Here is a 57,671-nt window from a genome sequence, read left to right on the forward strand (position 1 = left end):
CATAATGAGGCATACGATAAGTAATACCAATCTCCCCGTTTATGGATCCAGGGCGCTTCGGTAAAATCCGGCAGACTGACCGGCATGATCGGTCCATCCAGCTCGGTCATGTTGTCTTTTAATTTAGCATAATAGCATTGCGTATTACCCCAAAACAAGTAGGCCTGACCGTCATCGTCAATCCATACAGTCGGATCAATATCGTCCCATGATATGCCGGTCCATTGAGTGGTCATATTGTTTGTGATCAGTGCCGAGCCTCTTGCATCCTTAAACGGTCCTGTCGGTGAATCAGATACGGCCACACCAATTGCTTTCCCATGAATCGTCGCATGTTCTGTTGATACATACCAGTAAAATTTTCCATTGCGTTCAATCACCTGTGCTGCCCAGGAAGAATAATCCTTTGCCCAACTAAAATCTGTCCTCTCTAAGGGAACCGGATATTCCGTCCAGTTTATCATATCTGTGGTTGAATACACGAGCCAGTTTGGCATGTTATACCATGAACCGTCACCTTTATCCTCACCGGCGTAAATATAAAACACCCCATCGTGAACCAACGCAGCCGGATCAGCAGTATGGCGATGTTTAATTATCGGATTTCCATCGGATTTAAATCGATAAACATCGCCGGATTCAGTTGGTTGAAGCAACGATACCGGTACACCACTCCATTTTTCATTCAAACGGCGGGCTTCATCCTTGGTGATCCCGATTACACTACCATGACGTGGATTGAAATTTTTGGTAAATGATTCCGGATCTTCGGTAAAATTAAACAGATCGGAACTGCGTTGGAATTCATAACGACCATTGGCATACAGATCGTACATTAAAATGTATTCATCGGAGTTATTCAGTTTAAATACGCTCGATCCTTCGACCACAACAGACGTATCCGCGTAGGCATCCAGGCACTTAAAACCTTCCTTCCAGGGACCTTTTAATGATTTACTGGTGGCCTGTTTGATGCCATTTTTAATTTCCACACCATTTGCGTCTTTTGTATATCCACGGAAAAAGAAATGGTATTTCCCATCCATATTAATAATGTCTCCGTCAATGCCACCAAACTTTGGACTGAACATCAGTTGGGGTTCTTTTTCAAATACGGTAAAATCCCTGTTAGCATAAGCACTGTAAAAATCCAGTTTATCATCGTCTTTAAATTTTACTGTAAAATATACCAGGTATTTTTTAGCTTTAGCATCATATATCGTCTGTGGCGCCCAAACCCACTGCACATTTCCGAACTTTTCCGGATACAGTTTTGCCAGATCTATGATACTGCTTGTCCATTCAAGCAGGCTATCTGATTTCATCAGAACAATCCCGGGATTACTTCCCCAACCGCTTTTAGCCACATTCATATCTGTTGCAACCATATAAAAACCGCTATTATCTGCTTTGCGTAAAATATACGGATCACGAATTCCTCCGGTTTGTGATATTTCTGCAGACGGGATAATAGGTCGATTGTTGTTTAATGCCACCCAGTTTATTCCGTTTTCACTTACTGCAAACCTGAGTTGTTCCTGTTCCTGCCGTTCCCCGGAGCCTTCAAAATAGGCAAAAAGATATCCGTCAAAACCACTTTTCAGAGATTGCATTTGAGCCATTGCACATGTTGACAGGAATAGCAGCACGGCATACAAAAAATAAGGTTTTTTCATAATATTATTTCTTTTTTAACCGTCATTGCGAATCCGGTTAAGCCCGGATCGCAAGACGGAAATGAGTAAAAAGAAGATACAACTATATATTCATAACTTCTTTCGTGTACAAAAGTACAGAGATCAGAAAAAAACAGATTTCACAAATTCGTCAAACTATAGTCATTAATTCTGCAATCTGGTTTCACAGGATGATTTCAAATAATATTATATTAATTTTGAATGCATTATGCTTTAGTATATATGAAAATCTTTAGGTTTTTTTCTATAATTTCTGTCATTCTGCTGGTTTGTTCGTCATATTTATCAGCCTTCACAGTTCAAAAACTGGGGACAGAAGATGGTCTGTCCAGCAATAATATCATTAGCATAGATCAGGATAAAGAAGGTTTTATTTGGATTGCTACCAAAAATGGATTAAACAGGTTCGATGCCAATTCATTTAAAGTTTTTAAAGCATCTGAAAATGATACTAATACCATTAGCAGTAATGTATTGAACTGTGTATATGCTGATCCAAACGAAGATGTTATATGGATTGCAACCGAAAAAAGTGGCGTTGATATCTACAATTATAAAACACACCAGTTTAAACACTATAAACACGACTACAGCAATACACAAGACGGATTGATTGCCGATGGTGTAACGCACATAACCGGTGACAGTAAAGGCAATATATGGCTGGCAACGTACCAGGCCGGTCTGGATTATTTCGATAAAAAAAACGGTAGTTTTACACATTACAATCAGTCAAACATTAAGGGATTAGGATCTGATTACAACTGGTATGTCATGCCATATAATGATAATACCATTTATGTTGGACACGTTGCTGAAGGTTTAAGCATTATAGACTTAAGTTCAAAATCAGCTGTCAATTTCAGACATGATCCTACTGATCCTTCTTCTTTACCTGACAATACTGTAACATGTCTGTTCAAGGATTCAAAGGACCGTATGTGGATTGGGACACGAAATGGCTTATCCCTTTTCGATCCGGACACTTACAAAATGATCAACTTCAAAAACAAACCCGAAGATCCCAATTCTTTGTCATATAATTTTATAAAAGGGATTGTTGAAACCAAAGAACATAAGTTATGGATTGGAACTGAAGGTGGAGGGATTACCATCATGGATCTTAATGATCTGCCTAAAATATTTGATCCTAAAAAGGTTTCATTTACCAGAATCGGATATTCAGACACAAATGAAGGCCTTTCCTGGACTTCAGTTCAAAGCATTATTAAAGATTCTTTTGGAAATATATGGGCAGGTGGATATGCAGGTGGACTTAATTTTATTCCGGCCAGGGAAAACTTCTTTCACCAGATTACATATTTGCCTTATATTAATAACATCAATAGTCTGGCTGACAAGTCCGTTTCTGATCTGTATGCAGATGGAAGCAACAATATTCTTATAGCAAATGGCAACGGAGGAATCGGTTTATTCAATAAAGGTTCAAAGCTAAACCTGAAATCAACCGTCAGTAAAGAGGATTTATCAGTTTCAACGGTTCTGAAAGACAGCGATAATCATATCTGGACTGGAACCTATGACGGTAAAATATACCGCTACCATATTAACACAGGAGTATTTGAACGGATCGATTGCTTTTATAATCCCAGCAATATTCCTGTTTACAGGTTATTTGAAGATTCCAGGAAAAACCTCTGGATCTGTACAGATGCAGGATTATTTGTTTACAACATTACTACAAAAGAATGTCATAATTATACGTCGGAGAATAGCGGATTGGGTGATAATATCATTAGAACTATTAATGAAGATCGAAATCATAATCTTTGGGTAGGAACCCTGATTGGTGGTCTATATGTTCTGAACGAAGAATTAGAACAGCTCTATAATTATGGCGAATTCTTCGATTTTTACTGTGTTAATGACATTTATAAAGATTCCGAAAACAGAATGTGGGTTGCCAGTCAGAATGACTTGTTTCTTTTTAAAGATTTAAACGTTGACTCGGTTAAAAGATTCGGAATTGAAACAGGTTTACCTGAAAATGACATACGGGCAATAATGCAAGGCACTACAGCGAATGATATATGGTTATCAACCACCAATGGTATTAGCTATTTTAACCTCAAAAGCGTTGAAATACAAAATTTTACTACAAAGGATAATATCATTAAAGGAGATTATATGATTGGTGCGGCAACAAAGACTATGGACGGAACCATATATTTTGGATCACAAAACGGCATAACATGGTTTAATGAATTTTACAAGCCATTCACTGATCCATTACCACAAATCCATATTACCGGTTTAAGCATTAATCTGAATCCAAAAAACAATTTAAACCAACTGGTTGATGTTCCGGTGTCGGATAAACTCAAACTGAAATATGATCAGAATACCTTACAGATTGATTTCAATATTCTGGATTATTCGCTGGCAAAGCAGATTGAATATATGTACCAAATGAAAGGACTGGATGAAGGATGGTATTTTATTGATGGAAATCAGGTTACATTTCGCAATTTAAAACCAGGCGATTATACCTTTAATCTTAAATCCAGATTGCATAATAAAACATGGAATACTAATGTTACCGCTTTCCCGGTAATAATTGAGCCTCCTTTATGGTTTAGCTGGTGGGCAAAAATATTGTATTTCTTTATAACCGTTACTATTGTTTATCTCATCGTTAGTTTTTTCAGACGCAAGATTGCTATAGAAAACGCTCTGCAGAATGAGAAAGAAAAACACCTTCGTGAACAACAGCTAAACGAGGAAAAAATAAGGTTCTTTACCAATATAACCCATGAGCTAAGAACACCTATGACGCTCATTCTGGGTCCTTTGGAAGACCTCGTTGCTGACCGTTCAGTTCCTCCTGCACTGGCCAAAAAGATTAACTCCATACACAGGGTAGCAACACGCTTACTGCAACTGATCAACCAGATTCTCGAATTCAGAAAGGCAGAAAAAAACAGCAGAAAATTAAGGGTCGTAAAAGGAAATTTTTCAAAATATGTATATGAGTGCGGTTCAAAGTATCAGGAACTCCATCATAACAATAAAATTGATTTCAGAATCAGTCTTTCAGACCAGAATATGGAGATGTTTTATGATCCGGAGGTGATCACTATTATCCTGGACAACCTGCTTGCCAATGCATTTAAATATACGCAAAGAGGTTTTATAGTACTTTCACTCAACAGTATTCTGGAAAACAATGTGGAATACACTGAAATATCGGTTTCCGATACAGGTTTCGGAATATCTGAACATGATTTGCCATTCATCTTCGACCGTTACTATCAGGCAAAAAACACCAGCTATCCGGTAAGTGGGACAGGGATCGGACTTGCATTGGTCAAAAGTCTGGTTGATTTACATGAAGGTGAAATATACGTTGAAAGTAAACCAGAAAAAGGTTCAACATTTAAGGTAAGGCTGGTAACACACAACAGTTATCCGGATGCGGTACATATTGAAGAGCCTGAACCACAACCTGAAGAAACAGAAGAAGAAACAGATAATTTTTCAAGAGAGATGATTCTTGTGGTTGATGATAATCTGGAAATTATTGAATACATCAGTGAAAGTCTTTCAGATCTTTACCAGGTAATTACAGCCGAAAACGGAAAAAAAGGATATGAACTGGCTGGTGAAAAAGTGCCGGATATCATCATCAGCGATATCATGATGCCTGTAATGGATGGTGTTGATATGTGCAAAAAAATTAAGACCGATATCAGAACCAGCCATATTCCGGTGATCCTGCTAACTGCCAAGGGTTCATTACAGGATAAAAGCGAGGGTTATGATGCCGGTGCCGACTCTTACCTGACTAAGCCATTTAGTGGTAATTTACTTAAAAGCAGGATTAAGAATATTCTTGATAACCGTAAACGAATTTCAGAATCGTACACATCCATATTTAAGGATAAGCAACAGTTATTTAACGAGTCCGCCAACCAAATTGATAAAGAATTTCTTGTTGAACTGAATACCATAATAGAAGAAAATCTGGAAGATGACAGTATGAATATCTCACATATAGCTGATAAAATAAATATGAGCCATTCAACGCTTTACCGGAAAATAAAAGCGCTAACCGATCTGACAGCAGCAGAATATATTCGTAAAATAAGGCTAAAAAGAGCTGAAGGATTGCTCCTTGAAAATAAATACACGATTAACGAGGTTATGTATAAATCAGGATTTAACAGTCCCGGATATTTCAGGCAATGTTTCAAAGACGAATTCGGAATCAGTCCGGGCGATTATGTAAGAAAGCTAAAAGCAAATTAAACCTTTAAAGAAACCATTTTCGAATACTTCCTTTTTGCTTCCTTTTAATTTCGTTACCTTTGCGTCCTAATTAAAATACGCACATGACAGATTTAGAACGCCGTAATATAGAAGCGGCTATCGAGGAGATAAAAAACGGGAAAGTGGTTATTGTAACCGATGATGAAAACCGTGAAAACGAAGGAGATTTTATCGCTGCAGCAGAAGTCATCACGCCCGAAATTATCAATTTTATGAGTAAGGAAGGACGCGGTTTGATTTGTGCACCACTATCAGCAGAACGATGCAGGGAACTAAAACTGGACCTGATGGTCACAAAAAATACCGCGTTGCACAATACAAATTTCACAATATCAGTTGATTTGCTGGGACACGGCTGTACAACGGGTATATCAGCTCATGACAGGGCTAAAACCATTAACGCTTTGGCCGCAGATGAAACCAGACCGGAAGATTTTGGACGTCCCGGTCATGTTTTTCCCATACAGGCGCATCCCGGAGGCGTTATGGCCAGACCCGGACATACTGAAGCCACCATTGAACTGGCAAGACTAGCCGGCTTAAAACCAGCAGGTGTATTGATTGAAATTATGAATCCTGACGGTTCCATGGCACGTTATCCTGATTTAGTAAAATTATCTGAAAAGCTGGGAATTAAAATTATCACGATCAAACATCTGATTAAATACCTCAAATCACGTAACTCCTAATAAAGTTAACCATGCTTCCTAATCAACGCCGCGAAAAGATTCTTGAAATGATCCGGGAAGACGGACATGCCAAAGTATTGCAGCTGAGCAAGATCTTCAAGGTAACGGAAGTTACGATTCGCCAGGACCTTGAAAAACTTGAAAAAGAAGGTTTTGTTGAGAGGGAACATGGCGGTGCTTATCTGAAAAACATTGGGTTGAACGTAAAAAACTTCGCCCTTCAGAATCAGGAATTTTTATTGGAGAAAGCAGCCATTGCTGTAAAAGCCGTGGAATTCATCAACGATGGAGATATTATCATTCTCGATTCAGGATCTACCACAACTGAGATTGCCAAACTGATAAAGGGCTATAAAAATCTTACAGTGATCACCAACGCACTGAATATTGCTCTCATACTTGGCGTTGATCCGGAGATTAACCTGGTTGTAACAGGCGGTGAATTTAAGGCACCAACGCTCTCGCTAACAGGTGATAAAGCAGCCGTTTTTTTCAACGACCTTCATGTAGATAAACTATTTCTGGCCACTGCAGGAATAACATTAAAGTCCGGACTCACTTACCCAAGCATAAGCGATATTGTTGTAAAACGCGCCATGATTGAATCTGCGAATGAAGTATTTCTTGTAGCAGATTCGAGCAAAATAGGTAAAAGCTCTTTTGCCAGTCTTGGCGCCTTATCACTCATTGATTACATAATTACAGATTCCAGTATCGAAAAAGATGAAGTGGAAATTTTTAATCAGAACGATATAAAGCTGATTATTGCATAAAATAATGATAATCAGACTTTAAGTTTTGTTTCCTACAGTAGAAGCTCTTTGAAAACATACACCACACGGTGTATATATTTCTTTCATATTATTTGTTTTTATTTTCGATTTTTTTCTTTTATTTTTGTTTTCGAAAATAATTCATTAATTAACTGACATTAAAAACCTCATAATCGCCTTATTTTGAGTATTAAAAACTACATATTAGCCATCGATCAAAGTACTTCGGCTACTAAAACCATTCTTTTTAACAAACAAGGGAAACTGGTATACAGAACTACAGTACCACATAAGCAGTACTATCCAAAACCCGGTTTTGTGGAACATGATCCTGAGGAAATTTTTGACAATACACTGGAAGGTATTTTTAAAACACTAAAAGACGCCAATATCCGTGAGGATCAAATAGATACTTTAGCCATCACTAATCAGCGTGAGACCGTAATGATATGGGATAAAAATACCGGTAAACCGGTTTACAATGCTACAGTCTGGCAATGCCAGCGAGGAGCTCCGTATTGTGATCAGTTGAAAGAAAAAGGTTACAGTGATATGATCATGCAAAAAACCGGTCTGATCATTGATCCCTACTTTTCAGCAAGCAGGCTTCACTGGATCATGCAAAATGTGGTAGGATTGAAGGAAAAGGCAGAAAAGGGCGAGCTGTTGATGGGAACCATGGATACATGGTTGCTGTGGAAACTCACAGGAGGTAAAGTCCATGCTACGGACTATTCCAATGCCTGCCGTACGATGCTGTTTAACATCCACACATTAGAATGGGACTACGAGCTGATCGCGCTGTTTGGCTTACAAAAAAATATGTTTCCTGAAATTAAATTCAGCACCGATATATTCGGTTATACCGATCCTGAAATCATTTTTAACAAATCGCTTCCAATAGCTGGGTTGCTGGGTGATTCGCATGCTGCCCTGTTTGGACAGAACTGTTTTGAGCCGGGCATGGCAAAGGCCACTTACGGAACCGGTTCATCCATTATGATGAATATTGGAACCGAACCATTAAATGCACCTGATGGTCTGGTCACCTCCATTGGTTACGGCATTGACGAAACAATATATTATGTATATGAGGGAAATATTCATTGTACCGGTGACACATTAAACTGGCTAAAAAATGAAATTCAGCTCATTAACGATGCCTCAGAAACAGAGCCTCTTGCAAGGTCCGTTGAAAATAATAACGGAGTATACCTGGTACCTGCGTTTGTGGGTTTAGGAGCTCCATACTGGGATAATCAGGCCAGAGCCTGTTTATCCGGGATGCCACGAAATACAACCAAAGCTCACATCGTTAGGGCCGCCTTGGAAAGCATTGCCTACCAGGTAAAAGATCTGATCAGCCTGATGGAAGAGAAAGGTGGGATCAACCTTAAAGAACTCAGGGTGGATGGCGGTCCGACCCGGAATACATTTCTGATGCAGTTTCAGAGTGACATGCTGAACCATAAGGTCGTCCGTTCCGAAATTGAAGAAGTTTCTGCATTGGGTGCAACTTATATGGCAGGTCTGGCAACCGGATTCTGGAAAGATACTGAAGAGATAAAAGCCCTCCGTGAAAAGACTCAGATATTTGAACCAAAGATGGAAAAGTTCGAGACTGAGAATTTATATAAAGGCTGGCAAAAAGCTGTTGAGCGTGCCCGGTTGTAACAATAACCGCCTCTCTGTCTGCTAACACAGACATCTCCCTAAAGGTGAGAATTAATGCTTTAGTGAACGTCGTTACAAAAGAAAACAAAGAATATAAAATATAGCAATCATGAAACTAAAGAAACAAACGTTTGGTGTGATCATAGCCACACGCAACATTTTTAACTACAAACTTGCGGTTGAAGCTCGTCAGAAAGTTCTGGCAAAGCTTGAGAAAATGGGTTACGGAACAGTTATTCTTCAGGAATCTGAAACACCAACAGGCAATATTGAGGGTTATGCAGATGCCGTAAAATGTGCTAAGCTTTTCAAGGAAAACAGTGACATCATTGAAGGTATCATTGTAGTACTTCCAAACTTTGGCGATGAACTGGGCGTGGTAAACTCCATTAAATTATCAGGATTAAATGTACCGGTATTGGTTCAGGCCGTGGATGACGACAACGATAAGGTTGATGTAAAAAGCCGTCGTGATGCATTCTGCGGGAAATTGTCTGTTTGTAACAACTTCTACCAGTATGGTATAAAATTTACTGACACCATTTACCATACCTACAGTCTTGACAGCAAGGAATTCACGCTGGACATTGAAAAGTTTGCAGGAATCTGCCGGGTAGTGAAAGGATTAAGTAACCTTCGCGTAGGTGCCATCGGAACACGTCCTATTGGTTTCCAGACCATGCGTTACAGCGAGAAACTATTACAGAAATATGGTATCACAATTGTTCCTGTTGACATGTCGGAAATTATTGCTGCCGCTGAAAAAATTGATTATGATGATCCGGCTGTAAAGGAAAAAGTGATTGCCATTCAGGAGTACGGAGCATGCGAGATCGGCGCTAAAACCAAAATTGCCAAACAAGCCCGTTTCGGATTGGCCGTTGAAAACTGGATCAACGAAAATGAAATTGATATTTCTGCATTACAGTGCTGGGAATCCATCGAAAAAAACTATGGATGTGCTGCCTGCGTGACCATGAGTATGATGGGTGAAAAGCTGATGCCGTCGGCCTGTGAGGTTGATGTAGCCGGAACCATTTCGATGTATGCTCTGGCACTTGCAGCAAAAACACCTTCTGCCATCCTCGACTGGAACAATAACTTTGGTGAGGACCGTAACAAGGTTGTATGTACACACTGCAGTAACTACCCGAAATCATTCTTCCAGAGTGATATTGAAATCGGCAGCCTGGATGTACTGGGCACTGTTCTGGGTAGTGAAGATACCTTTGGAGCTGTAAAAGGGAAAGTGGCAGCAGGTGATATGACCTACTTCCGTATTTCAACAGATGATAATAAGGGCATCGTAAAATCTTACCTGGGTGAAGGAACCATGACAGATGATCCCTATGGAATGGATGGAGGAATTGCAGTAACTGAAATCCCAAATCTTCAGGATTTAATGAAGTATATGTGCAAAAACGGTTTTGAACATCATGTGGCCATGGTTCGCGGCAGTGTACAGGAAATTCTGGAAGAAGCCATTGGGAACTATCTGGGCTGGGATCTTTATGTACATAAATAAGCATTGAAACAGCAGGGACGGAAAATTATAAGAAATGAAGCAATATACAGATCTGGAGTTACAGCTGAAATCTGTAAAATACAGAAAAGCACTCCTTAAATATATCAAACTGGCAAAAGCCGGGCATACCGGAGGTGATTTGTCATGTACGGATATTCTGAATGTTTTGTATAACGATGTTCTGAATGTATCGCCTGATAACATTTCGGATCCGAACCGGAACCGGTATATACAAAGCAAGGGACATTCTGTGGAAGCACTCTATGTGGTTCTGGCAGATCAGGGCTTTTATCCTGAAAGCGATCTGGAGACATTGTGCCAATACAAATCGAAGTATGTGGGGCATCCTACACGGAAAATACCGGGCATAGAATTTAATACCGGAGCTTTGGGCCACGGCTTACCGATAAGTGCCGGGATAGCGTTGGCAGCAAAACGCGACAAGGCACCCTACAATGTATTTACCATGCTGGGTGATGGTGAGCTGGCAGAAGGTTCAAACTGGGAAGCAGCCATGATGGCGGCGCATTACAAGCTGGATAACCTGGTGGCTATACTTGATCATAACACCCTGCAGATTACGGGGCATAACTATGAGGTATGTGACCCTAATCCCATTGATGAAAAATTCGCTGCATTTGGATGGGAAGTGGTTTCCATTGACGGCAACAGCATATCAGAGTTGAGAAAGACGCTCCATAACATTCCTGCCAAAACCGGCAAGCCAACATTTGTGATCGCCAATACCACCAAAGGGAAAGGCGTGAGTTTTATGGAGCATGTTAAAAAATGGCACCACGGCGTTCCTTCAGATGAGGAATACAAGGCCGCCATCGAAGAACTGACTCTGGCAGAAGATGCCTTATCGAACCAATTAATTGAAAGCTAAGTAAGTTGAATCACAGATTCAGTCTTTAATTCTAAATGACATGAGTTTAAAACCATTAGAAACAGGAAAAGCAAACCTGGAAATATATTCTGCCACGTTAATTGAGCTGGGCAAAAAAGATAAAAACATATATGCTGTGACCAGTGATTCACGTGGATCCGGAAAACTTGGCCCGTTCGGCGACCAGCTACCGGAACAAATTGTGGAAGTTGGTATTGCGGAACAGAACCTTGTTGGCGTAGCTGCCGGCCTGGGATCAACCGGGAAATGCGTGTTTGCCACGTCTCCCGCATGTTTTCTGGCAACCCGGTCCCTGGAACAGGTAAAAAACGATGTAGCCTATTCCAATATTCCGGTCACATTGGTGGGTATTAGCGCCGGTGTGAGTTACGGTGCCCTGGGCTCAACCCATCATTCACTCCATGACGTTGCGGCTTTGAGAGCCATCAACAACATTCAGATTGTGGTACCGGCCGATAACTTTGAAGCCCGGGAAGCTGTAATTGCTGCATCGAAATCCGATAAACCTGTCTTTCTGAAATTCGGAAAGAAGCCGATGCCGCATTTACCGCGTACAGAGCAGAAATTTGAAATCGGCAAAGCATCAGTGATATGTGAAGGAACTGATGTAGCGTTTATTGCCTGTGGTGAAACCGTAGCTCCTGCTTATGAAGCAGCCCGATTACTGGAAGAAAAAGGGATCAGCTCAGAAATCATCAGTATGCATACCATCAGCCCGCTGGACACGGAAGCAATTATCAGTTCTGCCAAAAAATGCAAAGTGGTCATTACAGTGGAAGAGCACAGCGTACATGGCGGTCTGGGTGAAGCCTGTGCAGCACTATTATTGCAGAACCGGATTTATAAAGCGTTTAAGATTGTCGGTATTCCGGATGAAGATACCGTAACCGGATCGCAGGTGGAAATCTTTAACCACTATGGTATGAGCGGAGAAGGTTTATCGAAAAGTGCTCTTGAATTACTGGAATGAAATACATAAATTGATCCAATGAGATATTTAGCTAACCTTACGAATCCCATCCTTCTTTTAATTCTTTCACTTGGATTGCTTTGCTTTAAGCCGTCATCCCACAACACAAAGGGGAGAAGTATGCTGTTGGCTTTTCCAACCGCTGAGGGATATGGGAAATACACGATTGGAGGACGTGGTGGCGAAGTCATTGAAGTAACAAACCTGAATGACAAAGGTCCGGGAAGCCTCCGTGCAGCAGTAGAGGCATCAGTACCGCGTACTGTGATTTTTCGGGTATCGGGCAACATCGAACTTGAAAGTCCGGTCACGATCAGGAATCCATATATTACAATCGCAGGTCAAACCGCCCCGGGGGATGGTATTTGCCTTAAAAATCACCCACTTAACATTGGTGCCGATCAGGTAATTGTAAGATATATCCGGGTAAGGCCCGGGGATGTATCCGGTAAAGACTATGATGCCGTTGGCGGCAGATATGTCAAACACATTATTCTTGACCATATTTCAGCAAGCTGGAGTGTTGATGAATCTATGTCGGTTTACCATTGCGACAGCATTACTATTCAGTGGTGTTTAATTGCTGAAAGTCTATATGGTTCAAACCATATAAAAGGGCACCATGGATTTGGCGGGATCTGGGGAGGAAACCACAGCACCTATCACCATAACCTACTAGCAGATCATAGCAGTCGAAATCCGCGCATGGCATCTGGTTCAGGATTTACAGACTACAGAAATAATGTGATTTATAACTGGGGTTACAATAGCTGCTACGGTGGTGAGGCTCAACAAAAGGGGCAAGACCTTGAAAAGTTCAATTTTTCAACATTCAATATAGTGGCCAATTATTATAAACCAGGCCCAGCCACACAACCAGGTGAAGTGTCTTACCGGATTGCCAATCCTGGTGCTAGAAACGAAACAGATGATTTTGGTAAATGGTACATTTCAGACAACATGGTTGAGGGTAATGTCAGGGTATCGGCCAACAATTGGGACGGTGGAGTACAAACAAAAATATTTTTAAATAAAATTAAACTGGAAAAACCATGGCCATCGATGCCTATTCTCCAACAAACAGCAGATGAAGCTTATCATTCGGTCCTTGATAACGCCGGTGCAATTTTACCAAAAAGGGATGCAGTAGATTCGAGGATAATCAATGATGCCCGCAATGGCACTGCCACTTATGAAGGCAATACATATAAACAGGATCAGAAAGTTGTTGATCCTTCTAAAATCTGCGGCATTATCGATTCTCAAGATGATGTTGGTGGCTGGACTGAACTAAAGAGCCTACCTGCCCCAATTGATTCGGACCACGATGGCATGCCTGACGAGTGGGAAACGAAACATGGATTGAATCCAAACAATGCGGATGACAGAAATAAAGTTGCAGCGGATGGTTATACGATGTTGGAACACTATTTAAATTCTATCCATTAATTAAAATTCAAGCATTTAAGCAATAATCCATTTGAATTACTCATAAAGCAATTTACGCTTATAATTGGCTTCAATCTACAGTGAGTGAAATCCTGATCCAAACTGTATTTGAAATAGAATGTAAATAAACAGCCTGATCAGGATAATAAAAATAGGATGATGCACAGAATTTTTACCATTTGTTTTTTAGCGCTTTTCGTGAATTCATATAGTTTTGGACAAGCCATAGACCGTGTTGAAGGCAGTCCTTTCCCCGCCAGTCAGGCACCGGATACACTTTTTGTAACTGACAGATCCATGACTGCGTCTGAGCAGTTTTTAGTCGGATCGTTAAGCGGCGTACTTGCCAGAACAAAACCCATGATCCTGCAGCAACAGTATTTTCATGAGGAAAGTGTAAAAAATGCCTATCCTGATCTCACTTATTTTAAAATCAACAGTACCAACCTGCAGACCATGCTGGCTTTTCTTGCAGATAAACTTGATGGTTATATTCTGTGTGATCCCCAGAGTCACAGTTCGAATGTAGCTGCGTCATTGTCTGGAATTTTGAACGCGGTAGCCGTTCCTACCAATCTTGAATCAAAAGCCATTGCTGCCGGTCTGACAAAAAAACTGGATGTCACGGGAAAAGACGAAGCCTGGGCACTGTCAAATTACGGTGATGTTCTTAATAAGGATGTGGCCTTCTTTCAGGCACTTGATGACTGGACAGGTTTGGTAGATTATGTGGCCTATACCGGAGGAATAAGATTTTACGATTCGGATATCAACGGAACTTTGGCAACCAGTGTGTACGATTTTTTGAATGAAGGAGCCATGTTCTACGGTTGGTGGGTATCTGAAGATGGTTCGGTCGCGAAGTTGTCAGAAAAGTCATTTAAGATCATCCCGTCAGGTGGTTTGAAAAACCTGGCCACACTGACCAATATACCGGATCCCGTAAAAAAACAGAAAGATCCCATTAATCCATATAAAGTAGTAGAGAATGTACATACCGTTTGTTTTGTTATTTCAGACGGTGACAATATATCATGGCCGGTTGGTTCAGGATATTGGGACCTGTGGACCTGGAAAAATGACAACCAAAGCAGGATCAACCTGGGATGGACGCTCTCTCCTGCCCTGTGTGAACTAACGCCTTTAATTTACAACGATCTGGTTCAGGGACTGCAAACCACTCCTGAAGGCCGGAATGTAGCCATAGCTTCTCCTTCTGGTCTGGGCTACTACTTTCCGAGCCTGAGTCCGAATCAGCCGTTCCATTGCGAACAGCTGAACAAGTTCATGAAAAAAGCTGATATGAGCATTGTCAATGTGATTGATACAGATGACGGCGCCCATGATCCAACCGAATACCTGAAACAAAGTAACATTGATGCCCTGTTTTATTATACGTACGGTCAACAGTACCAGGGCATGCATGGACAAATCAGCTGGTATAAAGGCAAACCCAGCATTGGCGGTCGCTATGTGTTCTGGGGTAACTCAGAGGACCGGAGTGCAGAAACTCAGGAAATCATCTCTCAACGAATGGCCGATCTTTTGAATGACCAACCAACTGATATCCATGCTGAATCGGGTTACAGTCTGGTTCCGGTTCATATATGGACCATGAATCCACATGATGTAGCCAATGTCATCAGTAAACTGAACCCGAATATCAGGGTTGTGGCACCGGATGAGTTTGTCTGGCTCATCAGGAAAAACCTGGGAGGTTTACCAATGGGATCAGGAACCGGATTGAATGCTTCCTATTTCAAAGATGCCGGTTTTGAAAATCTGGTTCATTCCAAAATAGACCGTAAAATTGATTTCGACTGGAAACTTAAGGGACCGCTTGATTCTGTCGGTACGGATACCTATTCGGTTCGCTGGACCGGTCAGATCCAACCGTTATATTCCGATAATTACACCTTTTACCTGACCACTGACGGCAGCGCCAAACTGACTATTAATGGTTCCGTTTTATTTGATGCAACTGATGCAGAAGGACAAACAACGAACTCAGGAAATATTAACCTGGAAGCTGGTCAGAAATATAATATCAATATTGAACATGCAGAAGGTTCCGGTGATGCGATGTGTATGCTGGAATGGGAAAGCGATTCACAGGTGGTTCAGGTGGTTCCGTTTACCCAGTTGTATGCTGATCCGATTCCGACAGCCGGGTTGGTTACTGCGTATAATGACGCTAACCTGGAAGGATTCTCAGCAGGACTAAAAATCGGTACTTACAATGCCGGACAACTGGCTGATCTTGGAATGGATGCTGAGACGATTTCATCGTTAAAACTTAAGGAAGGGTTTAAGGCTACTCTGTTCTCTGAAGATAATTTTGAGGGAGATTCCGTCATGATCACCGCAGATGCTTCTTTACTTTCGGATGTATTGATGAGCGACAACACCTCGAACTGGAACAATAAAACCAGATCGATTAAAGTAGAGGCAAACGGTGATCCAAATATCAGGGGCGCTTTTTATTTGAAAAACAAGGGCAGTAACTTCTACATGGATGTGACTGGTGGTGAATTCAATACAGGCTATAACACGTCGGTACAACAATACAAATTAATGAGCAAAACCAACCAGGTATTTGAGTTTTTTCATTTGGGCAATGGCGTCTATGAAATTATGGCTCGTCACAGCAAATTTATGCTGACGGTGGCAAAAACGAGTTTTGCTGAAAATGCCAATGTGCATCAGTGGAAGAATTTCGGATCGCTGAACCAAAAATTTATTGTGGTCCCGGCAGCTGATAATACCTATAAGTTTATTTCTGTTTACAGTGGCATGGTGATCAATGCTGCAAGTGGGGACATTGAAGCAAATGTGCGGATGAACAGCAATACAAACCAGGATCTTGGAATGTGGGTTATGCAACAAACCACAAGTCTGGAAGGTACCGGAGACGGATTAAAAGGTGAATATTACAATGGCCCTGCGTTTAACTCCTTCCGGTACAGCAGGGTTGATCCTGAAATCAATTTTGACTGGGGCGAATCTAATCCGGGATCCCCCATAAGAGATGACAATTTTTCCGTGCGCTGGACAGGCTATATTCAGCCGAGGTACACCGAAGAGTACACCTTTTATTTAAGAAGTGATAACGGCAGGAGGCTCTGGATCAATGATCAGCTGATTATCGATAAATGGATCAACGATTATGATGTTACCTATACAGGCACGATAACCTTGCAGGCCATGAAGAAATATCCAATTAAACTGGATTATTTTGAAGAAGCTGGCGGTGCCAATATAAAATTGTGGTGGAGCAGCTCCCACGAAACCAAAGAGGTAATTCCCCAAAGTCAGTTATATTCTGATGTTACGGTTGGTCTGAAGGAAAATAATGCCATACCGTTGTTTATCTATCCAAACCCGGTTAAAAACAGGCTGTACGTTGAAGGACTGGAACAACCTGAAGTACTAACCGTTTACAATCTTACGGGAGATAAAATACAGGAAGATTATAGTAAAAGTATTAGTACTGAAGCCTTGCCTTACGGCATGTATTTTTTACTGTTTGATCACAATGGAGAAACACAAATATTCAGATTTATTAAGGAATAAACTTCTGCCAACCTGATGGCTTTGAACCGATAGATTCTACCGGATTATTGTATTTTTACCTCAAACTTTACAGTCATGCCAAAATCCATACAGGATTTATACCCGGAAAACCTTGCCCATTGTTACGGATGTGGGAAAAATAATCCACAGGGATTGCACCTGAAAACCTACCTGGTGGGCAATGAAACAATTGCGCATTTTACACCTGACCCCAAATATACGGCCATTCCGGGCAGTGTGTACGGTGGATTGGTCGCCTCATTACTGGACTGCCACGGCACCGGTTCTGCTGCAGCTTTCATCTGCCAGACTGAAGGTATTCCGTTTGAATTGCCCATCCCTGTGCGTTGCGTGACTGCTTCCTTAAAAGTGGACTTTAAAGCCATGACACCGATGGGTGCTGAACTTGAATTAAAAGGGCATCTTAAAAAAATGGAAGGCAGAAAGGTATGGGTGGATATGACCTTATCCGCCAATGGAGAAATCTGTGCCACTGCTGAAATGCTTGCGATTCGTTTAAAAGAATAAAATTATTGAAATGTTATGAGGCTGTCCAAAAAATTATATCAGAATTATCTTTACTACGGATTGTAAGTATTTTTTACAAAATTACCCCTAAATCCCCTGAAGGGGACTTAAAGCCTTCCGTCAGCTGACGGAGAAGTTTGGAGGGGTAAAATAAAGATTGCTAACATTTTATAAGTTCAAAATATTTTTGTTTGTCTTTTTAGACAGCCTCACCTTATTGCACAATACACAAATAATCAATATCTTAGTTTACAGTAATTACAAAGCCGAGACTTCAAATGAGAAAGAAATACTGGTTCATCTTTATCCTTGTTCTTTTTACCGTATTATCTTCAATGCTGGGTTATTTCTATATCCAGAAGAAAAATGAATATAGGCAAATTGCAGGGGTAAAATATTATAATTCGACCGATATTTCCAATTTGGCTGTACTTTGCAAGATATGGGGTTTCGTAAAGTATTATCATCCTTCCGTTGTTGAAGGAAAATATAACTGGGATGATGAACTGATAAACATGATGCCCAAAGTTTTGAAATCTCACAACAAAGATGAAAGAAATCTGATGTTGTCTGAATGGCTTGCCTCACTGGAGGATTTTGAACAGGAAACGTTGCCGGAATTATACCCAGACAGCGTAAGAATGTATCCTGATCTGGATTGGATAACAGATAAAACAGAATTAGGGACTCTTTCAGATCAACTTGAACGAATTAAAACGGCAAAAAGAAACTTTAAAAAAGATAAATTTATCCAGTATTCCGATAACACCATAAGCGGTGAAGCAGAGTATAACAAACCAACATATCCGGTAACGGAATACCGCCTTCTTGCTTTATTTCGATTCTGGAATGTTATTCAATATTATTATCCTTACAAATATCTAATCAGTGAAAACTGGCACAAGGACCTTTTAGAATTCATTCCTAAGTTTATTGATGCAAGAAATGAACTTGAATATAAGCTGGCTATTTTAGAACTTATAACAAAGCTTAATGATACACATGCCGGAATGGGATGGAACAACACTATTGAAAAGTGGAAAGGAGAAAATATAGCTCCTTATCAGGTTTCATTTGTTGAGGGGAAACTTGTAGTTACAGGTGTTTACGCCGTACGTGACACAATTAATGCAAACCATTCTATTCAGGTTGGAGATGTTATTCTTTCAATAAACAAAACACCTGTGGAAAACATTATTGCCGAAAAATGCAAATATACTCCCGGATCAAATTATACAGCACAGTTGCGTAGAATTGCAGATTTCATTTTAAGGACCAATGCGGAAAAAATGTATGTAGAATATCAACACGACGGAAGACAATTAAATACTGTCGTTTCATGTTACACTATGAACCGGGTAAACATTACATCAAGGTTCCAAAGAAAGGAAACGCTTTTTAAAACAATTGGTGACAGCATTGGATACCTGTATTTAGGAAGTACCAACGGAGGTGTGGTACCTCAAACCATTAATACCAAAGGTTTAATTATTGATCTAAGATGTTATCCGGCATATGATAAGATTGGGGGATATATGGATTACGCTCTGCTTTATACAGAGCCTGAAGTATTTGTCAAGTTTACAATGGGCAATTCCAAATTTCCGGGCTTATTCCAATACTTGGGTGAACTAACTGCAGGCTCGGAAAATCCCAATGCCTATAAGGGTAAAAAGATAATCCTGGTAAATGAAGTTACTCAAAGTCATGCAGAGTTTATAGCAATGAAATACAGCGTTGCAGAAAATTCAATTATTATTGGCAGTACTACTGCTGGTGCTGATGGAGATGTAATATCCCTTAAAATGCCCGGAGGCATTAAAGTCATGTTTACCGGGGTGGGTGTGTATTATCCTGATGGCAGGGAAACACAGGGAGTAGGTATTGTTCCCGATATAGAAGTAAAACCAACCATACAAGGTATCAGAGAAGGCAGAGATGAAGTACTGGAAAAAGCAATTGAGCTTATACTAAAAGAACGTTAGCAATATAAAGCACAAGAAAAAATATGAGATAATACGGTAGTAGAGACGTGATAAATCGGTGGCTCTATTGTTTCGTTTCTTCTGATTGCTCCGTTTTCACTTCCCCTTTCAACCCATCCAGCACTTTCTGGCTTACTTTAAAAATAGTGCCGTGCTTATGGCCTTTGGGTAAGGATACCTGATCTGATATATTGGTAAAGGTTTTAAAGTCGGTCGTCCTGACTGCTCCGTATTTATAGTCACCGTACTGATCGAAATAGATCAGGTACTTATCGCCTACTTTAGCCACAGTGGGACCTTCAGTTTTAAAAGCCGTAAAGCGTTCCGAGAAGTCAGAATATGGTCCCAGTGGATTTTTGGCAAAGCCCACCAGAATATTCCGGTTTGGACGGGTGTTATCTTTAAATACCAGCACATAATCGTCCTTGCCTCGTTTTACAATAGTACCGTCAATACAACTAAATCCTGGATCAAGAAACAGTTTCGTATCGGAAAACGTTTCAAAATCTTTTGTGGTCACATAATACAGGCGGTGGTTATTGCGCTCCTCCTCTATCCCCTTTTCAAACTTATATGGAATGGTGGAAGCCCACACAATAATATACCGGTCACTGTCACTATCGTAAAATAATTCCGGCGCCCATACATTTACCGTGGAAGTATCGTAATCCATCACCAGGATATGTTTTTCAGGCGACCAGTTGATCAGGTCTTTTGAGCTGGCATAGCCAAAACCATAATCCCCGCGCCATGAAGACGTCCACACCATATGAAAAGTACCATCCGGCCCTTTCACTACCGACGGATCACGCATGACCTTCTGGGTACCCACTTCCGGTCTCAACCATGGTCCGCCCAGGTCGTTCCAGTGGTAGCCATCCTCGCTATACGCCAGATACAGTCCTTCGGTAGCCGGTTCACGAAAGGTGCTGAACATGTAATATTCTTTTTCGGGTTTGCATGATGCAAACATCAGCAGCAATAAAAACGATAGCAATACGGTGTTTTTCATGATAATGCTTTTATATTTTCAAATAATTATACGATATGAGCTTATTTTATATTTAAATGATTCGATAAATTATCGTCTGTGTTTATCTCTGTATACACAATTCTCCAGATTACACAGACTGCACTGGTAGTCATGAAACTCCACATTCCTTCCAATGCCAAACACACCACTGATTGATTTTACCGGCATCATTAATGCCGATGGTGTCAGAGACACGCCACAAACCGTGCCGCCAAACAGATCAAACAACTGATGCTGATCCTTCACATTCCAGTGGCAATAACCCGGACTGTAGCGGTTGGTGATCTTCTCACCATCACTCTCAACTCTCGCTCTGACCTCTTCCTGCAACTTATCGCCCACGGCTTCTGCAATGGCACTGCCAATCACATCGTATATATACCCCAGAACCGGATCATCACCCTTCAGCAGGCTGTCCGATTTGTGACTGATCGTTTTTCCGGCTGTACATACAAAAAATGCCAGTCTGTCTGATCCTTCCAGTTCCTTTTTTATGGTTTTTCCAAGTTTAAATACTTCACCGTTTATGCCAACGGATATCCGGCTGCTTTCAAAATCCGGAGCATCAGCAATAACAAAAGCACCCTTAATATCCTTCAGCATAAAACAATCCGCCAGAGCCTGATCCAGATAAGTGGGAAATGGTTCATAAAAAGAATCGGCATCATACCCCAAATCTTTTATGATGGATAACCGGTCGATTTCCAGTTCCTCAAATGTATACTGTCGTTCTGTTATCATGCTTTACAATATTCGTCAAATACCACCTGAAGATTCTCATCTTTCCTGAAATGCCCGATAATTACAAACTCGGTATTTCCACTATAGTCACGGATCGGTTCTGTATTCAAATCTCCCATCACACCCTGCATCATAAGCGTATTTCCATCATTCATTTTCACGTAGCCCTTACACCGCATACAATCTGTTTTGAACCGGTCAAAAAAAGCCGTCAACTTCTCCCTGTTAATGGGTTGATTACTCCGTATTACATACGAACCAACATCCGGCCTTCCCAGAGCTTCATTCTGATCCGACGGAAACAGGTTCAATGCCTTTTTCTGCGTATCCAGACTGATCTGTCCAAAGGTCCCTTTCATGATTCTTGCAAAGGGATTTATGGTCCTGATTTGTTCCATCAGTTCATCCGTGTTTTCCACCAGATCCACCTTATTCAGAATAATGGTATCTGCACTTCTCAACTGGTGATCCAAACGCAACTTAAGAGCAGGAATTTTGTCAAAATGTTTGGCGTCTACCATACACCACACATGATCCAGAAATACTTTTCCCGCCAGTTCTTTCGACTGAAAAATCTGACCAACACCAATGGTATCCGAAAGTCCGGAGGTCTCCATTAACAGTAAATCCGGGTTATATTTTTCAATAAATCTAAGCAATGAACCAACAAATGAACCCAGTAAACACACACAAAACACCGATCCGTTATTGATCTCCAGAACATTATATTCACCATGCCGTGTAAATTGCCGGCCATCAATATTAACCGGTGAAAATTCATTCTGAATGATGGCAATATGCTGGCCTGCACCGGCCTTTTTCAGGTAGTGCGTAAGAAACGATGTTTTACCGCTTCCCAGAAATCCGGTGACCAAATGCAGGGGAATGCTCATCAGAACTGTTTCTTTATGGCTTGAACTATAGCGGTTCGAGGCGGAATCTGACTGATGAATTCCACCTTCCCGTTGATGCAGGTTGTGGGTACGTTTTGCACACCCAGCGCCAGCATCATCTGAATGCCTTCCTTGTCTTTTATTTTGTGTTCAATTACTTCTACTTTATCACCAAACTCAGTCGCTGCATGCTTTACGGCTTCAACCATATACTGGCATGGCGCACACGATGACGAATCGAGTGTGATGACATCCACTATGACTTTACCATCCACAAAATGGCCATCCAGACTCAAAGGCTGTAAGGATGAACTGTGTTCCATCTCCCGGGTCACCTGGCGGACATAATCGTCATATACCACCTCAGTGACAGCCTTAAGATTTTCAACCGGTGTATCCATCGGCAGGTCACATCCAGGCGCCAGAATAAAACCTTTTGTCCCGCCCTGATCGAGACAGGTAACGGCTTCTTTTTTTGAATCCATCTCATCACCAAGCAACAGCACGCTGGTCAGTTTCATGTTGCCACCAAAGCTAATGCCCTTTTTCAACGCAATATCCTTTACAAAATCCAGTGGAATATTTTCATCTATGGATACATTATCCGGTTTGCAGTCGCACATTACTTCAATGTTTTGCTGTGCGTGACCGCAAACAAAAAAGGAACTGTATTTTCCCTTTGCCCGTATGGCCTCAAATACTTTCGTTGCAAAAGGACTAACGAAGGTTTCGAAGGACATAGGATCGATCTGGCTGGTCATAGGATCAACCACGGCAATCACGTCACAGCCTGCTTCCATAAGCAGTTCAGCATGCCAGATTCCAACCTGAGCACAAAATTCCATCAGTTCGTTCACATAGTACGGATCTTCAAAAAGTTTCATGAAAATATCGGTTCCCAACAGATGCAGGGCCAGGGTAAACGGTCCGGTAATAAGGCCGTATACAGCCATATCAGGATGTTTGCTTTTCAACTGTCTTGCAGCTTCCAACACCACAGGAATACGGCCATCCGTTGCATTCGGAAGCTTCAGATCGCTCAGTGCAACGCCCTCATTCAATGGATGTGAAACCACAGCAGGCGGATTATCTTTACTCCAGGCCAGTTTACATCCCAGTATCTCAGCTTCTATCTGTAAATCGAAAGCCACAGGAATGCCATCCGGTTTATATAATTCAATAGCCTTACTGATCCCATTCACAATGTGATCCGTACTTTTCAGATACGCTTCAGCATCCACTTCGATCAGGTTTCCGCCGTGAACACCCACAAAAGGCACCCATGGAATGCGTTCTACCTCCTGGAGTTTAAACGCCTGCTCCAGTAACTTTAATCCGTTCATGTTAAGCTACTTTACTGTTTAAAAACTCTACCAATGCCTGAGGATCAGGAGAATAATTGTCGGCACCAATCTTTTTGCAAAAGTCATCATTTACAGGCGCACCACCAATAGCAATCAATGTATCAGGATGTGATTCCTTTATCTCTTTTGTAATCCGTTCCATGTTGGCCATGGTTGTGGTCAGCAATGCAGACAGACCCACAAATGCTCCCGGATTTTCTTCCAATGCGGCCAGAAATTTATCTGTATTGGCATCTGTTCCAATGTCCACTACTTTGTAGCCGTTTCCTTCCACCATCATGGATACCAGGTTTTTACCAATATCGTGTAAATCGCCAAGGACTGTGCCAATGATGAATGTACCTTTCTGTTTGGCAGCTCCCGAAATAAAATAAGGCTTCAGGTGAACCATGGCTGTACTCATAGCCTTTGCCGACATCAATACCTGTGGTACAAATATTTTATTCTCACGAAACTTTATGCCTACTTTTTCCATGCCCGGCATAAGCCCATCCGATAAGATCTCCTGTGCACCAATACCTGCATCGAGGGCCTGTTTCGCCAACTCATCTGCACCATCCTGATCCTTCATCTGCGGAGGATATGGCGAGGTTTTATTTATTTTTCCGAATTCCACGCACTCGGCCAGTTTTGTCAATAATTCATTCATAGTTATCCGTAATGTTGTGATTATTTCTCCTGTTCTTTTTTCAAGCGTTCATGCCACTCCTTGCTGGCTTTATTCAGATCATAGCCTTCCTTTGAAAGGTAATTATTGATCCGGCCTTTATATTTGCCAAACCAGGCATGCTTCTCTTTCGATGATCCGGCATCCATTGCCTTTTCACGGGCTTCAACCAGGGCATCCATAATATATTTCTTCTGATCCTCCGTCAAATCAGGTAACATGTCGAGATAGCCATTATAAGTGTGAACCAGTACGCTGTAGGTCATCCCGTTTTTAACTGCATCCACTTGTTCAGGTGTTAACTCTCCGGACAGATTTTCTATGTAGGCATCGTGATACTTTGCAATCTTTTTCTCCGTTTTTACTCTCAACTTGCTAATCTTTGCAGCTTCTTTTTCCTCATCCTTCGTCCTTTCTTTGATAGTTTTAATTGATGCATCACGTTTATCGTAGGTCTTATTCAGATCGTAATACTGCTGAGCAATCATGTCTCTGATCCTGTCAAACTTTTCCTGATCTTTAATATTCAGTGTTTTAACGATCTTTTCTGCCCGCTGGCTGACAACACCCCAATATTCCTGATCTTTGTGTTTTTTTGCATTAGCGGTTGAATCAAACATCCCCAATCCAAAGATCAATACCAATAAAATACTAATTTTCTGTTTCATCATTATATGTTTTTATGTTACTTTCTTAATTCGTTAATATCATCGTAACTCGGTGAATTGATTTGCGTATATCAGCGAGAACCTCATTTAATTTTCTCGCAGATTATCGCAGATGTTTTCGCGAATTATCGCTGATTAATTTATCCTTCACTTGCCCTTTTATTCCCTACCTTGCTCTGCTATAGCTACGCAAGGACAAAGAAAGGAACTCCGCATGACTCTCTTCCCCTTTAGGGGACCGAGGGGTAATTTTGAAAGACAGACTTCAGATACCGTACGTTGGCTCCGAAGTTGCCTCGCACATCCCTTGGGTTACTGGCATCCCGTGAACGCTCCACGAGCAGCCAGCCACTCCAGCCCATGTCGTCAAGCGTGGCTTTTATTTTTTGCATATCCACCTGCGGATCGTTTTCCAGCAAGACGCCATCCTTATTGGTGGCATGGATTTCACATATCCGGTCCTTTCCTAAAATCCTTAGTTCCTCACTTACATCCCGACCTGCTTTAATGGGATTCGAAAAGTTAAAACAAACCTGAATGGCCGGTGAACCAATATCACTCAGCAGTTCCACTTCCCCCTTTGCATCCAATGCAGTTTCTATGCCAATGACCACGCCCGCAGCTTCTGCCTTCTTTCCGACTTCCTTTAAGCGTTCCACAATGGCTTCCCGACGTTCCGGATAACGAATCAGATTCCCCTCCACTCCAAGTGGCAGAAATCCTACTTTAACGCCCATAAGCACCATGGTATTGATGCAATCCTGAACAGTTTCCACTGCGCCTTCACGGGTTGGAAAAGACTGGGCATAAAAGCCTGACATGGCCAGCGAGCTGATCTCAATACCCAGTTGCCTGGCCGTATCAAGGTACTGCTTTCTTATTAACGGATCAACCAGTTTATTATTAAACGTGGGTCGGCTGCCAAGGCCTCCCATATCCACCTCAACACCATCTGCACCAAGTTCTTTAGTTAAGGGAAGTGCACTCAGTTTCTGACGTTTCAGAATCATCAGATCCACTACTCCGACCTTATAACGTTGTTCTTTTGTTTCTTTTTGGGCCGGTTGACACGCTGTTATTCCAACAATCAAAACCAGTGCAAACCAAATACCAATTTTACGTTTTTCAATCATTGAATTTATCTGTTTCAGTGGCCGTTAAAAATTATATACATGCTTACCATCACCAAAATCAATGCGCCCCACATGATCCATACCTTTTTTGTTGGAGTGGGCAACTTTCCGTAATCCAGTTCATTCTGGCTTTCTGATTTTGGATCCAACATGGTAATTAAAAAAGCTAAAACTGCCAAAAGCACAAAAATGTAAAATGACAATAACAGAAAGTGAACGGAATGCAAATAAGCCACAATACTATACCCCGCGTTGATAAGCAATAATAAACTTTTATTAATAATTTCTGAATTTGTAGCTGGATTCAAGCCCTCAAATAATTCCGGCTTAATAAAAATGTAAATGATGCCAATACCAATGCTAATCACCGTTCCTACAGATAAAGTAAAGTTCGCAGCCCGCCGTGTTGTCTTTTTCCAGAGTACACCAAATAAAAAGACCACAGACATAGGCGGTGCGATAAAGCCAAGTACGGCCTGGAACTTATCAAACAGGTTCAGTCCGCTGACGCTTTCAAAAGCAATAGCCAGAAAAACTGCGATGACAGCGCCAATTACCGTCACCACACGACCGATAGTTACAATCTCCTTTTGTGAGGCTTCAGGCCTGAATTTTTTAATGTAAATATCCATAGTAAAAACAGTACTCAGTGAATTCAAAGCAGAATCGATGGTACTGACGAGCGCCGCAATCAAAACGGCCATCACCATGCCCACCATGCCGGTTGGCAACAGGCGTGTTACCATGGTCATATAGGCCTCATCCGGATTACTTAAGTTTGGAAACAATACAAAACAGGTGATTCCCGGTATGATGAACAGCGCCACATCCAGAATTTTCAGCCAACCTGTAAAATTAGCACCAAGCTGTCCCTGCTGCAGATTTTTAGCACCCAGTACGGATTGCACCATGGACTGGTCCGTACACCAGAACCACACGCCCATTACGGGATAGCCCAGCACGATTGCCAGCCATGGATAGCTGGCATTATCACGTGGCAGAAGCAGGTTCCAGTATTCACCCGGTGTGGCATGAAAAATCTCCATGGGCCCGCCGGCTTTTATCACGCCGATTACTGTTAAAGCCAGAGAAACAACGATCAGTAATATCATCTGAAACACATTGGTGTAGGCAATGGCTTTTAAACCGCCGGCAATGGTAAAAAAGGCCGCGATGATTACCAAAATGATCACCGACATCCAGAGTGGCAGATTAAGGATCTGGCTCACCAGAATACCGCCGGCAAACAGCGTAAGTGCCAGCCAGGAAATAAGGATCGTCGCCAGCGTATACCAGGCTAATATTGTTCTTGTGGACTGCCCGAACCGTTTCCCCATGAATTCAGGAAGAGTCTGCACATTGGCGCCCAGATAACGTGGGGCAAATACTACAGCAAGCAGAAAGATAAACACAAAAGCATACCAACCAAAGTTTCCTGCTACTATTCCCGTGGTGTAACCGATGCTTGCAGAAGCAATCAGCATGGACGGTCCCACATTGGTTCCCCACATGGTCAGGCCAATGCTGGACCAACCCAGCGACCTCCCTGCCAGAAACAGGTTTTCTTCCTTTTGAGTCTTGTCCTTTTTTACAAAACTAACCCAATAGCCAATGCCTACAAGCACCAGCAGGTAAATGCCTACTATAATAAAATCGGGAGCTTTTAAAAATTCGTGAATCTGTTCCATGCGTATCAGTGGTTATATTGGGATTTATTTCATTCGTTTGCCGTCAACAATAAAAGGTTCGGCCATATACAACACCTCGCCATTGTCTTTTTTAATGGGTTGTTTCGAATATTGCATCAACAATACCCGGCGTGATTTATTGGTTTTGTTTGATCCGCTGCGGTGAAAACAAACGCTGGAAAACAAGGCAATATCTCCCTTTTTCAGAATGGCAGGAATACCCGGGTTATCACCAAAATAACCGACCATGTCATTCGTGCCTTCCTGCAGGGTATGATCGATCCGCGTTCTTGTACCGGCCTCATCATATGGCAACAAATACACCGTTCCATTCTCCTCAGTTACATCATCCAGTGGCATCCAGCACGACAGGTAAGGTTCATGCTTTTCTTTGACATATCCCGAATCCTGATGCCAGGAAAAGGTCATCCCTTTATCTGCAGCTTTTACCACATACTGTTCCAGAAACAGGTAAACATCATCACCCAAAATACTGCGGGTTATCTGCTCCATTTCGTTTCCGAAGATCAACGCCTGCATCGGCTTACTATCGCCGCTGCGCATGGCAATAAAATAACGTTTGCCTTTGTGGTTAATCTCATCCACTTCCACGCCTTTGGCATCCATTTCGGCATCTTTCTCCATGATGAACCGTTCACATTCGTCCTGAATTTTTTCAATCATTTCAGGTGAAATAACATTGCGCAATATGACAAAGCCGTCCCGTTTGTACTGCTCAATTTGTTCTTTTGTTATGGGTGTTTTCATAATATTTCGTTTTTGCACCTACAAATTCCCTGTCGAAAACCTGTATCATTGGTGAATTACTATTCGCTTCTTTTCATCCATTCAAATAGTCTTCCAGTCCGTATTCTTTTATAGTATTTGCCACCTTTTCCGGCTTTCCCGACTTCAACGATTTTTCCATTGTTTTTAACAGCACAATGGTGCCGATACCCTCTTTAAGATCTGGATAGGCTGTAAAATCATGAATAATGCTTTCTGCAAAATGCTCCAGGTAGTTGTTATATTCTCCGGCATGATGTGATTTTCCTTCAAACCGGAAGTAATATTTCAGCATGTGATCAAAGGTAATTTGTTTGTCCTCACCATCCTTGTTCGAGATGGTATAGCGTAAATCCATGTAATCTGCCTGACTGCATCCCTGAGTTCCACGCAAAATACAGGTCATCTCGCTTTCGCGCATAAAGGGTTGAACCGGACCCGAATACGATCCGCTCACACTGGCAATGCGACCATCCATAGCCTTAAAAATAAAATGCATGGTATCTTCGTTTTTCAGTCCGCCGGCTTTACCATTCGGACTCAACATGCCGTAGCCCATGACCTCATCAATCTCCGGCAGGTACCAGCGAATAAAATCCACCGGATGGCTCAAACCTCCAAAGAGCCATTTAAAACTGTCCTGCAACGACCAGCCTTTCCCCAGGAACCACCGGTGATCGGCATTGTAGTTGGCCTCAATTGTAATCAGTTCACCGATCTCACCGTTTTCAAAGTCGAGCCGCTGCTTTTTCATGGGCTCAAAAAACCGGGAACTCTGCCCAACAAACAGCTTCTTACCGGTTTTTCGGCTCAATTCAAGCAAATCCACTGCAACTGAAAGATCATCCAGCAAAGGCTTGGTACACACTACGTGCTTATTGTGACTCAGTGCCAGATTAATATGTTCTGCATGTAAATGATCCGGTGTATAAATGCCAATCACGTCAATTTCCGGATCGTTCAACATATCGTTAAAATCGGTAGTGTAGTGATGAAAATCAAACTCTTTGGCCCGTTGTTGACAGAGCGACTCATTGATATCACAAATGGTTTTTAACCTGATATTCTTACTGTTCAGCGCTGCAGAAATCGTGCTTCTGCCTTCTCCCAGTCCCAGAATGCCTAACGTTATCATACGCCTTTCAATTACCTGTATTTATCTAAAATTTTTAATGCTGCATCAATTTCTTTTTCTGTCTTAAAATCCACATTAATGTGCAAACCCTGCGTACCAACGTTATCAATCAGGGACTCCAGCTCATCGAGGGTGACCCAGTTAGCCATGATGGATTTTCCCGAAGCCAGAATCTTTTTATACAAATCGTACCAGCGCGGATCACCACCCTGCGGTTCTCCCACTCCCGGCGTCCACTGTACAGCATTCAGTTCTTCAATGCTCAGAATGGCATCCAGATGGCGTTGAGCATCCACGCCGTCCAGATGATACAAGGTATAATCGATTTTCTGACATTGTTCTTTTATGAATGGCAGCACAAAACGGATATAGTCGTCTTCGGAAAACATGATGGAAATATCGGATTGCAGCTTGGAAACTTTTCCGGGTGCCCACAGTGAAAAATAACAAAAGGCCATTTCGCCATCCTCATTAATGATGTCATAAATCCGGTCGAAAACCTGGAAATACACATCATTAATTTTCTGCAGTTGCTGTTCCAGACCTTCGGGGTCCATGATCATATCCATCAAGGTGTCCTGCGTTCCACGGATACTGGCCAGTACGTCAAGCCCTTCCACCAGGTCGGGACAACCCACGTAGTAATTCCCTTTTGCTCTGGCCTTGCAGGCTTTCAACAAATCGAGATGCAGTTGCCAGGCGGGATCATTCTCATCCAGCTCCAGTTTTAACGGTGTTCCTTCCCTGTGTTTGATCCAGATGGTATCTTCACCACCGTCCAGTTCAGCTCCCATCATAGCTGCCAGTGAACCGGGCCCCAGGTGTGTGTTGGCAACGGGAAGAATATCAGCTTTAAACGAACTCCGCGACAATTGGTAATTCAGATTGTCAGCCCGCCATTCCGGATCGAACCAGTACTGTTTTAAATCCTTTGGTTCAGGAGGTTTGATTATATCAGCATGCGGTTTCCCATCCTTGTACAGATGTTCCCACATGCTCAGCACGATACCCTTACCCTTCCACCAGTCCAGATACCGCTGCTTTGATTCCTCCATATTATTTTTCCAGGTATTCATAGCCATTGTACTCAATTTCTCATTAATCATTTTGATTCCAAATCCAACTTAATATGGATTTCTTTATACCTTCAAACTTCGGATCAAAAGATATTCTTTTAGACTTCTCTAAATCAATTTCATCTGTATTGCTGACAGCATATGGATACACCGGAATTTCTGCATTTTCTCTGACCCAGACCGGCATTTCATCCAACGGGCATTCAAAACTGTTTAGCCATTGTTGACCAGTATATTTTTCACCGTTAAAAAGATTGACCCATGATCCTTCCGGCAGGTAAATATCCCGTTTGTTTTCACTGTTCATAACCGGTGCCACCAGAAAATCATCTCCAAAATAATACTGATCATCAATGTGCCAGCACATCTTATCCTCCGGATGGTGAAAGATCAAAGCCCTTAAAACAGGGAAACCGCTTTGTGTTGTTTTTTCACTTTGTTCCAGAATATATGGAATCAAAGCATAACGCAGTTTGAGCCACTGACGCACAATGCCGCTGATATTAGGATATTCATAAGGCTCCCGCTTTGAGGTGCCATGGTAACGCAAATGAGACGAGAATACTCCGAATTGCGTCCAGCGGACATACAGATCATCGGGTATCACGGAATTCATAAAATCAGGAACGCCGTGAAAGCCGGGTACATCGTGGCTCCAGAATCCAAATCCTGAAAGTCCTATATGCAGACCTCCCTTTAATGAACCGGTCAGCCCATCCCAGGAGCAGGCGGAATCACCTCCCCAATGTAAAGGATACCGCTGACAGCCCGCCCAACCGGCACGTGCCCAGACAATACCATCACCGGTCATTTCTTTGGTAATCTCAAATGCAGCCTTCTGGTAAAGCAGGGCATACAGATTATTCAGTTTCTCCGGCTCCATGGCATGGTATTCTGCTTCCATGTGAATGTCTTCACCAAAGTCGGTTTTAATGCAAACCACGCCCATCTCCAGCAATTCCTTCAGCAATCCTTTATACCAGTTCACGGCTTTGGGATAGGTAAAATCGATGGTTCCGGCATAATCGAGTGCACTGAAGTTAGAGCCGCCCTGTTGTTTAGCCTCTTTCAATTCGCACATGTATCGGTTGGCTTTGGCTTCATCGTGTTGCTCCGCATCTTTTGCAATATATGGCATTTGCCAAAGGCTGACTTTAAACCCTTTATCCCGCAGGTTTCCGATGAACCGTTTTGGATCAGGAAACCGTTCCGGATTAAATTTCCATTCGCAGAGCCAGTCTGTTCTGAACCAACCGGTATCCAGGTGAATCACATCACAAGGATAATCTTCATCCCTCAAGCGCTTACATATACCGTTGACTTCCTCCTCCGAGAAGTAGGTCATCCGGCTCATCCATGTACCAAAACTCCACTTTGGTAACATCTTTGGAAAACCAGTCAGACTGCGGTAATTATACAGAATTTCTTCCGGTGTCTGACCGCCAAGCAGAAACAGATCCAGTTCAGGTTCTTCCACCAGCAATTGTGCCGATCGAGTGGAATGATCTCCGAGGGAAAATTTACCATAAGCTGAGGTATGCATGAATACACCATACATCCTGCTGGACATGTAAAACGGAATATTTTTATAGGTACGCCTGTTATTGACGCCCTGTCCGTCCTGGTTTTTTAGTTGAAAGGTATGCCCGGATAAATCCATTTTGGTAAATCGTTCACCGGTACCTACAAACTTTTCATCCGGATCAATATGAAAGGATACTGTCGTACGATTGAATTTGCCGCTTTTTTCAACCAGTGCTAAAGCAAAAGCATCATGCCTGGCCGGAAAAAACTGATCAAAGGCACTGATTTTGATTTCCTTGTCCGCTTCAGGGAAAAAGTTGAGCTCCAGGGATTCCTGTGGTGCCGGCAGCAAGTCACTCCAGTAGTCCGTAGAATGTGCTTTGCGGTTCAGACTTGCACGAACTGATCCTTTTTGATCCAGAACCAACCACTCATGTTTATTCTGCTGTATGTGAAGTGGTGTTATTTCCAATCCTTCTCTCACCTGCAGCATCACCGAATCATTCATCTCTGCCACATTCGTTCCAAAGGCTACCCGAAGGATGTTATCACCATAAGCCCTTAATCTAATTTGAGTGTTGATCCGCTTTCCCCTTGTATCGGGTGTAATATCATTGCTTATCAGCTGCTTTTGAAAGGGAACCGTCAGAACAACATCTGTTCCTTCTGTTTTTATTTTTGTTGGGGCACAGGCTTTCCAAAGGACTTCCTCACCATTTAAAGCCGGATCAAAATCCAGAAAATCAAACAACTGATAATTGGTTTGTTTCATTAAATGCCTTACGTTACTATTTCCTACTTATATTTCAAATCTTTCTTAATACACTATCCCAATGTATAATCGATATTAGCTCGTTTTTCACTCCTGACCATACGGATAGACTTAATTCTAACCGTCCCGATACACGATCGGGATTAGTTCGTTTCTCATGTTAACAATACTTATTACCTCACGTCTCACTATCCCGATGCACGATCGGGATTAGTTCGTCCATCAGATTTCAGTTCACTTCGTTTCTGAAATCTGGGTCTCACTAATAAAACAACCAATCCACAGAGGCGCCATCTTCAGCTCCTATGCCTGCATCATGAATGGGAATGGTTGCATTTCCGTCAATAAATCCCAGAACAAGTACCCGGCCTTTGCCTAATACCAGCTCATGCTCACCGGCATCGTACTTGTACGTATAAATATTCACAGGATATAACCCGGGAATATCCAACGCATTGGCAATCTTAATATCGGCCTGACCCCGATCATTCGCCTGTGCATTGGTTTCAAGTGTTGGCGGACGAAGTGTGGTGTATGAGTTGGTATTGAAATAGCCTACCAGAATTTTAACCGGTTGATCAGTTTTAAACTTTAAAACCGTTCCGTTTTGCCGTTGTCCGTTATCCGGAAACTGCACACCTGAAAGGTTCTTCAGCTCCGGTGCAACAGCTTTTATCTTCGCCCTATTGTCGCTAAACACCTGTTCTCCCGGAACCAATGGATAACGCTGAACTCCAGCCGTTAAAATAACTACCTTAAGCGGTTGCAACACTTCAAATGTTTTACCTTTTTCGCCCTTGGATTTCAGCATTTGCAGGTTACGCTTGAAATTATCCAGTTCAGCTTCATAGTGAGGCAACAGTTCTTTCCATGTTTTATTGGTGCCATCACGGCCAGTTATCGGTATGCGCCTTTGCGCCGTCTGCATGCTGTTGGCATAGAGATATCCATTTTCTGTCAGCTTGACGAGGTTACGGTAAAAATCGAGACTTTTTTCCAGATGTGGTAAGGCTTTATCCAGATCAGATACCTCGTTTGAATATTTATATCTCAGCACCAGTTCCGCCGCCTTTTCTTTTTCTGCAAAACAATTGGCGATGGCCTGATAACAATAGACGTCATTTTTCAGACGTTCGAACTCTGCCTTATTTTTTGTGACCGTTAACTCTGCCTTATCTATGGCTTTGACAGCTTTTTCACCATGCTCAACCACTTCCCTGGCGATTTGTGGGGGTGTTTCGCCAATATGTGGTTCTCTCTCCCATTCCTTACGGGCATAATCCACCAGAATCTCACCTTCCGGTCCGTTGGAATTTAAAAAGCTCTGATATACATTGTATTTAAACGGATTCACCAGTTGCCCCATAAACATACCCAACAATAATGTCTGCCTGTTACCGTCAGATATCCCAAATGTACGGAGCAATTTTGGCGCAATTTCGCCGGTTTCCTCGTAAGCCTGCAGAATATCCTCTCCGCCTGATCCATAAAAACCGGACAGCTGATCAGACCAGTACATGGCTTCTTTCAAGCTGTCGCGCTCTGAATTCCAGGCATAGCGGGCCCATGCCTTATACCATATCCAGTCCCGGTCCATCTCCAATAATCTTGGTTCCGTTTTATCCGCGGTATACGGCCAATCCCAGTATGATGCCTGTGGATAGAGATGTAAGCCATTTGCTCCCTGTCGTTCATGCATGGCAATCACTGACTTTTGAATAAAGTTGGGATCACCATAACGGAATGGTTCCAGGTTCGCTAATATGTGTACATTGGAAATATGAACTGAACCCAGTCTGCTTAATGCCGTTGGAATGGAATCCCATGAATTCCGGGGTCTGTATGTCGTAAGAGATTCTCCATTGTATTTATACATGGTGTAAAGATTCCTGTATAACGGAAGTGCTGCTTCCATCACCCGTTTGGCATCGGTATCATGTCCGCGTAAAACAATGGGTGGTTCTTCGGTGATGCCTAATGAATCCAGACCGTCTTTAACCCCGGGGATGATGGTTTTGGTAAACCATTCCACATCATCATCAATTGTATTCATGGCTTCTCCCAGGGTGACCAACAGGCCCACATGAGGATATTTCTCGATGAATGCCGCGATGGATTTTTGTGTATAATCCGCAATCAGCGGAGTGATTGGCCGACTCCGTTCCTGTGTTTTAATGCCATTTTCCTCAGCGAAAGGTTTGGAAACGATGATATTGTAAAACATCTGGATCACCCAGATACCACGTTTATCCGCTTCTTCTGTAAGAAAAGCAAATATTTCTTCGTTCTTTTTAAACGTTTCGTCATCTACCTCCACGGCATATGGATAGTCCTTTAACTTAACCAGGGATGCAAACGGATGACCATTCCACAGGTAAAGTGAATTATAGCGGTTCTCCACCATCATATCCAGGTATTTAATCCAAAGCTCCCTGTCATAAAACCAGGGAAAGCTTTCCGGCGTGTACGGATACTCATATACCGTTCTTCCCGGTAAATACGATGTTTTCTGTAAACCGATGCAGGTTCCACGCATGACCATCTCCGGCTGATCTTCCACGTGGATCAGATCCGGCAGTTCCTTCTGAGCCTTAACCCGCTCTGCCAGTTCCAGACAGCCATACAATATTCCACTGCTCCCGTTGGCACTGATGGTTATATTCTTAGCCTTCGAATCAATGATAAATCCTTCATCTGAAATGGGTACAGCAATTTGCTTTTCAGGATCTGTAGAACTCAAAGTACCCTCAGACAATGGTCGAATAATAATAATCCTGTTTCTTATTCCTGTGGTATCGGAGGTTACAGTGACGGCGTAACCGTTTTCGGAAAGAACTGACTTCAATTTTTCCACACCATAAGCCTCTCTTTTTGAATCCTGCTGTGTGAAAATTGTAATTTTTTCACCGGATTGGCATGTGGCCAAAATCAGCAATGAAACCAAAAACAGAAATATATTTGAAAATAGCCTCATAAGAACATCATTTTTTGTATAAAACGCAAATATATGTAATCGTTTACATTGTTTAAAACTTTACAAACAAAGTATTTCATAAAATATTATTAAAACTTTTATGTTAACGTTTTAATTCTTTCTCTGTACTGACTTTATCCAGGAAAACCCATGTTTCATCATCCGAAGTTCCTTCAATGCCTTCCTGATATCGGGACATCAGGTTGTTCCACTCAACCATGCGCGGATTATTTTCTACGGTTTTTGGATCCAGTTCGTCCAGGGTTTTATCTGAAGGAACCGATATAACCAACAACAACTGCCGACCACTTCTAAAAACCAGAAGCTGCTGAAAACCTGCATGACAAAACCCCTGTGCCACCTCCGGCCATTTCGTGAACTGTGTTTTATGATAGGCCATATATTCGTTTTGCAAAACAGTGTCTTCCACTAAATTTGCTGTTAAAACATAGTCGTTCCAGGAAGAACTTACCGCTGTATCAGCACAACAGCTTAGCTTATCAAATACATAAAAGGGATGCAGATACCACTTTATTTCATACGGAATATCAGATGTACGTATTTTTTTCCCAATGCCGGCTGTATCGCTTTTATCACCAAACAGAACCACATGATTCTTCCATGCAAATTTTTCTAATTTAATCTCTGCAAACTGGCTTAAGAAGCGGTTCATATCCGCTTCATCTTTCAGAACAACCTCTACGGCCATTCGATACTGATCAGACTCTCCGTTCCCCTTTTCACTTGCTTTATTGCCTGAATTACGGCAGGCAACCATTAACAGAAGCAAAAGGAGAAACAAGGGATAGAATTTAATTGAAACTATCTTCCTCCGTATAAAGTATGAATTAATGGAATACATCTCGTTCTTTAAAATCTTTGGGGTGAATACTTATTTTTCCCGGTTCTATCACAGATACACCTTTCATTTCCGTTACGGTACCGGGAACAATATCTTTAAACTCATCTTCAATTCCGGCTTCATTCATAATCTCCAGTGCCTCACCCGAAAACTCATCTTCCCTGAATGAATGGGTATCTTTAATTGTGTTGTTGGTTCCATTATCCATAAACAGGTTATTCTTAACGTAATTTCCTGTGATGAAATTATCGTGACAGCGCTTCGTCCAGAAATGCAACCACAACTGTGTATAACTGGGATTATCTACCACGTTTCTTGCAATGGTAAGATAAGCAGAGCCATCATCAGGATAGATACACCTTGGTCCGTTAAATATATAATTTTCTTCAACCTTAGTACCCGGTTGTTCTCCCAGCAAATATATGACACCACCATCGTCAAGCACCTGGTGGGTATTGCCAACCTTGTTATAGCATATGCTGTTGTTTTTGGCCACTTTGGAAGGTGGAATGTTCGCATTTCCCCACCACCATCCGCAGGTTATGGCGCCGTATGGCGTGCCCGATATGTCGTTGTGTTCTATCCTTGTATTGGCTACAAAAAATGAGGTAATGGCCTCTACCTGTCTGAAATCGAGACTAACATTGCGGATGTAGTTGTTAGAAACCAGGTTGTATTCACAAAGTCCTTCCACACCCTTTTTATATAGAGCACCATCTCCAATTTCGTAGTGTTGCGGGTGACCAATATTAACAGCATTCCCAAGAAGGTCGTTAAAAAAGTTCCCTTCAACAGTGCAGTGCTTTACGTCGTTAACCAGATTTATAGCAATGGCTGAACTGATTCCCTGAAACCGATTCCGGATAAAGGAAATATTTGCTGCGTTCTCAATCTGAATGGCACCTGTCGGAACGTCGGTACTGTTGTATTTTGTTGGATGCCAGTTGCCATCAGGAATATATTTTACAGCCAACCCCAGACTCTGTATTCCGGCAAATCCATGAGAACCTGCAACCTCCATTAATGGCCAGTGGTCATAAGAAAATACAATGCCTTTAAACTGAATATGGCTGACCCTTTTATCGGTTGAATTACCCTTTATGGTAACCAAACCGTCCGACACTGGTGCTATAACTTCAGCACCATTAATATCTCCTTTATCGTAGTAGCAATAGAGCTGTTTGCTTTTTGTATTGAAATAAAATTCTCCCGGTGCGTCCAGCAATTCGTAAGCATTCCGAATCACAAAATCCTTTTCAAAATTTATATTTCCGGCCCAGGCCATAGAAGTGGCAATAGCTCCATAGGGTTGTTGGAATTTAACAATCGTAGTATCCCCGGATCTTTCCATATCTCTTACGCACAGTATTTTCTCCGTCCAGACATTAAACTGAACCAATTCAATATCTTCAGGATTTTTATACGGTACTACATCATCGGCACTGAATTTTATTCCGTCAATGGCTGAACCGGGTCCAAATGCCCAGGGTTCATTGCCCTTAATTTCAAATTTACCCCATTCTCCCATACCAGGCACAGGAATATCTGTTCCGGCCATGTGCATCCGTTTACCATCAATAAATAAGGTACGCAGTTTTTCATCCCTATCCAGTTTAGCCCTGTAAATATGGTCTTTTACTTTTTGCCAGCCTTCTACCTTTACGCCGCCATTAATTCTGACGCAATAATCTTCTTCTGCCATAATAATTGTCGGGGATGCTTCTGTTCCGGAATATTCGGGCTTGATTTCAAGCGGCTTTTCCAGACAGTAATCACCGGCTTTTAATATAATCTGTATTCCGTCTTTTATGGTTTCAACATTTGATGTTCTGAGTTCCCGTGCTTTTTCCAACGCCGATGAGATAGATTTCAGCGGATCATTTTCATTCCCAGCACCAGTATCGCTTCCATTTGGCGACACCCAGATTTTCTGCGCCGAAGCCGAAAAAAAGAACAGCACTGCAAAACATAATGTGGCTAATTTGAAATGAAAGGTTTTCATGAAATACATTTACTGGTTAGACGAAAAATTAAAATACAGGATCATCTGCTGACTTCTGATTCGCCAGTCATCAAATGGTCCGTAATCAAAGAATTTATTCTTTTGTCCTGAAGGCCCCAGGTTTGACGGGGCATTTGTTTTAGTACCTATCGGTGGAATAGCCTGCATAAATGAGATATCACCTCCGGGGAATACCGGTGTCACCCTTTCTACAACCGGATCCGGATTAGCCGGTGTATATAACCTCAGGTAAACATCATCGGTAGAAGTTGCCACAGTAAACGACTGCTCCTTCGATTGAATTTCTGCCCAGTACATATTTGCGTGATAGCCTTTAAATTCGGGATACACAATGGGCTCAACCGATGTAATGGTATTATTATAATCCTTTTGCCAGACGCCAAATTCCACACCCTGTGTCCGGTTTTTCCATACACGGTAAGGCCCGTTTCCCAGCCACTTAACACCTCTTACCAAATCTTCGGGATACGAAAAATTCACACCCATCATATCGAAATGGACATCGTATTTTTCAGGCATATAATAAATATGCACCTTTGCCCAGCCATTCGGGTAAAAGGTCCAGGTAAACTGCTTTATGCGCGATTCTTTTTCGTCAAAATTTACCTGTAAAAGGATACTATCCCGGAACGTTTCAACGGTAATATCCTTGAATACAGCTATTCCGGCGCTCAGTTCCGGCCCCTGGGTAAATGGCATGACACCTTTTTCGTTCTCCACTTTTTTAAGGAGACCATCCGCTTTACCAATAGTAAACTGAATATCAGCAGCATTAATCAAATAGGTATTACCGGTTTCTGTAAGTTTCAGATGATCCGATACAGGCGTTTTATTTATAAGTTTTTCAGCAACATCTGCAGCAATAACCAAGGGGTAATTCCATGTATACAATGTTTTGCCTCGTGAGTCAGTTGCTGTAATCCCGAGCACATCAAATTCCTTCCAGTTTTCCGGAACAGGGATTTCGAGGGTGCCCTTCTCATTTGGCTCAAGATCAGGAGATGGAATGCTTCCCGAACGTTCTATGTGGGTATCCTTTCCTTTGGGGTCTGGCAAAGTCTCCAGTTTCCAGTTAAAGGTACATTTATTCAGGTTGGTGTAAAGATACCGGTTTTCAATGCCCATTTTTTTATTCCATAACGGTGTAATTTCCAATGGTTCCAACTGAACCGGCGACCATATCTCCTTAATGGCGTAATAACTGGCCTCTTTCTCAAGTTTAGGTCCCAGAATACCATCGGCACCGTGCTCTCCATCCGTATCATACACCTCACCTTCCTTATCGGTTCTCAGAATGCCCTGGTCGAATAGATCCCAGAGAAATCCTCCTGCGGCTTTTGGCTTTTTCCATATATATTCCCAAAAATCGTACAATCCGGCACCGTGTCCGCCATCATACAGGCCATGCAGGAATTCAGTTGGAAAGGTGATCAGTCGTCCGTTCCAGTACGTATCAGCGCCGTAGTCGTATCCGCGGTAGTGTTGCGTGGCTATGCCATTGTGTTCCATCCAGGGATAAATCACCAGTCTCTTTTGTATATCATATCTGGCAAACAAAGCATCAAAAGAAGGATTGTGGCCACCCTCGTTGCCATTGTCCCACATCACAATGGAAGGATGATTCACATCATGCACGACCATTTCTTTCAGCAGTTTGGCCCCGACTTCATTATCGTAGGCCGCGTGCCATCCTGCAATTTCATCCAGCACAAAAAGCCCCAGGGAATCACACACATCAAGAAAATGACCATCCGGTGGATAGTGCGACATCCGGACTGCGTTCATGTTCATGGATTTCATCAGTTCCACATCTTCAATACTAATAGCTTTACCGGATGCTCTCCCGTATTGTGAGCGAAACGTATGCCGGTTCACACCCTTAAATTTCACTTGAACTCCATTCACATAAATCCCGTCTCTTGGCCGGATGTCTATAGTCCGGAAACCGAACCGGGTCATCATCTCATGAATGGTTTTTCCATTGGATTTCAGTTCAATTTTCAGGTTATACAAATTTGGATCTTCCGGATTCCAGAGTTTAATGTCGTTTAAAAGAGTATTCAGTTGAACCTTATTAATCCCTTTGGTTAGTTCTGAAGAAAAAGGCTCTCCCACCGCATTGCCATCGAGCGTATAAACACTGGCTGAAATTTTATCAGCCTTTGTTACATTATTCAGAAAAACATCTGCTTTTAGAACTCCATCCGCTTGGGCATCTATCGCAACGCGTTCAATGTTTTGCAGTGGCTTAGCTTCAAGGTATACTGGCCTAAAAATGCCGCCGAAAATCCAGTAGTCTCCCTTGCGTTCAGCTTTATTTACGGATTCATTGGCAGATTGTTTTGACACCTTAACTTCAAGCAAATTCTCCTGTCCATACTTCAACAATTTACTGATGTTATAGCGAAATGCGTAATATGCACCCTGATGCACCGGTCCGGCTGATTTGCCGTTAATCTTAACTTCCGTATCCGTCATGGAACCTTCAAAAACAATCTCTACCTGCTTTTTCTTCCAGTCCGCCGGTACAGTGAATGTGTATTTATACAGTCCCTTCTCCGAACTTTGGACTTTATCTCTGCCATAATTATAGTTCCCAAATCCCTGCTGCTCCCAGTTCGACGGCACCGGAATAGTTGTCCATTCCCCTGAATTCTGTCCTTCGGTGCAAAAAAACTGCCAGTCCACTGTATTATCAACACCTGTTCCGGACAGGTACTTCTGCTCTGTTTCCTGCGCTACTGAGTTTATCAGAATGCATAAAAGGAAAATGTGAGTCAACAGTATTGGCTTTTTTACACGCATCATTTTATAATATTTTACAGCTTTTATAAATCTCCCCACTCACCCTTCTTTTCCCTGAAGGGATCTGCCCACGCAACTTCCTCTTTCCGCGTGTCGCCTAAGCTATAGCGGAGGAACAAGAGGACTTCGGGTAAAATAACGATATTTATTTTTCACTCTTTTCATGAGAACCTAAAACCTCATTTGCCACATTCTCCAGTACGTCAAAGCTTTTCAGTGCGTCATGCGGTAACTTTTCGACCTCATTATCAAAAACATACAACTCCTTCTCATCTTCTACCACAACACCGGATTCATCAAAACTACCATCTGCATTCTTCACCTTCGAAGTATCCAGGTTAAGATGCTTTGCCATAAAACTGTACATGGCCAGACGTTTTGAAATGCCATAATCATGACCTTCATCCGGCAGGTGCACGTTCTTCACATTATCCGTTTTGCCATAAAATCCATAAATCCTCTGAACGAAAGGATATTCAAATTCCGGTACATGGTTCGACCAGTCACCTCCATCGCTAATGATAAGCATGGGCTTCGGTGCAAACATAGCAGCCATCTCCACATTATTGGTTCCGCCTCCGCACAGATGAACCGGTTGTCCGCTTTCACAGGGACAGCCACCGTAGAAATAACAGGAGAGCATCACTACCGGGACACTCACCGTAAACCGGTCATCAATGGCGCCCATCAGCATGGTGTGGCTGCCTCCTCCGGATCCACCGGTAATACCTACCCTGGTTGGATCAGCTTCTTTCATAGACAACAAATAATCCAGAATTCTCAAGCTGTTGAGCACCTGCATGGTTTGCGCCAGACTGCGCCGATGGCTTTCATCGCCATATTGCAACGCACTTTCTCCCCAGGCAAACAGATCGTAAGTCGCTACAATTGCGCCCATCTGTGCCAGCATCGCGGCCCTGGTTTGCATATCCTTATTATATCGACCTTTTGAAAAATGTCCATTGGGACTTAATATCAACGGAACTTTTCCCGATATTTTCACAGGCTTATATATGGATCCCATAACATAAGCGCCCGGCAAAACTTCCAGTGCAAAATTCTCCACGCGATAGTTCTTATATTTTCGCTTGTTGACGATTACCGGCTTTGAATCCGGCCAATCCGGTTTGTGCGATATTCTTAAGGCTTCCAGGAAACACTGCCGCAATTCAGCTTTTCGGGTTTCCCATTCATCCTTGTTGTCATACAATTTTTTCAGGTAGTCCAGCTTTTCAACACCATCCTCCAGGCTGGTCCTGTAATATTTATAATCGGTGATCCGGTATAAACTATCGTTTTGTTTCTCAAAGGTCAGATCAAACGGAGAAAGCACCCGTATTAAAGTTTCTTCAAGAGAAGGACGAAACCGCCATTCTGCATAGGTGAGTGTTTTGCCTTTTACCTTACTTCCTGCATAACTCAGTTCAACATGGTATTGTTTGGAAATCTCCTGTAAAACACGGTCAAGGGATTCTGCATATCTGGAATCAGAATTCTGAGCCGCTGCCGTAAGCAATACAACTAAAAATGCAAGTATAGATGCTAAATTTTTCATGCTTCGTTTATTTCTCAGGCCATTTTTCATCCACAATTTTTGACAGTTTCAGTTTATCCGGATCCACTACCACATGTTTCATCTTTTCCCGTCGCCATGTATAAATGATGTGTACGAGTCCGTCTGAAGTCTGGATCACCGCCGGATACGAATACTGACTTATCTCTGAATCCTCAAGCACCAGTGCGGCATACCAGGTTTTTCCGTCTTTGGAGAGAGCCACATTCAAGGGCGTACGATGCCCTTTTGAAGCATTGATTGGCGTTGCAACATGATTGTATACTACCAGTTGTCGTCCATCAGCCAGTGTTACTGCATCGGTACCCGAATTATTATTTGGCAAACCTGAAGGCTGCGTCAACGACCATGTTTTCCCGTTATCATCTGACCACGACGTGACAAGTACCGCATTTTTGCTGCGACAAAGAATCTGCAACCGGCCATCCGGGTATGTCAGAACACTTGGCTGAATAATACTGTGCACCTTATAATTATTGATGGCATCGGTCTTATCCCAGGTTTTTCCCCAGTCCTTTGTAAATTCGAAATGAACATTCCAGCCATTTCCTTCTGTACTGGAGGGACATATCAGGGTTCCGTCTTCCAGCAATACCGGCTTGTTTTTTACCGGACCGATATAACCATCCGGTAATTTCTGAGACTTACTCCAGGTTTCACCGTTATCAGAAGAGCGTTTCATAACACCCCACCACTCCGATGGTTTAGGCCCCACTTTGTAAAACAACAACAAATCACCGCCAGGCACCTGATACAATACAGGATTCCAGGTTGGGTAGCGCAAGGTATCGTTGATGACACCATTAGCCACCTCCACGGATTTGCTCCATTTTCCATTCTTAAATTTGCTGAACCGAATGGTAACATCAGGATGCCGTTCGTATGTACCACCAAACCAGGCTGCAACCAGACCATCCGGTGTTTCGGCCAACGTACCGGCATGACAGGACGGATAAACATCCTTCTCGTATAAAAACTGTGCATCCACGATGCCTTTCTTCCACCTTCCTTCCCTGGCCTGTAAACTCAAGCCCATTATTGTTAGTAAAGCCAGTGTTAGTATTTTTCTGCTCATACAAATAATTTTAAATCCTCTGTACAGACGCCTGCTAGGTCAGCACACCTCCTTAATACTATGTTATATCCCGAAGAAACGGGACTATTCAGTAACCAAAAGGCACTTGCTACTGTTATTATTTGATCATTTCAAATTTAAATCCTCCGTCCCGATTAATATCGGGACCAGCTTCTTACAAAGTAGGACGTATCATATGTCTTGCGTCTTACATCTTATATTTTACTGCTGCTTCTTTTTCTCTTCCCTTATTCTCTTCACGAAAGCCTTATACAATGCGCGCCAGTCACGACCATTGCTGATCAGATACTGCTCACATTTGGTTTTATAAATCTCGAACACGGCAGAGATCTCTTTCATGTTTTTATAATCCACTGCCATTTCGCGGGCTTCCTTAAGATAGCTCAGCAATTTGGCTGCTTCTTCCTCGGTGAGATCCGGAACAATAGCACGATAGCCTTTCATAGTAAATGCCACTTTACCAACGGTATACTTATCCAGAATAGCCTCAACCTGTTCCTCAGTCAGATCTTTACGCAAACCATTCATCAGATCTTCATGATATGACGAAGGCTGCGCTGAATCGGCTATCATTTGCCTGTCCTGATCAGTCAGTTTATCACCGGTTCGGGGATTGACACCAGCCGGAACCGTAGAAAACGGATGTTCGTTATGCCAGGTTCGGATTGCTGTCAGATGATCAGCCACAACTTTTATAACCCGGTCTTCTTTGGCTTTATCATTCAGTTCAAGTGACTGAACCCACTCTGTTGCCTTTTTTTCCTGGTCTGTCTGACCTTTTGTATTAAAACTCAAAATCAAAAATAATCCCATAAAAAAAATCACTCTTAAACGTGTACTTTTCATTTCGTTTATATTTTAGAATTACTTATTCATATCACATATTAAGCGTCCCAGATCAGTTCTTCTGCCAATTTCCTTTCCATCGATCAGCACAATTAATCCTTTCCCCAGCTTATATTTGTCACCTGTTTTATCCCAGATAATGGTGAGATTTTTGCCGTGATAATTGACCCTGTCCAGGCAGAACCAGTCCCATTTATCCTTTGGGATCAGCGGATTCACTTCCACCTGATCATCTGCCCCTGGGCGAAGTCCAACCAAACCGGTAATAAGCAGATCATTGAACGTGGAATGGTTATAATACCTGCTTCGTTCCTGATCTCCTTTCAGCCAGTAACCGGTTATTTCATCCAGGTATTCGCCGATGTACGGCCGGCCGCGATAATACTGAGATTCCACATAGGTTTCAAGTAAGTCAAAATATACCGAGTCATTCACCTCACTCTGATCATAATTATTCAACAGGTTCGCCATGCCAGTTAAGGTCTGGGAAGTGGCAAACGGCCATACGGCACCATCCCACTCACATTTGCAACAACCGTGGGTACGGAAATCAGGATGCCGCTGTTCTGCTGTTGTAATACCAAAGGGAGCCAGAAATCCTCCCGGATCAGTTATCTGAGCCCATGCTTTCTCATAACCTTTTTCCGGCAAATTAAAGTACCAGGGAATAAAACCAATCTCTTCCCTGACATTTGCAAATCCCCCCTCCTCCTTCACGGTCTCAAAGAAATCGGCCTCAGGGTTCCATAGATTTTCCTCCACCAGCTGTCTTAAGGTATCCGCTTTAGCAGCATACAAGGTTTCCCACGCTTTATTTCCGGCTAGTTCTGCCATTTTTGAAATGGCAACCGCATTACCATACATATAACTGTTAATGGTTGGACGGTCATTTTTTACGCGCCGTCCACCCGAGATCTGTTCCTCCATTCCATCTTTCACATCTTCCTGCCAGAACATGCCGGACGGTTTACGGCGTTCTGCTTCCCAACGCCGATAATCTGCTTCCAAATCGGGCAGCATATTTACAATAAAAGCACTGTCTTTTGTCAGAAGGTAATAGTTATAAACGGCATCGGGCGTCCAGCTGCTGAATTTATGCAGTTTACTCATGGGTTTGCCATCATTGCCACGATACCAGACCTCCAGATTTTGCTTAAGATATTCTGAATTATGCAACCATCGTGATTCATAGGTATGATGGCCTATGGCACAGGCAATCAGGTTATATTTATCCGCATAGGATCGCAGCACCAGAAATTCAGTAATGGCATAACCTACCGGCGTTTGTTCAATATGTTTTCTAAGGGTCCACCATCGGTAATAAAACATCTCTTCGAAATTATCCTGTGGACATTCAAACAAGGGAATATTGGCCTTCATCCATTCCCACGATTCGGAATTCGGGATCAACTGTACAATGTTTTCATCTTCCATGCGGTTGAAATAGTCCACGTAATGTTTAAAATCATCCGCATTTAGCACATAGCCCTGATGATCAACGGGCAGTGTTTTTGTTTTAAGGGAATAAATCCTGTAAACGGCTTCTTTATCCGGTTTCCCGTCCTGCTTTACATCAAAATCCTGGTCAGTTGGCGTATCTACATTGGGGAAACGTCTTATTTCACCTGTTCTGAACACAATACTTTGCACCTCATGAACCGGTTCAAAACAAAGGCCTTTTGCTTTGTGCTCCCCATTGACATAAATATCGTAAAAGCGATTATCCACAGTAGCCTCAATACGAATGTCATAAATTTTTCCAGGTTCATAAGGCATAATATTTCTCAGTCGGTAACCAGCTTTATGTTTTATGTAACCGTCATTATCAAATATTAACCGCAACGTTCCGGTGTTTTTTTTATCCTGCAATTCAACCTGCAGAACTCCATGATTATTCTGTTCCGGTTTGATCGCAAATTCCACGCTCACATTTTTCTGTTGCGGGAACAAACGGGTGGCTTTGGCATAGTCGAACGGATCTTTGTCATGCAGTGTAAGACACTCCTTCCCTTCTACGTCTTTTTCAACTTTAACGCGTGCCCAAACCGGACTGTAAATGTTCCACTTTTCAAAAGCTGATCCGGAGCCTTTTGCTGTAAACTCATCATCAGCCTGCTCTGTTGCTTCAGACCTTATCGGAACCGGTATTTCAGATACCCAGATATCTTCCTTATTCATGCTGTAAGTGACCCACAGATTTCCATCCGGAGGCGTTCCGTTTGTTTCCTGGATTCCGCGTACGTATTGTGGGCCGTACGATTTATAATTACCACCATAACGCATGGTGGATATCTCACCATTGACCAGCAACAGGTTCGTATATTTCAAGCCGTCATCACTTACAGACACGGCCAGTGGCCAGCGAAAATCTGACGGATTATAGACCGTAGCATACTGGCCATCTGAGGTTTCCTGTCCCCAGATTTTGGCATTGCTGTTTACAAAACCGGGGGCTCTCACAGGTTGTGTCCATGTATGTCCCTGATCATTACTGATGGCTGTAAGCGCGTGTTTCCACAAGCCGACAACCTTTCCATCCGGAAGGTGATAATAACAAAATGCCTTGTAATCTTTTTGTATCGGAATCAGGGGATCATCACGGTCAGCTTCTTCATTCCACTGCTGCTGGACCAGTGGGTTTGACAACATTTCCTCACAGGCCTTCTTTAGTCCCTTGTCTTTACTTTTTGTATAAAACGGATAATCAGTATTCTTTTTGTTCCAACCATGGTTATAGCGGATAAAATAGATTGGTCCCCATGTACCATCCTTATAAACTTCCCTGACAACACGACCTATTCCATTTCCATCATTCGGACTATCCTTTGCATTCATGGAAATGGCAATATATGCCAGCACAAACAGCCTGTTATCGGTTGATACATAAAATCCCATCCGCTGGTGATTCACCGACATCAGATCCTTAGCCACATCTGTTCCGTTATCTTTTTTGGTTCCATCCGGTATAGGATATGGCGGAAAAACCACATCCGGTTCGGACCAGGTATGCCCATCCTGTGAGCTTACTAAAAACGTTTGTCCCGGTGCAATATGTTCACCAACCGGATCGCTTAAGTATTCCAGAAACAATGTATTGTTCCAGTAAGCCAGCATTGGTGCATGGTTGTATGTCCAGCCGTAGCCATCAGCCATGTCCGGAAATTCACGGTTTGCCCGCATTACCTGTATGTTGTGCACACCCATGGCAGGCGGCAATTGTCCGTGATGATAATCCGGATTGTTGAGTGTTTCTCCTGTATAATGTGGTATATCTGTTTCCTGTGCTTTTACCACAAAAACAATAAGTGATACACAAACAATAAATATGAATCTGATTTGATTTCTAAACAACATCTGCTCCAATTTTTATTCCACTTACTCCTTCATTTCTTCCAGCACCAAAACCCAGTCGTTTCCGTTTTCCTTTTCTCCCGGAGGATCAAATTCATGGGTTCCACTATTTTCCACCTTCCCTATTTCAGTAATCTCACCTGATTTCGGATCAAACCATAACGCTTTTACACCTGATTTGAATTTTGTCATATTTACCGGAATATTTCTTCCTGTATACGTATAGATATATGCATATCCTGTGCCTCGTGTCGCCTGAAGATGATCGTACTTTTCACCGTTCTCACCGGCGATCAAACTTTGATCCGGAACGCGTTCCAGGTATGGCCGTGACAACATCAGGTCTTTCAGATATCCCATCTGTTTGGCACCCGGAGCTTCCAGAGCCTGTGTCCAGTATTCACGTGCGCCATAGGCCGGTTCTTCATCCGAGGGTTTGTAAAACTGCATTATGGCACTGTGTCCGTACGTAAACCCACAGGCACCTGCAAACACTGACCAGTAGGCATAGCGGCGAACATCCTCAGCCTTCCAGTAAGGCTGAGTCGTATCATGCAAGCCCTGAGGAATGCCTTCATACGACGGTTCACCGTCGATGGTTGGTTTGGCTGGTTTCAAATTAAAATCTGCCTGAATATAACGCCAGTTATCCTCTCCGTAATTCCGTTCCGTATCATCCTGATCATACCTTCTATGTCCTGACTGAACCATATTAAAATCCAACCATGGCTCATTCTCAAACCAATCGGATGACTGCATCCGTCCCCGTGGATGAAAGGTGATTAAATGGTTGGGGTCATTATTTTTTAAAGCATTTCCAATGGCATTCCATGTGGCTGTGGAATCACTTCCAAAGGTATCACCGCCGTTGAGCCAGATAATGTTAGACCGATCCCGGTAACGTTTGGCCAGCCATTCACCATATAATTTCCCTTGTTCACGGGATACATAACCTCCACGTACGTTTCCACCCCAAACAGGTACCAGCGCCATATATAATCCCTTTTCAGCAGCTTTGTCAACCACATAATCTATGTTGTCCCAGTAATCGTACTGTTCAGGATCAGAAAAGGAACTGCCTTCCGTAACAAGCGGTTTGGAAGCATTATCATTAATCAGTGCTGAGTCGCCGTATACATTCACGGCGCCCAAAGAATGAAGAACCATGACCTGGATCACATTAAATCCTTTTTCCCGTCGGTCTTCCAGATATTGCTCTGCCTCTTCACGGTTCAGTTTGGTAAACAATAACCATCCGGTATCACCCAGCCAAAAAAATGGATCACCATCGGAAGTTACCATGTAGTGCCCGTTTTCAGAAACTTTTAATAATGGCAACTCTTCCGTTGTTTTCTTATGCGGAGCACAACTGAAACATAAAACACCGGCTAAAAGCATTAATAAATTAAATCGTATCATTCGTCTTATTTTTTTCTGATCCAAACTATATTGGTTCCGTTATGAGGAAGGTCTAATGTAGTGACCTCTCCGGCTTTTATTGTCAATGATTTATCAGAAACCGATCCATCAGATGGCCTGATAAACTGAACCAAGAACTTTCCTTTTTTATTTGATAAATCGACAGAAAGTCTTCGCTTATCATTACAATAAACGATCATACCGTTTTCACCATTCAGAATACATGTTCTATCCGGTGTTGATCCTGGATCTTCAGTATTCATCCTGGCTGCATCAGCCAAAAACTGCCCGGGTAAACCTTCAGGTAATACTGCCAGTGAACCCCCGGCCATCAATACTGCCCATCCGTACACATTGTATCTTCCTTCTGAAAACATCACTGCCTTATCCGGATATTTTGAAGTATATGCATAAACAGAATGGTACACTGAATTGAAAGACCGTTTTCCGACATTTATCTTCCTTGCATGCTGACGAGGTGCCAGTTGCTGATCTCCCAGCGGGGCATATAATGAACCGTCTTCACGGTATGCCCAGTACCGGATATCGATCACATCAACCAATTTTGACAGATCCTGATTCTCTAAGACTGAATCCTGCACATCCTTTGTCGCAGAGAGCCCGATCAACTGATCTTTCCCTGTTTCCTTTTCCCAGTCTTTTATAGTTTCCAGCCAAAATGCTGTAAAGTGATACGGACCTGTATACTCGGCGCTGGTTAATTGTAACACATTTGAATTACCGTCAAAATTATTCATGCACTGCTTAATAAAAGCCTGGTGCAACGGACGTCTTACCGGATCTGTTTCATCGTAAAACTGTTCCGCCATGTAAATTCTTTTGTCGCCGGCAAAGGGAACCGGTTCAGGAAAACCTGTATTGTTGATGTTATTCACAGGCCTCCATGGACAATCCACCCAATGGGCGCCGGCTTCCAGAATATTGTGCTGAAAATAGTTATGATGCACTAAAAGCTTACCATTTTTATCTGCCAGATCAGCAAACTGCTTCAACCGGTTCCAGTAGAAAAAGTCGTATTTAGTCAGATCATATTTACTGAGTCCGTCCCAGGCCGTTCCCTGACCTGTACGTGCAAATGGTTGTTCGTAAAACGGGGCCCATACCTGACCATCCATGCGCCTCACCCGTTCATGATCATCACGGCGACGATCGTACCAGAGGCCATAATTCTGTTCCAGTCCAACCATATTATACCGGTTCATCCAATCGATCACCTCATTCAGATTATCGGTGTAACCGTATCCGTTTCTTCCCGGGACATAACGTGTCACAGCCGGTGTGGCTTTTGCAGTGGCGTAAGGTCTTGCTACGCCGCGCCACCAGGGCACTGTAAACCGCATTCCGGTCACCAGCTTGCCATCAACAACCAGTCTCCCGTTTTGAACCGACATAAGATGCTTTTCTTCTGGCAAAGAGCTTGAAGCCTCTTTTATTTTCTCAACAGTTTTAACGCCAGTATTTTCTACTAAAACGGGGTCACGCGAAGATGCGTCATTTATCCAGTCCTCGAGTCTTAAGGCCGGTTGAAAAGATTGTTCCGAATATTCCTTTGCTTCAGCAGCTGTAGGACTGCTGGTTGAATTACTGCTGTATGGCATCACCTCTTTTTCATATGCTGCAGCATCCTTTTTGAGCCGTTCTGCCAGTTGTTCATAAAAGAGACTTCGCGGTTTAATATGGTTATTCTGATCCACCCAAATCCCATTGCCTGAAAACTGACTCCATGCGCCATATGCCCAGTTCATGGCTGTAGGTGGCGCATAATTATTGATTCTGGCTGCAGAGCACTGCCACAGCATAGAATTGGCAGCGGTCCAACCTGATCCCTGATTATTTAGTCCCTGGTTACTGAACGAGATCATATTTCCATCCACATTCACAATATCAAATAAAACACCCGAAGCCCAGCTGTCAATGGTTCCGCTGAATTCATACGGCAGATGTGTTTCGCACTGTACAAAGGCATTTGGTCCTGCGGCACAAAATCCCAATGCAAAATCATGGTATCCATATTCTGAATACAAGCGTTGAAACAGGGTTTGTTGGCCCATGGTAAAAAAGGTATATCTGCGCTGACCACCTATCTCTGAAACCGGTTCCTTCGATATACAATCCTGGACTGTTACCCGTCGGGTTGTTTCATATACGGCTACTGCCGAACCGGCAAAATGGGTAAACTGAACCTGTCGTACCCATACATCCTGAGCATTTTCTATGGTAATTGCGGACCAACAGTGGTCTTCATCTTTTGGATTGGAAGTATCAAAATCTGATATTAAATTCAGATGCTCAATCCCAATATTTTTTATTCGTCCAGGCCAGTTATATTTGGTGACTGTACTTATCCCCCAGTGCTGGTCCAGGGCTGTTGTCAAAGGTGCATCTACAAAAATTGTATTCCCGTTAATTGCTGTTATTGTTCTGTCCCAAATAATATCCCTGGTCCCTTCCTTCCATCCGATCCAACCGGTTTCTTCGCCACCAAACTCTCTCATATTTAGTTCCTGAATCCATGTTTTGGTTGAAGGCCGGCGGATAAAGATATGATCTCCGGTACTCAATCCCTTAGTTGATTCAAGTTGAAGTTCAAATGCATTTACAGGTACATATTGACTGGTTATTTTTACCAGTTCAGAGTATACCACATTGTTTTGACCTAAAACACGTATAAGAGTTTGTCTGTCCTTACCTCCTGCAATAAGTGTTGTTCCGTTCCGGCCGGTTCCGCTGCCCCGAATCACAATGCCTGAAGATTTAATAATCAATCTCCCATTAACATGAAAGGTCCCTGTATCCAATAAAACAGCTCCTTTGAATCCATCCTGATGCGGTGGCAATGTGGCAATATAGTCAATCGCTTTCTGAATATCTGGTGTAGCATCTGCATTAGTGTTCGGCACAAAAACTTCTGCATTAACCAATGGAATTTCGTATTCGGATGCTTTGTACCCTGCATACGAAAAGTCAGGGATCCTGTCACCTTTTTCATCAGGCTGATATTGCAGTTTTCCGTCTCTTCCAATAATGAGTGGTCGTTTATCATCCTGCGCAAAACCTGTTACAGAAGACATCAGCAGTATAAGCGCCAAACAAATTTTAAAAAATGAACTGTATTCTACATTCGTTTTTTCAATCATTTTGGGTATTAATTAATGTTGTTTGTGTTGTGACAAAACATGAATCATGCCACAATTCTTACAAATTTACTGATTCACATCAGATTAATTGAGATTATTCTTTTTGTACTTCAACCATCCTTTATAGGTAAGACGGTCATCAATTTCTTTGGCTCTGTAAAAGTAACTTGCCACAAAACCAACAACAAACAAAATAATGTGGCTGTATACACCAATCATGTATTTGTGCTGGTTAAAGTTGTATTTTCCAAAATCGAGCAGTAATACTTCTTTGCTACTACTTCCAATAGGTGTTGATGTTAACAAAGCCCAGGCTGTAAACAGAACGCTTGCAGCAATACCAAAATACAAGCCCTTTTTATTGGGGCGTTTAGAGACGATTCCCAACAGGAACATCCCGGCAATTCCTCCTGAAAAGATGGCGTATAATGTAAATACTATGCCAAGTACTCCTTTGCCACCGGCATTTACGTAGAACATGGCTACTGCGATTGCTCCCAAACCGGCCAGTACAATAAAGATTTTACTTACTAATACCTGTTCTTTCTCAGAACTTTTGGACCTGAACCGCAAATAATAATCTTCGAGGGCAATGGCTGAAAGACAATTCAGATCAGAATCCAGACTTGAAACAGCAGCTGCTATCAAAGCAGATATAATGATCCCAACTACACCAACCGGCATTTTGGTCATGATAAAAAAGGGAAATACCTCATCGTTTTTAATGCCTGCCGGCAAAACATCGCCGGAGATATGGTAATATGAAAATAAAGCTGTTCCGATAAACATAAACAGTGCCCAAACCGGTACGCTCAACAATACACCGATAAGTGATGCTTTAATGGCTTCCTTATCTGACTTAGCCGTAAGATACCGCTGTACAATAGTCTGATCGGTTCCGTATTTTTGAATTGCATAAAAAATGCCGTTTAATGCCATGACCCAAAAAGTGAGATGAACAAATTCCATATCAAAAGGACCAAAACCTATGCGACCGTTTTCTTTTGCCACTGTCCACATTTCAGACGGACCTCCCGGCGTACTAAATAATAGGATCGCCAGAGCCACAATTCCGCCTGCAATCAGCATAAATCCCTGGATCACATCCAACCAGATAACCGCCTCTATTCCGCCTAACATCGTTAAAACAATAACCGCAGCCCCAATTACCCAAATCACAGTGACGGTATCGAGTCCCATCATTTTTCCAATGGCGAGGGCAATGATATAAAATACGGTACCCATCTTTGAAAAATGGGTCAGTACAAAAGCCAGCGAGCTGTAAAGCCGTGCACCGAAGCCAAAGCGCTTTTCGAAATACTCATACGCACTCAACTTAATAACATGCCTGAATAACGGCACAATAAAGCCAATGGCAAAAATCAGTACGATTGGCACCATCAGTCCCTGTACCAGCCTTATCCAGTTTGTGGCATACCCTTCACCCGGATAGGCTAAAAATGTTATACTGCTTATTAGAGTGGCCAATATAGATATTCCAATGGCCCAGGATGGTAATTTTCCACTTCCCGTGAAATATTTACCGGTACTTTTTTGTTGTCTTGCAAATCTTACCCCAACACCGAGCGATACTACCAACGTAAGAATGATGATAATATAGTCAATAAGATGGATGGAATTTGTTGTTTGCATCAGACGTGGGTTTTTATCCGTACTTTATCCACCGGCCATTTATAACTTCCGGGTTTTGTTGTGATTTTCATATTGGGAAACTTATCCACCTTCATCTGAATGATTCCTGCATCCAGTTCACAAAATGGCATAAGCCTGTTAATTTCAAGACTTTTAAATACTGCAGAAGCCGTTGCCCCTCCTTCAATAAACAAATCCTCAAGCGCAACAGATTTATTGACCTGTGCAACAAACTCGCCTATATTTTTACTCAAGCGAACTGACAGTCCACTCTCCTTTTTATATTTATATTTAATTGAAACAAATACATTTTTATCTGCCCTCAGATGATCCGAAACGGTACTCACCCACCTTCGCATAACATCGGGCTCAAAGTCAGCACTGTTAAATATCTCTGCCGGCATATTTACCACAGAAACATTGTTATCGAGCGTCATTCTGTCCATGTCTGAAGACTTAGGATATGCACTTCCAAAAATAAACAATGTTTTTGACCCGAATGTGTATTCCTTTTTGATTTCGTTACGAATCTTCCCGTTTTTAAGACTAAAGAGTATGGCATTGAAGAATCCTGCTCCACCAGCAATTACCATTTGATTATTCAGCCGCATTGTCCATTTGGTCATCTCCTCATCGTTTGTAATGTCCCCAACAACGAGACCATTTGCGGGCATTTTTTCATCGACCCCAATTGAACTGACCTCACAGAACTCATTACCTATAATTTCTGTGACATGTGAAGAATTTATGGAATATTCCGGATCATTTCCAAATGATGTCTGAGCAAGTGGTATTCCTTCCACATAATATATGCCTTTGTTTATGATACGCTTGAAATACGGATTACCGGCTACAATAACAGCAATATCATTTGCAGATGCCTTCATTTGCGCGTGCAACTCAGCAGCCACATTTCCCCTTAAAACGGAATCCAGTTTTTTAAAAATAAATTCCGGATCCAGCTTTAAAAGTTTACGTGTTATTTTATCAATTTCTTTTGCAGCTTCTGTTTTACTCAGAGCACGTGTATTGGTTGCAATAATCAAGAGATCCACATCCTTTACTTTCTCCACCCTGGTTTCTATCATAACCCGGAGACCGTGTCGTAATCCTATCCCTCCAATTTCAGCAGCACCCGTAAAATCATCTGCGATTACAGCTATCATCTATCCTTCCCTTATGTTTCTGACTGATATAATTTTGTGGCATATTCAATGGCTAAATGTAAGGCATCAGGGCTTGCCACTCCTTTTCCAGCCACTTCAAAAGCAGTCCCGTGATCCACCGATGTACGTATAATGGGCAATCCAAGTGTAATATTCACACCTTTTACACTTTTCATCACATTCTTTTCCTTATCCCAGTTGAACCCTACCACTTTAAACGGAATATGTCCCTGATCGTGATACATGGCTACACAACCGTCAAACTTTCCACCTTTCGCCATGGCAAATAATGTATCCGGAGGCACAGGACCGACGGCATCAATGCCAATACTTTTGGCATATTCCAAAGCTGGTTCAATCTCTTCTTTTTCTTCCCAACCAAACAACCCATTGTCGCTTGAGTGTGGATTTAGTCCTGCCACACCAATTTTAGGTTGTGTGATCCCAAGTTTTTTCAGGCTGTCATCCAAAAGCTGAATCACCTCTGTTATCCTGTCCTTCTTAACCCTGTCGCAGGCTTCACGAAGTGATACGTGCGTACTTACATGAATGACCCTTAAATCTTCTTCAGCCAGTAACATGGCATATTTTGCGGTATTGGTGTAATGGGCATATATTTCGGTATGACCCGAAAAATGATGTCCGGCAGCATTTATGGCCCCCTTATGGATCGGTCCTGTAACAGTTCCGTCCACTTCCTTTGTGAGAGCCAGATCAATGGCTTTTTTTACCGCTCTGAAAGCCAGATCGCCGGCAACAGCAGACACTACACCAAATTTTATATCAGCTACATGCTCTGCTTCCAGATGATACAAATCCATGGTTCCCGGTTCAAACTTTGCTTCCGCAATATCCTTAATACTGTTTATTTTTAAATCAACACCTACCAGTTTGATCGCTTTAGCCATGATTTGCCTGTTACCGATCAAAACGGGTTTACAAATGCTGTAGACATCAGTATTTGCAAAGGTTTTAGCTGCAATTTCGGGTCCGATCCCGGCAGGATCACCCATAGTAACTGCTAAAACCGGTATATTATTTTTGTTGCTCATACGATCCTATCAATTCATATTTCACCAACTCTTCTTCGATGAACATTCTGTAAGCTTTTTCATCTTCTTCACGCATCCGGTACATCGGCGGTAAAACATTCGGTCCACAAAATCCCATAACTGACATGATATATTTTAATGCCGGAATGG

38 protein-coding genes (2 of these 38 only partly in view) are annotated in these 57,671 nt (G+C 42.4%); 11 read left to right on the forward strand and 27 right to left on the reverse strand.

Annotated elements, in window-relative coordinates; all coding sequences use genetic code 11:
* Positions 1–1,676 carry the 5' portion of a family 43 glycosylhydrolase gene (locus tag ACE1ET_RS18405; RefSeq protein ID WP_375729888.1) on the reverse strand. It extends 274 nt beyond the left edge of the window, so 1,676 of the gene's 1,950 nt are visible here — the first part of the coding sequence; it begins with the start codon at positions 1,674–1,676; its stop codon lies beyond the left edge, outside the window.
* Between the two features lie 243 nt (positions 1,677–1,919).
* Between ACE1ET_RS18405 and ACE1ET_RS18410 the strand changes: the two genes are divergently transcribed.
* The 11 genes from ACE1ET_RS18410 to ACE1ET_RS18460 all read left to right on the forward strand — a co-directional run bounded on the left by ACE1ET_RS18410 (position 1,920) and on the right by ACE1ET_RS18460 (position 20,063).
* Positions 1,920–5,966 carry a hybrid sensor histidine kinase/response regulator transcription factor gene (locus tag ACE1ET_RS18410; RefSeq protein ID WP_375729889.1) on the forward strand — a complete coding sequence of 1,349 codons (4,047 nt, stop codon included), beginning with the start codon at positions 1,920–1,922 and terminating at the stop codon, positions 5,964–5,966.
* Between the two features lie 83 nt (positions 5,967–6,049).
* Positions 6,050–6,676 carry a 3,4-dihydroxy-2-butanone-4-phosphate synthase gene (gene ribB, locus ACE1ET_RS18415; protein ID WP_375729890.1) on the forward strand — a complete coding sequence of 209 codons (627 nt, stop codon included), beginning with the start codon at positions 6,050–6,052 and terminating at the stop codon, positions 6,674–6,676.
* An 11-nt stretch (positions 6,677–6,687) separates the two neighbouring features.
* Positions 6,688–7,449 carry a DeoR/GlpR family DNA-binding transcription regulator gene (locus ACE1ET_RS18420; RefSeq protein WP_375729891.1) on the forward strand — a complete coding sequence of 254 codons (762 nt, stop codon included), beginning with the start codon at positions 6,688–6,690 and terminating at the stop codon, positions 7,447–7,449.
* Positions 7,450–7,632: 183 nt separating this feature from the next.
* Positions 7,633–9,123 carry a glycerol kinase GlpK gene (gene glpK / locus ACE1ET_RS18425; protein WP_375729892.1) on the forward strand — a complete coding sequence of 497 codons (1,491 nt, stop codon included), beginning with the start codon at positions 7,633–7,635 and terminating at the stop codon, positions 9,121–9,123.
* Between the two features lie 109 nt (positions 9,124–9,232).
* Positions 9,233–10,648 (forward strand): L-fucose/L-arabinose isomerase family protein, encoded by a 1,416-nt coding sequence (locus ACE1ET_RS18430; protein WP_375729893.1) that lies wholly within the window; start codon positions 9,233–9,235, stop codon positions 10,646–10,648.
* 34 nt (positions 10,649–10,682) lie between these two features.
* Positions 10,683–11,537: a transketolase gene (locus ACE1ET_RS18435; protein WP_375729894.1), complete on the forward strand. Its 855-nt coding sequence runs from the start codon at positions 10,683–10,685 to the stop codon at positions 11,535–11,537.
* A 40-nt stretch (positions 11,538–11,577) separates the two neighbouring features.
* Complete coding sequence (locus ACE1ET_RS18440) at positions 11,578–12,528, forward strand: transketolase family protein (protein WP_375729895.1); 951 nt, start codon at positions 11,578–11,580, stop codon at positions 12,526–12,528.
* A gap of 18 nt (positions 12,529–12,546) precedes the next feature.
* Positions 12,547–13,977 (forward strand): pectate lyase family protein, encoded by a 1,431-nt coding sequence (locus ACE1ET_RS18445; RefSeq protein WP_375729896.1) that lies wholly within the window; start codon positions 12,547–12,549, stop codon positions 13,975–13,977.
* Between the two features lie 156 nt (positions 13,978–14,133).
* Entirely contained in the window at positions 14,134–17,550 is a 3,417-nt protein-coding gene (locus ACE1ET_RS18450) for a PA14 domain-containing protein (RefSeq protein WP_375729897.1), read from the forward strand.
* 75 nt (positions 17,551–17,625) lie between these two features.
* Entirely contained in the window at positions 17,626–18,078 is a 453-nt protein-coding gene (locus tag ACE1ET_RS18455; protein WP_375729898.1) for a PaaI family thioesterase, read from the forward strand.
* A 278-nt stretch (positions 18,079–18,356) separates the two neighbouring features.
* Complete coding sequence (locus tag ACE1ET_RS18460) at positions 18,357–20,063, forward strand: S41 family peptidase (protein ID WP_375729899.1); 1,707 nt, start codon at positions 18,357–18,359, stop codon at positions 20,061–20,063.
* A gap of 64 nt (positions 20,064–20,127) precedes the next feature.
* Here ACE1ET_RS18460 and ACE1ET_RS18465 read toward each other — a convergent pair whose 3' ends face one another.
* From ACE1ET_RS18465 to ACE1ET_RS18590, 26 genes are all read right to left on the reverse strand, one after another.
* Positions 20,128–21,075, reverse strand: coding sequence for a glycoside hydrolase family 43 protein (locus ACE1ET_RS18465; protein WP_375729900.1), 948 nt, complete (start codon positions 21,073–21,075; stop codon positions 20,128–20,130).
* A 69-nt stretch (positions 21,076–21,144) separates the two neighbouring features.
* Positions 21,145–21,837 (reverse strand): vitamin B12 dependent-methionine synthase activation domain-containing protein, encoded by a 693-nt coding sequence (locus ACE1ET_RS18470; RefSeq protein WP_375729901.1) that lies wholly within the window; start codon positions 21,835–21,837, stop codon positions 21,145–21,147.
* Positions 21,834–22,730, reverse strand: coding sequence for a CobW family GTP-binding protein (locus tag ACE1ET_RS18475; RefSeq protein WP_375729902.1), 897 nt, complete (start codon positions 22,728–22,730; stop codon positions 21,834–21,836). The genes ACE1ET_RS18470 and ACE1ET_RS18475 overlap by 4 nt, the downstream gene beginning before the upstream one ends.
* Complete coding sequence (locus ACE1ET_RS18480) at positions 22,730–24,073, reverse strand: uroporphyrinogen decarboxylase family protein (protein ID WP_375729903.1); 1,344 nt, start codon at positions 24,071–24,073, stop codon at positions 22,730–22,732. Before ACE1ET_RS18480 ends, ACE1ET_RS18475 begins: the two co-directional genes overlap by 1 nt.
* A 1-nt stretch (position 24,074) precedes the next feature.
* A complete protein-coding gene (locus ACE1ET_RS18485; RefSeq protein WP_375729904.1) occupies positions 24,075–24,743 on the reverse strand; it encodes a cobalamin B12-binding domain-containing protein in 669 nt (222 codons plus the stop codon).
* Positions 24,744–24,763: 20 nt separating this feature from the next.
* Positions 24,764–25,429 (reverse strand): DUF3826 domain-containing protein, encoded by a 666-nt coding sequence (locus tag ACE1ET_RS18490; protein WP_375729905.1) that lies wholly within the window; start codon positions 25,427–25,429, stop codon positions 24,764–24,766.
* Between the two features lie 230 nt (positions 25,430–25,659).
* Complete coding sequence (locus tag ACE1ET_RS18495; protein ID WP_375729906.1) at positions 25,660–26,562, reverse strand: sugar phosphate isomerase/epimerase family protein; 903 nt, start codon at positions 26,560–26,562, stop codon at positions 25,660–25,662.
* Positions 26,563–26,576: 14 nt separating this feature from the next.
* Positions 26,577–28,250, reverse strand: a complete 1,674-nt coding sequence (locus tag ACE1ET_RS18500) for a sodium:solute symporter (protein WP_375729907.1) — start codon at positions 28,248–28,250, stop codon at positions 26,577–26,579.
* A gap of 24 nt (positions 28,251–28,274) precedes the next feature.
* Complete coding sequence (locus ACE1ET_RS18505; RefSeq protein WP_375729908.1) at positions 28,275–29,018, reverse strand: phytanoyl-CoA dioxygenase family protein; 744 nt, start codon at positions 29,016–29,018, stop codon at positions 28,275–28,277.
* A 73-nt stretch (positions 29,019–29,091) separates the two neighbouring features.
* On the reverse strand, positions 29,092–30,171 hold the full coding sequence (locus ACE1ET_RS18510) for a Gfo/Idh/MocA family protein (RefSeq protein WP_375729909.1): 1,080 nt from the start codon (positions 30,169–30,171) through the stop codon (positions 29,092–29,094).
* Positions 30,172–30,182: 11 nt separating this feature from the next.
* A complete protein-coding gene (locus ACE1ET_RS18515; protein WP_375729910.1) occupies positions 30,183–31,253 on the reverse strand; it encodes a uroporphyrinogen decarboxylase/cobalamine-independent methonine synthase family protein in 1,071 nt (356 codons plus the stop codon).
* A gap of 16 nt (positions 31,254–31,269) precedes the next feature.
* Positions 31,270–33,543, reverse strand: a complete 2,274-nt coding sequence (locus ACE1ET_RS18520) for a glycoside hydrolase family 31 protein (protein ID WP_375729911.1) — start codon at positions 33,541–33,543, stop codon at positions 31,270–31,272.
* A 262-nt stretch (positions 33,544–33,805) separates the two neighbouring features.
* Complete coding sequence (locus ACE1ET_RS18525; RefSeq protein WP_375729912.1) at positions 33,806–36,517, reverse strand: alpha-d-galacturonidase; 2,712 nt, start codon at positions 36,515–36,517, stop codon at positions 33,806–33,808.
* Between the two features lie 103 nt (positions 36,518–36,620).
* Positions 36,621–37,319 carry an L-rhamnose mutarotase gene (locus ACE1ET_RS18530; protein ID WP_375729913.1) on the reverse strand — a complete coding sequence of 233 codons (699 nt, stop codon included), beginning with the start codon at positions 37,317–37,319 and terminating at the stop codon, positions 36,621–36,623.
* 46 nt (positions 37,320–37,365) lie between these two features.
* Entirely contained in the window at positions 37,366–39,381 is a 2,016-nt protein-coding gene (locus ACE1ET_RS18535) for a right-handed parallel beta-helix repeat-containing protein (protein ID WP_375729914.1), read from the reverse strand.
* A 9-nt stretch (positions 39,382–39,390) separates the two neighbouring features.
* Positions 39,391–42,210 (reverse strand): glycoside hydrolase family 2 TIM barrel-domain containing protein, encoded by a 2,820-nt coding sequence (locus ACE1ET_RS18540; protein WP_375729915.1) that lies wholly within the window; start codon positions 42,208–42,210, stop codon positions 39,391–39,393.
* A gap of 142 nt (positions 42,211–42,352) precedes the next feature.
* Positions 42,353–43,762: an alpha/beta hydrolase family protein gene (locus tag ACE1ET_RS18545; RefSeq protein WP_375729916.1), complete on the reverse strand. Its 1,410-nt coding sequence runs from the start codon at positions 43,760–43,762 to the stop codon at positions 42,353–42,355.
* A gap of 7 nt (positions 43,763–43,769) precedes the next feature.
* Positions 43,770–44,855, reverse strand: a complete 1,086-nt coding sequence (locus ACE1ET_RS18550) for a sialidase family protein (protein WP_375729917.1) — start codon at positions 44,853–44,855, stop codon at positions 43,770–43,772.
* 222 nt (positions 44,856–45,077) lie between these two features.
* A complete protein-coding gene (locus ACE1ET_RS18555; protein WP_375729918.1) occupies positions 45,078–45,722 on the reverse strand; it encodes a DUF3826 domain-containing protein in 645 nt (214 codons plus the stop codon).
* A gap of 18 nt (positions 45,723–45,740) precedes the next feature.
* Positions 45,741–49,076 (reverse strand): MGH1-like glycoside hydrolase domain-containing protein, encoded by a 3,336-nt coding sequence (locus ACE1ET_RS18560; RefSeq protein ID WP_375729919.1) that lies wholly within the window; start codon positions 49,074–49,076, stop codon positions 45,741–45,743.
* 21 nt (positions 49,077–49,097) lie between these two features.
* Positions 49,098–50,492, reverse strand: a complete 1,395-nt coding sequence (locus tag ACE1ET_RS18565) for a glycoside hydrolase family 140 protein (protein ID WP_375729920.1) — start codon at positions 50,490–50,492, stop codon at positions 49,098–49,100.
* Positions 50,493–50,497: 5 nt separating this feature from the next.
* Positions 50,498–53,650, reverse strand: coding sequence for a DUF6298 domain-containing protein (locus ACE1ET_RS18570; RefSeq protein WP_375729921.1), 3,153 nt, complete (start codon positions 53,648–53,650; stop codon positions 50,498–50,500).
* A gap of 84 nt (positions 53,651–53,734) precedes the next feature.
* Entirely contained in the window at positions 53,735–55,303 is a 1,569-nt protein-coding gene (locus tag ACE1ET_RS18575) for a sodium:solute symporter family protein (RefSeq protein ID WP_375729922.1), read from the reverse strand.
* Positions 55,303–56,469, reverse strand: coding sequence for a four-carbon acid sugar kinase family protein (locus ACE1ET_RS18580; RefSeq protein ID WP_375729923.1), 1,167 nt, complete (start codon positions 56,467–56,469; stop codon positions 55,303–55,305). The genes ACE1ET_RS18575 and ACE1ET_RS18580 overlap by 1 nt, the downstream gene beginning before the upstream one ends.
* 11 nt (positions 56,470–56,480) lie before the next feature.
* Positions 56,481–57,521, reverse strand: coding sequence for a 4-hydroxythreonine-4-phosphate dehydrogenase PdxA (pdxA, locus tag ACE1ET_RS18585; protein WP_375729924.1), 1,041 nt, complete (start codon positions 57,519–57,521; stop codon positions 56,481–56,483).
* Positions 57,505–57,671: the final stretch of a dihydrodipicolinate synthase family protein gene (locus ACE1ET_RS18590; RefSeq protein ID WP_375729925.1), read on the reverse strand. It continues 772 nt past the right edge of the window; only the last 167 of its 939 coding nucleotides appear in the window; its start codon lies beyond the right edge, outside the window; it ends in the stop codon at positions 57,505–57,507. Before ACE1ET_RS18590 ends, pdxA begins: the two co-directional genes overlap by 17 nt.

It is taken from the genome of Quyinboa mangrovi, from assembly GCF_042219825.1.
In the GTDB taxonomy this organism is placed as follows: Bacteria; Bacteroidota; Bacteroidia; order Bacteroidales; family UBA5342; genus JBHJHP01.

What these genes read in the sequence shown, in the direction of transcription:
- ACE1ET_RS18430 (WP_375729893.1), top strand. Translation starts at nt 9,233, where the DNA reads ATGAAACTAAAGAAACAAACGTTTGGTGTGATCATAGCCACACGCAAC.
- ACE1ET_RS18550 (WP_375729917.1), bottom strand. Translation starts at nt 44,855, where the DNA reads ATGAGCAGAAAAATACTAACACTGGCTTTACTAACAATAATGGGCTTG.
- ACE1ET_RS18570 (WP_375729921.1), bottom strand. Translation starts at nt 53,650, where the DNA reads ATGATTGAAAAAACGAATGTAGAATACAGTTCATTTTTTAAAATTTGT.
- ACE1ET_RS18495 (WP_375729906.1), bottom strand. Translation starts at nt 26,562, where the DNA reads ATGATTGAAAAACGTAAAATTGGTATTTGGTTTGCACTGGTTTTGATT.
- ACE1ET_RS18420 (WP_375729891.1), top strand. Translation starts at nt 6,688, where the DNA reads ATGCTTCCTAATCAACGCCGCGAAAAGATTCTTGAAATGATCCGGGAA.
- ACE1ET_RS18520 (WP_375729911.1), bottom strand. Translation starts at nt 33,543, where the DNA reads ATGAAACAAACCAATTATCAGTTGTTTGATTTTCTGGATTTTGATCCG.
- ACE1ET_RS18475 (WP_375729902.1), bottom strand. Translation starts at nt 22,730, where the DNA reads ATGAGCATTCCCCTGCATTTGGTCACCGGATTTCTGGGAAGCGGTAAA.
- ACE1ET_RS18535 (WP_375729914.1), bottom strand. Translation starts at nt 39,381, where the DNA reads ATGAAAACCTTTCATTTCAAATTAGCCACATTATGTTTTGCAGTGCTG.
- ACE1ET_RS18575 (WP_375729922.1), bottom strand. Translation starts at nt 55,303, where the DNA reads ATGCAAACAACAAATTCCATCCATCTTATTGACTATATTATCATCATT.
- ACE1ET_RS18470 (WP_375729901.1), bottom strand. Translation starts at nt 21,837, where the DNA reads ATGATAACAGAACGACAGTATACATTTGAGGAACTGGAAATCGACCGG.
- ACE1ET_RS18560 (WP_375729919.1), bottom strand. Translation starts at nt 49,076, where the DNA reads ATGTTGTTTAGAAATCAAATCAGATTCATATTTATTGTTTGTGTATCA.
- ACE1ET_RS18505 (WP_375729908.1), bottom strand. Translation starts at nt 29,018, where the DNA reads ATGAAAACACCCATAACAAAAGAACAAATTGAGCAGTACAAACGGGAC.
- ACE1ET_RS18410 (WP_375729889.1), top strand. Translation starts at nt 1,920, where the DNA reads ATGAAAATCTTTAGGTTTTTTTCTATAATTTCTGTCATTCTGCTGGTT.
- pdxA (WP_375729924.1), bottom strand. Translation starts at nt 57,521, where the DNA reads ATGAGCAACAAAAATAATATACCGGTTTTAGCAGTTACTATGGGTGAT.
- ACE1ET_RS18480 (WP_375729903.1), bottom strand. Translation starts at nt 24,073, where the DNA reads ATGAACGGATTAAAGTTACTGGAGCAGGCGTTTAAACTCCAGGAGGTA.
- ACE1ET_RS18515 (WP_375729910.1), bottom strand. Translation starts at nt 31,253, where the DNA reads ATGGCTATGAATACCTGGAAAAATAATATGGAGGAATCAAAGCAGCGG.
- ACE1ET_RS18490 (WP_375729905.1), bottom strand. Translation starts at nt 25,429, where the DNA reads ATGAAACAGAAAATTAGTATTTTATTGGTATTGATCTTTGGATTGGGG.
- ACE1ET_RS18460 (WP_375729899.1), top strand. Translation starts at nt 18,357, where the DNA reads ATGAGAAAGAAATACTGGTTCATCTTTATCCTTGTTCTTTTTACCGTA.
- ACE1ET_RS18455 (WP_375729898.1), top strand. Translation starts at nt 17,626, where the DNA reads ATGCCAAAATCCATACAGGATTTATACCCGGAAAACCTTGCCCATTGT.
- ACE1ET_RS18540 (WP_375729915.1), bottom strand. Translation starts at nt 42,210, where the DNA reads ATGATGCGTGTAAAAAAGCCAATACTGTTGACTCACATTTTCCTTTTA.
- ACE1ET_RS18500 (WP_375729907.1), bottom strand. Translation starts at nt 28,250, where the DNA reads ATGGAACAGATTCACGAATTTTTAAAAGCTCCCGATTTTATTATAGTA.
- ACE1ET_RS18435 (WP_375729894.1), top strand. Translation starts at nt 10,683, where the DNA reads ATGAAGCAATATACAGATCTGGAGTTACAGCTGAAATCTGTAAAATAC.
- ACE1ET_RS18525 (WP_375729912.1), bottom strand. Translation starts at nt 36,517, where the DNA reads ATGAGGCTATTTTCAAATATATTTCTGTTTTTGGTTTCATTGCTGATT.
- ACE1ET_RS18555 (WP_375729918.1), bottom strand. Translation starts at nt 45,722, where the DNA reads ATGAAAAGTACACGTTTAAGAGTGATTTTTTTTATGGGATTATTTTTG.
- ribB (WP_375729890.1), top strand. Translation starts at nt 6,050, where the DNA reads ATGACAGATTTAGAACGCCGTAATATAGAAGCGGCTATCGAGGAGATA.
- ACE1ET_RS18450 (WP_375729897.1), top strand. Translation starts at nt 14,134, where the DNA reads ATGATGCACAGAATTTTTACCATTTGTTTTTTAGCGCTTTTCGTGAAT.
- ACE1ET_RS18580 (WP_375729923.1), bottom strand. Translation starts at nt 56,469, where the DNA reads ATGATAGCTGTAATCGCAGATGATTTTACGGGTGCTGCTGAAATTGGA.
- ACE1ET_RS18510 (WP_375729909.1), bottom strand. Translation starts at nt 30,171, where the DNA reads ATGATAACGTTAGGCATTCTGGGACTGGGAGAAGGCAGAAGCACGATT.
- ACE1ET_RS18485 (WP_375729904.1), bottom strand. Translation starts at nt 24,743, where the DNA reads ATGAATGAATTATTGACAAAACTGGCCGAGTGCGTGGAATTCGGAAAA.
- ACE1ET_RS18445 (WP_375729896.1), top strand. Translation starts at nt 12,547, where the DNA reads ATGAGATATTTAGCTAACCTTACGAATCCCATCCTTCTTTTAATTCTT.
- ACE1ET_RS18440 (WP_375729895.1), top strand. Translation starts at nt 11,578, where the DNA reads ATGAGTTTAAAACCATTAGAAACAGGAAAAGCAAACCTGGAAATATAT.
- ACE1ET_RS18465 (WP_375729900.1), bottom strand. Translation starts at nt 21,075, where the DNA reads ATGAAAAACACCGTATTGCTATCGTTTTTATTGCTGCTGATGTTTGCA.
- ACE1ET_RS18545 (WP_375729916.1), bottom strand. Translation starts at nt 43,762, where the DNA reads ATGAAAAATTTAGCATCTATACTTGCATTTTTAGTTGTATTGCTTACG.
- ACE1ET_RS18565 (WP_375729920.1), bottom strand. Translation starts at nt 50,492, where the DNA reads ATGATACGATTTAATTTATTAATGCTTTTAGCCGGTGTTTTATGTTTC.